We start from the raw sequence: 57004 nt of genomic DNA on the forward strand, positions 1-57004 counted from the left end.
GCCTTCTTCGCCGAACGCGATGTCGAGCTGCTCCAGCTGACCGCGGACGACTTCATCGCCGCCATCCAGTCGGCCCTGGCACAGGCCGAGATCGAACCGGCCTCCGCGCAATGAGCCACGTTCGGGGTCTTTGCTAATGCTGCCCGCCGCGGTGGATGTGCTGGTTGTCGGTCTGGGCCCGGGCGGGGCCTCGGCCGCGCGCGTGTGTGCCGAGGCCGGATTGTCGGTGCTCGCGGTCGAGCGTAACAAGGCCTTCGGCGAGCCGGTGCAGTGCGCCGAGTTCATCCCCAACCCGATGGGCGCCTACGCGCAGCCCGACGGCGTGTTGCTGCAGCGGATCGATTCCATGCAGAGTTTCCTGCCCTCCGGGGCGGTGGAACATTCCGACTTTCCCGGCCTGATGGTGGATCGCGGCGAGTTCGACCGCGCCATCATCCGCGCCGCCGAGGCGAACGGGGCGCAACTGGTGACCTCGACTCCGCTGGTGGCGGTGGACGCCGAGCGTCACATCGCCCGGGTGAAACACGCCGGTGCAGAACACGAAGTCGGCTACCGCGTGCTGATCGCGGCCGATGGGCCGCATTCGCCGGTCGCCGAGGCCCTGGGCCTGCCGGCCCTGCCGACGGTGCAGACCCGCCAGTACACCGTGCCGCTGAACAAGCCCTACACCGCCACCGATGTCTGGCTGTCCGATGACTACCCCGGCGGCTACGCCTGGCTGTTCCCCAAGGGCAAGTGGGCCAATCTCGGTCTGGGCGCCGACAAGCGCATCGCCGGCGACCTGAAGACCCCGCTGGAGTCCCTGCATGCCCAGCTTGTGGAGCAGGGCCTGCTCGGGGAAGAAATCCGCTACCGGACCGGCGGGGCGATCCCGGTCGGCGGCCTGCGTGATTCGCTGGTAACCGGCGACGTGCTGTTCGTCGGCGACGCGGGTGGCCTGACGCACCCGATTACCGGGGCCGGCATTGCCGCTGCGGTGGTTTCGGGCGAGGCTGCCGGCGAGGCTGCGATCGGCCACCTGGAAGGCGACGCCGAGGCCCTTGCCGACTATGACGAGGACATGCGCGACCAGTACGGGCCGGCGCTGGATCGCGCCTGCGAGCGGCGCGCCTTCCTCAATGAACACTGGCGAACCCCGCGGGCGCAGGAAGATGCCACCCAGCGCCGCGGATGGATTGCATTTTCCGAGTATTTCAACGATGGTGACCGGGCCGCGTAATCGGCCCCGGTCGACGGATGCCTGGCATCCCCGAGACAACGCTGGAGGAATTCCATGAGTGCAAGTGCAGAGGAGATGGTCGCGCCGATCAACTTTTACCGGCCCGACTATCACATCAAGACCCCGGACATGCGTTCGCCGGAGTACGTGCAGATGTCCACCGCGGCCGCGATCACGCTGGGCCTGGTGCCGGGCACCATGCATCGCACGTCCTGCACGCACTGCCTGAACCTCCTGGTCACGTACCCGGAAGGCTGTCGTGCCAACTGCTCCTACTGCGGCCTGGCCCGCCACCGCGAGGAATCGCGGGATTACGCCGACCGCAACTTCATCCGCGTCGACTGGCCGACCGCCAAGTACGACGAGGTGATCGAGCGCGTGAAGAAGCACGCCGACGCCGGCCAGTTCGAGCGCATGTGCATCTCCATGATCACCCACCCGAACTCCGACGCCGACACCGTCGAGCTGCTGGAGCGCTGGGTCGCCGAGGTCAACCATATCCCGGTGTCGATCCTGTCCAACCCGACCACCATGAGCTACGAGGATCTGCAGCTCCTGCGGGACAAGGGCGCGGACATCTTCACCGTCGCGCTGGACGCGGTGACCCCCGAGATCTTCGAGCGCACCCGCGGCAAGGCGGTCGAGAGCCCGCATAGCTGGGACAAGTACTGGCAGTCCATCGAGTGGGCCGCCGAGATCTTCGGCCCGGAGAAGTTTGGCGCGCACCTGATCTGCGGCATGGGCGAGACCGAGGAAGAGATCCTGCAGGTCTGCCAGCGCATCCGCGACCTGGGCGGTCACAACCACATGTTCGCCTTCTTCCCGGAAGAGGGCTCGCTGATGGAAGACTGGAACCCGGTCCCGCGTGACCAGTGGCGTCGCGTGCAGCTGGGCCGCTTCGTGATCGACTACGCCGGTGGCCGCATCGACGACATGCAGTTCAACGCCGACGGCCAGGTGGTGGACTTCGGTCTGCCGCAGGCCGAGGTGGAAGAACTGATCGCCTCCGGCAAGCCGTTCCAGACCTCCGGCTGCCCCGGCAAGTCGGACGAGGAGGTCTCGGCCTGTAACCGCCCGTATGGCGACTCCAGCCCGACGGACATCCTGTCCTTCCCGTTTGCGCTCAACTCGACCGACGTCGGGTTCGTCCAGCGGCAAATGGCCGGGGAGGATGTCGGCACCTTCGACTTCGACGCCGACGAGGCGGACGACGAGAAGACGGCCTGAAATTAGTGGTAGTATCGCGAAAGCCCCGGCACTCCCGGGGCTTTCGCATGTCAGGGGGTCGATAAGACATTTTGAATATTCAGGTTTCGAGCAGGGTTATCAAGGCCATTCTTCCGAGTGCCCTTGAACACACCTGCCGAAAGTACTCGCGGCACGGTCGGTCATCGTGACGCGAGTCGTGGGAACACCACAAGACCGGACGGGCGGCATACAAGGGGGCTGCGCGGAACCGGGGTGTTCGCACAACACAACAAGAAGACCACCAAAGGAGATGTAAAATGGAAGCACGCATCATTCGCCGCAGCCTGGTGACGATCGCGGTCGGCCTGGCCATGGGCTCCGCCGGCGTCGCGCACGCCACCAACGGCTACTTCGCCCACGGCTACGGCACCAAGGCCAAGGGCATGGGGGGCGTCGGCATGGCGATCTCCCAGGATGCCTACGCCCCGGGCATCAACCCCGCCGGCATCGCCGGCATGGAAAGCCGCATCGACGGCTCCCTCGCCTACTTCCGTCCCGAACGTTCCGTGACGTTTAACGATATGGGCGATATGACGATCGATTCCGACAGTGAAGACTTCTTCATCCCGTCGATTGGGTATGTCCAGCAGATCGACGAGAATCGATCCTGGGGTATTGCACTGCTGGGGAACGGGGGGCTGAATACGGATTACCCTGCCTTTGATCGTCAATGCCAGAATCCGCAGGATCCGAACGGGCCACTGGTTCCGGGACAAGGCGTGTTCTGCGGTGGTTCGGCGGGGGTTGATCTTGAGCAACTCGCGATCATTCCGACCTACGCCCAGAAGTTCGCAGATGGTCGCGTTAGCGTGGGTTTTAGCCCGATCATCAGTTACCAACGTTTTAGTGCAAAGGGAATCGAGGCATTCAATCAGGCCAGCGCCGAAGGAGATACGGGAAGTGGTAGCGGTACCGATACCACGTGGGGCTATGGCGCGCAGATCGGCTTTCAGGCCGAGTTGGCTGAAGGTGCCCGGGTCGGGGCCAGCTATCGCTCCAAGATCCGCAACGGGGACTTCGATGACTACAGCGGTCTCTTTGCCGATGGCGGGAGCTTTGATGTCCCGTCCACCTACGGTTTGGGTTTCTCGGTGGACGTAAGCCCGAGCGTCACTCTTTCCGCCGATTACCAGCGCATCAATTACACGGATGTCGCTGCGATCTCGAACCCAGGCGACTCTGGGCTTCTGGGGGCGCCGAACGGTGCCGGCTTTGGCTGGCAAGATATCGATATCTTCAAGTTTGGCGCTCAGTATGAAGCCGGAAATGACTGGACCTGGCGAGTGGGCTACAACCGGGGGGAAAACCCGATTCCGTCTAGCGAAGTGGAATTCAACATCCTGGCCCCGGCCGTGATGGAAGATCACTTCACCTTTGGGTTCACCAAGGGCTTTGGCAATCAGCATGAGCTGAATTTTGCGGCAATGTACGCGCCGCGGCAGAGCGTTCGTGGACCTACCCAGCAAGGTGAAGCGACCATCGAGATGCGTCAGTACGAGCTCGAGATCGGGTACGCGTACCGGTTCTGATCGGGAGGCCCGGGGCGGTCGCCTGACCGCTGCGGGCCTCGGTGTTATGCGCCCGGGAGGGGCGCCCGGCCTTGAGGGGAAGGCCGGATCCGCCAGGGAGGGCGGGTGACCCCGAGGTTCGTGACGCACTGGGGGGTGCGTTCCGGGCCCTTCTTCCTGTCGAGCGTTCCGCTCGAACTTATTTTTGAATACAAAGGAGGATGCCATGCGAGCAATCCACGCCTTGCGCGGGAGCGTCCGCGCGGTCGGTATGGTCGCGGCGGTTGCGCTGTTCGCGGCGAGCCAGACCGTGGCGGCCGATACCTATCGTCCGTTGGTACTGGCCTACACGGAATCGGGGACCGATGTCTCTGCCGAAGTTGCCAGTGTGCGGGAGCGCCTGGAAGGGGCCGATTTCCGGTTCCTGGGCGAGTATCCGGTCAGCGATGATCGGCACGTGATCGTGGTCACCCACGATGATCTGCTGTCTGTGGCCGGTTCCGAGGAGCGGGGTGGCTATATCGCCCCGATCCGCGTGGCCGTAACCGCGGTCGATGGCGAGCTGCAGGTGAGCTACAACAACCTGGAGTACTTCCGCCACGCCTATCGCCTGGACGCTTCGGTGTCCGATGTGAGCGAGCGGCTGTCCGGTACCCTGGGGGCGGAACGCGAGTTCGGTTCCGAGGACGGGATGAGCGCGCGCGACCTCAACCGCTATCGCTATACCTTCGGGATGGAACGCTTCGATGCCCCGTACGAGCTGGCCAGCCATGGCTCCACGCGTGCGGCGCTGAGCGAACTGGACGGCAATCTTGCGTCGCGGGTGGCGGGGGTCAGCGAGATCTATCGCGTCGACATCCCGGGCCAGGACGTGACGGTGATCGGCGTGGCCGTGCGTGAGGCGGACGGGGCCGATCAGGACTCTGCTGACCTGCATCAACTCGGGATCGTGGATGTGGGCGAGTTCCGCCATACCGCGACGGTTCCGCTCGAGATCATGGTTCGAGGGGGCGAGGTGGAGGCGCTGAACATGCGTTTCCGCAAGGCGCTGCATTTCCCGGATCTGCGGATGCTGGGGGACAACAGCTTCATGCGTCTGCGCAGCTCGCCCGGCGCGCTGGAAGAGACCCTGAAGGCGGTCGCCGGCTTTGAAGAAGAGGAAGACAGCGGGTTCTCGTGGTAATTCCACGGTAATCTGCACGCGCCACGGAAGGGCGCAAGGGGTGGCGGAATTCCCGTGTGCCCCACTCAAGAACCCCGGTCTGCCGGGGTTTTTTTACGTTCAAAGAACGGAGTTGTTTTATGCTCCCGCAACACTCGCGGCAGGATGCACATCCATGAAATCGATGAAGATCGCCAATATTGGCGAGATCCGCAACGAACTCAACAAGTACAAGAAGGGCAAGAAGCTCGATATCCATCAGTTCAACCAGGTCGCGCGCCTGGCCTGGCTCGGCAAGATCGTGATGCAGCCGCTGGATCTGGAGGATGCCGAGTGCAAGTCCTTCCTGGTGTACATCCAGGAGCCGGAAGAGCTGGCCGCGCACTTCCTCGACACCGACCAGGAGCTGTCCGGCGGCATCCATATCATCGACGGCGAGCAGGCCATGGCCATGGTCGAGATCATGCGCAGTGGGGTCGAGGAACGCGCCAAGCTGTACGGGGATCTCTCGCGCAGTGACTTCTATTTCCGCTACTTCTATCAGCCCGGCCAGGACGACAAGACGGACGATCCGGCTGCTGGCCAGGACAAGACCGAGGGCTGACACTTGGTCGCATCGACGGTGACCCCGGAGTGGATCGACGCCGGGGCTCGCTCCGCCGAGGAACTCCACGCGCTGTACGCCGGGCTGGCGAGCATGACCTCGCCGGACGCACCCCCGCGCGTGCTCTGGACGCATGCCCGCGAGCCACATATCTCGGTCGGCGCCAGCCAGGACGCTGCTTCCGATCTGGACCTTGCTGCCTGTGCGGAGCAGGGCGTCCCGGTGGTGCGGCGACCGCTGGGTGGTGGCTCGGTCTGGGTGGATGCCGATCAGGCCTGCTTCTTCCTGATCCAGCCGCGCCATGTCCTCGCTCGGGGGCATCGCCACTTGTTCGCCATGGGCCTGGGCATCGCGATGGATGTACTGCGTGAGCTTGGGCTGGAGGGCGTAGAGGCGCGGGGTCAGGATGTCTGGGTCCAGGGGCGCAAGATCATGGGGACCGGCGCGGCCACGCTCGACGAGGGCTGCGTGTTCGGGGCCAGCTTCCTGCGGCACTTCCCGGTCGAGCGTTTTCTCGCCTGTGTCCACGCCCCTAGCGAGGGCTACCGCGACTGGCTGCGTCCGGCGTTGGAGACGGGCATGACCGACTGCGCCCGCCAGTGCCCGCAAACCCCCGAGCCCGCGCAGGTCGAGGCCGCCCTGCGCGCGGTCCTGGAACGCCGTTTTGGCGTGCCGGTGCGGATGATCGAGCCGGACCGAGACACGATCGAACAGTGGTTGGCGGCCGGGCACGAGGAGCTCGAGGACCTGGCCGATGGCCAGGGTTCCCCGGCCGTGCGCGACGGGATCCGGGTGAACCGCGATAACCACGTGTTCGAGACCCACGGGGCCTGTGGGCGCCTGCGCCTGCACGTGGAGGGCTCGCACATCGCACGGGTCTGGTGCGAGGACCCGGCGACCACCGCGATCCTCGAGGAACACCTGATTGGCGAGTCCCCGGAGCGCCTGCGCGTGCGCTCGCGCCTGAGCGGTCAGCTCGACGCCCGCATGGTCGACGAGATCAGTGCCCGCATCGACGGGCTCTATCGCGGAATTGCGGCGGCCTGACCCGCCCCTTCCGCTACCCACGAACGCCGGAGATGCCGTATGTCCGAACCGACGATCGAACGCCGCCTGGAGAAGCGCGTCATCCTGATGACGCAGGACGCCGGGTTGACCGAGCGCATGCAGGCCCAGCTGCCGCAGGACTGGCAGTTGCACCGGGTGACCGACCTGGATGAACTGGGCCCCTGGAATGAGATCCTACTGTACCGCTTCCTGCTGCTGGATCTGGACGAGATCGAGGCCTTCGACCCGCTGGACGTGATCCGGATGCTGCGCATGGAATACCAGATCAATCTTCCGGTATTCTGCTTCGGCGGCGATCAGGACATCCAGGACGAGATGCGCCTGGCCCGCGCCGATCGTTTCTTCGGGCGCGAAGAAATGATCGACAAGCTTCCCGAGTTTATTCGCCAGTACGACTGGTAACGGGCCCCGGTCCGGCCCGAGGGTCGGACGTAGCGTTACAGGGAGAACGTGGCATGGAACCCATCATCCGGGTGCGCGAGCTGTACAAGGTCTTCGGGCCGAACCCGCAGGAAGGTCTGCGGCTGATCGAGGACGGCCTGGACAAGGACACGATCTTCGAGCGCACCGGCAACACGGTGGGCGTGAAGGACTGCAACCTCGATATCGCCGAGGGCGAGATCTTCGTGGTGATGGGGCTGTCCGGGTCGGGCAAGTCCACCCTGGTGCGTCTGCTCAACCGCCTGATCGAGCCCACTGCCGGCACGGTGGAGGTCCGTGGGCGCGACGTCACACGCATGAGCCAGCGCGATCTGATCCGGCTGCGCAGCGAGGATCTGGCGATGGTGTTCCAGTCTTTCGCCCTGATGCCGCACAAGACGGTGATCGACAACGCCGCCCTCGGCCTGGAGATCGCCGGCGTCGGCCGCGCCCGACGCCGTGAGCGCGCCCAGGAGGCCCTGGACCAGGTGGGTCTCAAGGCCCATGCCCGCAGCTATCCGGATGAGCTTTCCGGCGGGATGCAGCAGCGCGTGGGCCTGGCCCGTGCCCTGGCGACCGATCCCTCCATCATGCTGATGGACGAGGCCTTCTCGGCGCTGGACCCGTTGATCCGCACCGAGATGCAGGATCGCCTGCTGGACCTGCAGCGCGAGCACCGACGTACGGTCGTGTTCATCTCCCACGACCTTGACGAGGCGATCCGCATCGGAGATCGCATCGCCATCATGCAGGGCGGCGAGGTGGTGCAGGTGGGTACGCCGAAGGAAATCATCACGCACCCCGCCAATGAATACGTGCGCTCGTTCTTCCACGGCGTGGACATCACCCAGGTATTCCAGGCCCGCGACATCATGGACAGCGAGAACATCCCGGTACTGGATGCCGACACCACGGCCGGCGAGGCGCGTAACCGGATTGCCCACGTGCCGGGCAACGAGGCCGTGATTGTCGATGCCGGCGGGCGTTTCCAGTCCGTTGTCCAGGCCAAGCGTCTGGGCGAGCTCACCCTGGATCGCGCCGCCAGCGAGGTCGCGGTGGAGGTGGAGCCGGTCCCCGAGGATACCGCGCTGGCCGACCTGCCGCGGCGGGCTGCGCAGAGCCCGGTATCCATCCCGGTGGTGGATGGCGAGGGCCGTTTCCGCGGCCTGGTGACCCTGCAGCGCCTGGTCGAAGCCCTGGACCGCAGCCGGAACGCGGCCGCCGCGAACGGAGATTACTGACATGGAAGGGCGCATCAATATTCCCGTGGGCGACTGGATCGAGGCTGGAGTCGACTGGATCCTCGACAACCTGGAGCCGGCGCTAGATGGCATTGCCTGGTTCCTGGGGCTGCTGACCAATTCCTTCGAGGGGGCCTTGCTCGCGATCCCGGCCTGGCTGCTGGTGCTGGCCCTGGTGGGGCTCAGCTGGTGGCGGGTCAGCTGGCGCTTCGGCATCTTCGCCATCCTGGCCCTGGGCCTGATCCTCGGGATGGATCTGTGGGAGCCGACCATCAAGACCCTGTCGCTGGTGCTGGCAGCGACCGCCGTGGCGCTGGCGATCGGCATGCCGGTGGGAGTCGCGATGGCGCGCAGCGACTGGGTGGAGGCCTCCATCCGTCCGGTGCTGGATCTGATGCAGACCATGCCGCCCTTCGTCTACCTGATCCCGGCGGCGATCTTCTTCGGGCTGGGCACGGTGCCGGGCGCGATTGCCACGGTGGTGTTCTGTATGCCGCCGGTGGTGCGTCTGACCAACCTCGGCATCCGCCAGGTGAACCGTGAGCAGATCGAGGCCGGGCTGGCCTTCGGTTGCAATCGGCGCCAGCTCCTGACCAAGATTCAATTACCTCTGGCGATGCCGTCGATCATGGCCGGCATCAACCAGACCATCATGCTGGCGCTTTCCATGGTGGTGATCGCGTCGATGATCGGCGCCGGCGGGCTTGGCAACACCGTGCTCACCGGTATCCAGCGGCTCGATGTCGGGCTAGGGTTCGAGGGCGGCCTGGGGGTCGTGATCCTCGCCATCCTGCTCGACCGGATCACTCAAAGCGTAGGGCGGCGGCGCAAGGCGAGCAGCTGAGCCGGGCTCGTGCGCCGCCGCCATCCGTTTCACTCGAAGGAAGGAGTAGCACAATGAACAAGACACTGACTTCAACCCTGCTGGGCGGGGTACTGGCCGCCTCCATGGGCCTTTCCACGGCCCAGGCCGACGACATCCAGATCGGCTGGACCGCCTGGTCCGATGCCGAGTTCGTGACCAGGCTGGCAGAGCGCGTCATCGAGGACGAAATGGGCTACTCGGTCGACTTGATCCAGACCGATATCGCCCCGCAATACCAGGGCCTGGCCTCCGGCGACATCGACATGATGCTGATGGCCTGGCTGCCAGGGACCCATGCCGACTACATGGATCGTGTGGGTCAGGACGTGGTGAACCTGGGTCCGCTGTATGGCAACGCCCGCCTCGGCTGGGTGGTGCCGGACTATATCCCCGAGGACGAGCTCGGCTCCATCGAAGACCTGAAGAAGGACTCCGTGCGGGACAAGCTGGATGGCCGCATCACCGGGATCGACCCGGGCGCGGGCCTGACGCGGTTGTCGGAAGAGGCCATGGAGACCTACGGCCTGGACGGCTACAACCTGCAGATCTCCTCCGGGGCCGGCATGACCTCCGCGCTGGAACGCGCGATCCGTCGTGACGAGTGGATCGTGGTGACCGGCTGGAGCCCGCACTGGAAATTCGGCGCCCATGACCTGCGTTACCTCGAAGACCCGGAGGGGGCCCTGGGCAGCTTCGAACGCATCCATGCCCTGGCTCGCGAAGGCTTCGCCGAGGAGTACCACGACGTGGCGATGATGATCTCGCGCATGCACCTGGATCTCGAGGTCCTGGAAGACGCGATGTTCTACGCCCAGGAAAACTCCTACGCGGAGGCCGTGGATCGCTTTATCGAGGACAACCCGAAGTACGTGCAGTACTGGGTGACCGGCGTGATCGACTGAGCAACATCGTTCCGCCGCTGTGCCCGAAAGCCCCGCTCACGCGGGGCTTTCTTCGTTCGGGTGTCACGTTCCGCGTTTGGCTCGGCTGGCGACGTGGATGGAGGCCGCCCCAAACGCGAAAGGCCCCGGGCTATGCCGCGGGGCCTTTCGCTGCCGCCGCCAGGACAGGGCGGGCGGTGGTCGCTGAATCGGGTTAGCCGATCCAGGCGTGTTCCAGCACGTCGATGCGGATCTTCTCGTGGAAGGTCTCGCCATTGCCCTCGATCACCAGGTCGCCAATGCGGGTGCCGGCGGTGTCGTAGCTGAACTTGCAGTCGAAGGTGCCCGGCAGGGACACGCTGCCCTCGCACAGGGTTTCGCCTTCCACGGAGAACGAGCACTGGGCGCTGCCGGAGCCGTTCAGCACGGCCTGCAGCCGGAATTCCTCGTTGACCGGGCGACGGTAGAAGTCCGGGTCGCGGTTCGGGTTGTACTGCACGTTGTTCAGCTTGACGAGCTTGACGAGTTTCATACCGGGTCCTCTATTGAAACGCTGAATCCGAGTGACGGGCGCATCCGCAAGCCCAACCCCGCAGCCGTGGGGCGTTTGGTTCATGCAAGTGCGCAGGTTGGTTAGAATATAAACGGCGAATGATACAACAAAGCCTGCGGGAACACGATTGGCGGCCCGCCCAACGCGCAGGAGGGTAACGTCGCCCCCGCGCATACACCAGTCCCGGCCCCGCGGTCGGCATCGGAGATCCCATGAAGAACCTGATCAACCGCATCCGCGGTGTGGAACGCGACGTCATCGACAAACCGGGGGACGCAGGCGACGCCCCGTTCTACAAGCCCCAGCGCGACGAGATCGAGATCTTCAAGGCGGCCTATTCGAAGCGCCTGCCGGTGATGCTCAAGGGGCCGACTGGTTGCGGCAAGACCCGCTTCCTGGAACACATCGCCCACGTCCTGGGCCAGCCGCTGGTGACCGTGTCCTGCCACGAGGACCTGACCAGCTCCGACCTGGTGGGTCGCTTCCTGCTGGAGGGCGAGGAAACCGTCTGGCAGGACGGCCCGTTGACGCGCTCGGTCAAGGAGGGTGCGATCTGCTACCTCGACGAGATCGTCGAGGCGCGCACCGACACCACGGTGGTGATCCATCCGCTGACTGACCACCGCCGCCAGCTCCCGCTGGACAAGAAGTCGCAGATCATCGACGCGCACGAAGACTTCATGCTGGTGATCTCCTACAACCCGGGTTACCAGACCGTACTGAAGGACCTGAAGCCCTCCACCAAGCAGCGCTTCGTCGGCATCCACTTCGACTACCCGGAGGAGGACGTCGAACGCGAGATCGTCGCCAAGGAATCCGGTGGCCTGGACGCCGACCGTGTGGAGAAGCTGGTGGCTGCCGGGCGCAAGGCGCGTGCGTTGAAGGACCACGGCCTGGAAGAGGCCACCTCCACCCGCGCGCTGGCCTACGCCGGCGAACTGATGCAGGCCGGGTTGACCCCGCGCGTGGCCTGCCGCGCCGCGATGATCGCGCCCATCACCGATGACCCCGAGCTGATCCAGGCGCTGGAAGAGATCTTCGACGCCCACTTCCCCGAGTCCGAAGCCGCGTGAGCGACCCCGCGACCCAAGGCGGCGCGAAACCGGAGGCGGAAGAACTCGTCGAGATCGAGGAGATCCTCCAGCACCTGGAGGACATCAGCTTCGTCGCGCACCGCGATACGAAGGAGGCCCTGCCGGCGATCCGCCCGTTCGGGGCCACCATCGCGCGGCGCTGGATCGAGACCGCGCGCGATCTGTTCTTCCATGACCGCGAGGCCGGCAAGAGCTTCATGCGCCACTCGGCGCGGCTCGCCGAGAACATGCAGACGGTGGCGCTGTGGCTGGAGCAGGCCGCGCGCTTTCAGGAGTGGGTGAACTCCAACTATGCGCTGGAAGGCTTCATGGCCCAGGCCGACCGGGTACACGCGGAATGGGGCGAGGAGGGCGAGCGCGAGTGGGCCGAGATCGGCCTGCGCTGGTGCGCGCGCAGCCTGCCGGACGCCCGGGCCTACTTCGAGGCCCCGTTCGAGAAGCTTGCCGCCGAGCGCGGCATCGAGGGCCTGCGCGCCCTGATCGAGCCGGCCGAAAAGCTGTTCGACGAGCGCGGCCTGACGCTGGATGCCTACCTCGAGGGCGCCCCGATTGCCCGCAATCTGGTCGGCGACGCGGGGCTGCTCTCCTGGGCGCGGCGCGGGGCGGACCTGCTGAAGGCCGGGCGCTCGCGTGGCGAGGCCTATTTCCGCCTGGAGAGCGACGAGAGCCTGAAGCTCCTGCTGGAGGCGCTACCGGGCTTCCGCCCACGTATGAACGGGCGCTTTCTGCGCCTGGTGCTGATGGCCTGGCTGGACGCCGACATCCCGCTGGCGGATTCCAGCTGGAAGCCGGGCGAGGGCCGTCCGATGCTCGAGACCGATGGGCGCCGCCTGTTCATGCCGGCGGTGATGGACTCGCGCGAGGAGGCGATCGTCGCTACCCAGCACGCGGCCGCGCATCTCGCCTTCGATACCTACGCGCAATCCGACGTCGAGCGCCTGTTCGAGCGTGCAGGCGCCGAGCACCCGCCGCTGGACGACAAGTCGCGCATCACCTGGCGTCCGTTGTTCGCTCAATTCGACGCGCGCATGTTCAGCTTCCAGGTCCTGTTCGACCTGGCCGAGGACCTGCGCGTGAACGCGCGCCTGGCCCCGCGCATCCCGAATTTCCTGTCGCGCCTGGTCGAACTCGCCCGGGCCCACGAGCGCCCGGAGGGTGCGGCCGGAATCTACTACGACTTCGCCCTGCGCGCCCACGAGGCCCTGCTGCGCGGCGAGGCCCAGGACCCGCGCCTGGCGCGGATGCTGGAGCCGGACGCGGACATCGTCACCGCCTGGGCGGTGGGTGAGGATCTGTTCGCCGACGACGCGTTTCCCGAGATCACCATCGATGAGCGCGCCGAGGCCTACCTGCCGGGGCTGTCGCTGAACCAGTCGCTGCCGGTCTACCCGCAACGCAAGCGCGATGGCAGCCTGGCCGACTTCCGCGACCACGAGGCGCACGACGAGCACAAGCTCGAGCACCAGAAACAGGAAGAACAGCCCCAGCAGGCCCCGGAACAGGCGCAGAAGGACCCGGACGCGGATATCCAGACGCCGCAGCAGGAGACCTCCGGCACCGGCGGGCGTATCGGCACCGGTATCCCGCAGCCGGCCCAGGTGGCCAAGCGCGGCGTACCCTATACGCCGCGGAAAGATGGCATCCCGTATCCCGAGTGGGACTACCGCGAACAGCGCTACATCTCCGACTGGGTGAACCTCTACGAGCGCGTGCTGGACGACGAGAACCCGGAGCTGGCGGCGACGATTCTCTCCGAGAACGCCGCCACCCTGAAGCGCCTGACCCGTGGCCTGGAGATGCAGCGCCCGATGCGCCTGGCGCCGCAGCGCAAACAGCTGGACGGTGACGAGCTGGATACCGAGGCGGTGATCGACTACATCGCGGACAAGAAGGCGGGGCTCTCGCCCAAGGCCTTCATCTACCGTCGCCGCGCGGTGCAGCACCGCGACACCTCGGTGCTGATGCTGGCGGACATGTCCACCTCCATCATGGCGCGCCACCCGAGCGGGCAGGGCAAGATCGTCGACCGCATACGCGAGGGGATGATGCTGTTCGCCGAGGCCATCGAAAAGGTCGGTGATCCCTATGCGCTTGCCGGCTTTGCCTCCAAGCAGCGCGACCAGGTCAACTACTACTGGCTGAAGGATTTCAACGAGGATCTCAACGACACCGTGCGCGCCCGCATTGCCGGGGTGTCCGGGCGCCTGGCCTCGCGTATGGGCGCGGGCATTCGCCACTCGCTGGAGGCGTTCAAGCGCAACTCCAGCCAGCGCCGCCTGCTGCTGATCCTCACCGACGGGCGCCCGGCCGACTACGACGACGGTGGTGACCAGCGTTATCTGCACGAGGACACGCGCATGGCCATGAAGGAGGCGGTGGACGCCGGCGTCCACCCCTTCTGCATCACCCTGGACCCGTCCGGTTCCGAGTACCTGCCGGCCATCTTCGGCCCGGGGCACTACACCATCATCGACCACGTGGACGAGCTGCCGCGCCGTCTGCCCGAGATCTACCTGAGGCTGCGCCAGTGAATGCCACCCCCGAAGCTATCGACCCGGCGGTGGCCGCCGCGCCGGGTCCGGCCCGCCGCCATGCGACCCTGCTGCATGCGCCGCGCTATCGCGGGCACAGCTATGGCGACAACCACCCGCTGGGCATCCCGCGCGTCTCTCTGACCCTGGACCTGATCGAGGCCTATGACGCGATCACCCCCGGGGAGATGGCCGTTACGCGCAAGGCGCAGCCGGCCGAGCTCGAGTGGTTCCACACCCGCGAGTACGTCTCCGCCATGCAGCGGGCCGAGGCCCTGGGCAAGGTCTTCCAGCGCTACCGCGACCGCCACAACATCGGCAATTTCGAAAACCCGTTCTTCGCCGGCTTCTTCGCCACCCCGGCCACCGCGACCTTTGCCTCCATCCAGGGCGCCGAGGTCGTTCTGGGCGGGCAGATGGCCTTCAATCCGGCCGGTGGCATGCACCACGCGGCCCCGGACCAGGCGCGAGGATTTTGCTACTTCAACGACCCGGCGCTCGCGATTCTGCGCCTGCGCCAGGCCGGTCAGCGTGTGCTCTATCTCGACATCGACGCCCACCACGGCGACGGCGTCGAGGCCGCATTCACCGACGATCCGGACGTCCTCACCGTCTCCCTGCACATGGACACCGAATACGGCTATCCCTTCCAGGGCGGGCGCATCGAGGATACGGGCCCGCTCGGCAATGCGGTGAATGTGCCGCTGCCGAAGGAGACCAACGACAGCGAATTCCGCGCCGCCTTCACCCGGGTGTGGGACGCGGTGCGTGATCGCTGGCAGCCGGACGTGATCGTCGTCCAGGCGGGCACCGATGCCCTGCTGCCGGATCCGCTGGGCAAGTTCGGCATCTCTACCCAGTGCTTCCTCGCCTGCATCGACGATGTGATCGAGACCAGCCCGCGCCATGAAGACGGCACGCCGAAGCTGCTGGTCCTCGGGGGTGGCGGCTATCACCCCCTCGCGCTCGCCCGCTGCTGGACCGGCGTCTGGGCCCTGCTCACCGGACGCGACCTGCCCGCCGAGATCCCCGCTGCCGGCCAGGCCTTGCTGCGCGAGGTCGACTGGGACATGGACGAGGAAGAGGACTGGTACGAGAACCTGTTCGTCTCCCGTCTCGACGCCGACCGTTCCGGCCCCGTGCGTCCCGAGCTCGAGGAACGCCTGGGGCGGCTTTTCCATGCACACCCGTTGTTGCGCGGTTAGTGGAGAGGCGCTGATCAATCACCGGCCCGTGGCTGCGGGCATAGAAGATAGGAGATGCCGAGCCCGTGGGCTGTCGGGGTCCCGCCTGGATTATGGCTCCGTGCCTGCTGGGGCGCCGGTCGCGTGTAAAGCATTCCGACGGGGTTCGGCCCGATGTTCGGAAGAAGCGTCGGAATTTTTTACACGGCTTACTTTATGGTGAATCGGGTCTGGGAGAAACTCCTGTAAAACCATCCCATTGCGAATTTGGCGCGCGTCTTGCTTCGTAATTGCTCGAGAGGGCGAAAGGCGCCCTGAGCGGCCAACAGGCCGGGAGCCAGAGGTGAGTGTGATGCGCAAGTTTTGGAGTAAGCAGGTGGCAGTACTGGCGGGCGTGATGCTTGCGGGCTCGGTGGCGAACGCGGCCATCATCGAACTTCCGGACATCGACGCGACCTATGACGGGATCCCCGTCGCCATTCAGTACAACGATTTCTATTCCTACTCCGGCTCGTTGTTGAACCAGTGGGGCTTCCTGTCTCAGGCCAACTACACCGGGCAGGGCACGGGCACGCTGGATCTGATTGTGGGCACGGGTGCTGGTGGCGCGGATAACCAGGGTGTCGGGCCCGACGGCAGCTACAATTTCGAGAACCCCATGCCCTTCCCGGGTGGCAGCGTGACCACTTTCACCGGCGACTGGGGGCTGGGCACCCAGGCCAACGGGCCCGTGCTGGTGGACAACCTCCTGGCGTACCTGGATGCGATCAACCCGGGGGCCACCATCCCCACGTTCATCTTCGACCACAACCAGACAGGGGGATCCCCCGATCTGCTGGTCCAGGCCGAGGTCTTCATCTACGACCCCGTCACCGGGGAGCGCGTAGCCCGCTGGATCTTTGACGACGGCAACGGCGGCCCGGTTCTCTCGCCCGGCGAGATCCAAGTGGTCGGCGATTCGGGAGAGGTGTACGAGACCGATGCCAACAAGGGAAGCGGCAAACTGGACTACATCGCCTTTGCCCCGACCATGGATCTCGGCCTGTTCGCCGGCGAGGGCTATCTGTTCGGGATCGATTTCTTCATGGATGACCTGAACAATGGCTTCGAGGAGCTCTATCTCAGCGGGCGGTTCACCACCACCGCCACTGAGGTCCCGCTGCCGGGGCCGGCCTGGTTGATCGGGCTTGGCCTCGTGATGCTGGGTGCCTTCCGCCGCTATCGGCATTCGGCCCCGGGCCTGTAGTCTCCGCTCATTTCCCCTGCCGCCCCCCACTTCCGGCCGGGGCGGCCTCTGCCCCGCGCCCCGGCACATGCCGGGGCGCGGCTGTTTGTGCGGCCGTCCGAGGCCACCGGTAGTTGCCCGCTCGCGTTGCGGGTTTTCGCAAATCCCGTCCGCTGACGTACGATTCCCCCCTCACCGGGTGGGTGGGGGTTCGGGGCTTCCCGGAGCCCGCCCCCAGGGACCCGCGACCAATCGAGGAGACGCATGGAGCCCGTGCAGAAACTGATACCCGGCTATGCCAATGCCAAGGCGACGCGCCGTTACGCGGAGCAGTTCGTGTCCGAGGGCAAGGCCGTTGAGGGACATTACAGCGAGTTCTCGCGCGCGAAGATGCGCCTGTCGAGCCTCGGCATCGGCACCTTCGGCGGGGCGGCCACCACCGAGGTGGATGCGCAGATCTCCGCGATCGTCGCGCGCGGCCTGGCCGAGGGCGTCAACGTGATCGACACCGGGGCGCATTACCGCTACGGCCGTTCGCTGGCGGCGGTGGGGGCGGGGGTGCGCACCGCGCTGGAGGCCGGGGTCCCGCGCGAGGCGATGTTCCTGATCTCCAAGGGCGGGTTCCTGACCCTGCGCGGCGGGCCGCCGGAGGACATGGAGGCCTGGTTCCAGCGCGAGATCGAGGCCCAGGGCATGGGTACGAAGGACGATCTGGCGAAGGGCGCGCATCTGCTGACGCCGGAGTACCTCCACTACCAGATGGAGCTGTCGCGCTCGCTGATGGGAGTGGAGACGCTGGATGCGTTCCTGATCGACCAGCCCGAGGTGCACATCCACGAGATCGGCAAGGAGCCGACTAACCGCAAGCTGGAGCCGGTATTCGAGATGCTGGAGCGGGCGGTGCGCGACAAGAAGATCCGCACCTACGGCATCTCCACCTTCGAGGGCTTCCGCGAGGAGACCGACGCGGCGGTGTTCCAGTCGCTCACCTCCATGCAGGGACTGGCCGAGCGCGCGGCACAGACGGTGAGCGGAGACGACCATGCGCGGCATCACTTCAAGATCGCCATGCTCCCGTTCAACCAGGTGATGCTGGAAGGCTTTACCCGCTTCAACACCGCGACCGGGCAGGGCAACGTGGCCAGCCCGCTGCAGGCCGCGCACCAGCTGGAGGTGTACATGATCGCCTCGCACTCCATGCTGAAGGGGCACCTGGCGAAGCAGTCGGTGGAGGTGGTCGAGCAGCAATTGGCGAGCCTGCCCAACCCGGCGCAGCGCGCGTTGCAGTTCAACCGCTCCACGCCGGGGCTGGGCACCTCGCTGGTCGGCATGAGCACGCCGGCGCACCTGGACGACATGCTGGCGGTGATGCGCGAGCCGATGATCGACAAAAAGGCCTATCTCGGCATGTTCAAGAAGGCGGAGGAGTAGGCCGAGCCCCCGGATCTCCACCTGTGGGAGCGTGCCTGCACGCGAAGCCCCTGCTAAAGCCGGATGCGGGCAGGGGCTTCGCCGGCAAGCCGGCTCCCACAAGGTCTCGGGGCCCCGGCCACGGTAGAGAATTCATGCACAAGGGTATGTCATGCAGGTAGATCTGAAGGCCCTCGAATTCCCCGCGATCCAGCGTCTGCTGGAGCGTCTGACTGCCACGCCTTATGGCGCCGACGCCGCGCGCGGGCTGGAGCCGGCACCGAATCTGGATGCGGCGCGGGCGCTGCAAAAGGCGGTGACCGTCGCGCGCCAGCGCCTGGACGCGGGCACGCTGCCACGGCTGGGCCAGCTGCCGGATGTGCGTGCCGCGCTGCGTCAGGCTGCAAACCCCGGCGCGGCCCTGCCGGTACAGGCCCTGCACAATCTCCAGATCATCATGCGCCAGGCCCGCGAGCTGGCGGATCAGCTCGCCGATACCCCGGAGATCTATCCGGCGGACCTGAACAAGCTGTACCCACCCGAGGCGCTGGGACAGCGCCTGGCGGCCTGCCTGAACCCCGGCGGCTCGCTGCGCGAGGACGCCAGCGCCGCGCTGGTCGAGGCCTTCGGGCAGCGCGGGCGGCTGCGTGACGAGGTCGAGGCGGTAGTGAAAAAATGCCTGACGGACTCCGATGTGGCGCAGAAAGGGCAGGATGCGCTGAAGGTCCAGTGGCACCAGGAGCGCGCGGTGATGGTGCTGCGCAGCGATACGGCCAGCGCCGTCAAGGGCGTGCGCCGGGGCACCGCGATGGGCGGGCGTGACCAGATCGTGGAGCCGATCGAGGCGGTGCCGCTGAACAACCAGCTCGATACGGTCAACAACCAGATCAACACCGAGCAGCAGCGCCTGTTGCGCGAGCTGACCGATGGGGTGCGCCAGCATGGCGAGCCGTTGGACCTGATGCTGACCGCGCTGACCTGGATCGATCTGGCCTCGGCCGCCGCGCAGCTTTCGGCGCAGATGAATGCCCATGCCCCGAGGCTGGAGCCCGAGGCCGGCGTGGAGCTGATCGATGCCTACCACCCGCTGCTGCTGTTGCAGTTCGCCGAGGGCAACGGCCCGCAGCCGGTGCCCCTGTCGATCCGTCTGGATGGCGAGCAGCCGCTGTTGCTGATTACCGGCCCGAACACCGGCGGCAAGACGGTCGCGCTGAAGACCCTGGGCCTGCTGGTCACCATGGCCTGGTGCGGGCTGCATATCCCGGCCGAACAGGACTGTCGCATCGGTCGTTTTGATCGGGTCATGGTCGATGTCGGTGATCACCAGAGCCTGTTCCACCACCTGTCGACCTTTGCCGGGCATGTGGAGGTGCTCAAGCGCATCCTCGACCACGCCGGCTCCGAGAGCCTGATCCTGCTGGACGAGCTGGGAACCGGTACCGACCCGGACGAGGGCGCGGCCCTGGCCATGGCGATGCTCGACGAGCTGCGCGCCCGTGGTACTCGCGGGATCGTGAATACCCACCTGGCCCCGCTGAAGGACTACGCGGCACAGCATGCGGGCATCGTGAATGCCTCGATGCAGTTCGATGCGGAGACACTGTCGCCCACCTACCGGCTGCTGATCGGCGAGCCCGGGGTCTCCTTTGGCCTGACCATCGCCGAGAAGAACGGCCTGCCGCCACAGCTGGTGGCCCGGGCCCGCGAGCATTTCGCCGAGCTGCCCACCGCGCAGGCCGGGGGCGAGCACAGCTGACCTCCCCGCGTCCGTTCGGTTCGACGTCGGGGCCGCCCAAAAAGATCGCCACGTCGCTGCGCTCCTCGCAATGACGGTGCTCGCAACCCCGTCATCGCGAGGCCCCGCAGGGGCCGTGGCAATCTCGCGGGAGCGGGCAGGGCGGCGGGGTCGGTTAGCCCCGTTTGCAGGTTGCTACGTCGCTGGCTCCCCGCGAGGACCGGCGCGTGCCCATCCGCTTTATGGCGTGAAATGGGGGCGATTTCATATTAGAATGGTGGGCTATTTTGATTTGTGGTGTGTGATCGTCCGACGATCGTGCGCAAGCCCCTGGTAAGGAAGTCGACCACCATGTCCGAGTCCGCAAGCTCCGCCACCGCCATCACCGGCGCCGAAATCTTCTGTCGCAGCCTCGAGGCCGAGGGCGTCGACGTGGTATTCGGTTATCCCGGCGGTGCGGTACTGCACATCTATGATGCGCTGTACCGGCAGGACAAGGTCTCCCACGTACTGGTGCGCCACGAGCAGGGCGCGGTGCACGCGGCCGAGGGCTATGCCAAGTCCTCCGACAAGCCGGGCGTGGCCCTGGTCACCTCGGGTCCCGGTGCGACCAACGCGATCACCGGGATTGCCGATGCCTACATGGATTCGGTGCCGCTGGTGGTGTTCACCGGCCAGGTGCCGACCAGCATGATCGGCAACGACGCCTTCCAGGAAGTGGACACCGTGGGGATCACGCGGCCCTGCGTGAAGCACAACTTCCTGGTCAAGGACGTGAAGGATCTGGCGACCACGATCAAGAAGGCCTTCTACGTGGCGACCACCGGGCGCCCCGGCCCGGTGGTGGTCGATATCCCGAAGGACGTGACCGCCGACACTTGCGTGTTCGAGTACCCGGACAGCATCCACATGCGCTCCTACAACCCGACCACGAAGGGGCATACCGGCCAGATCCGCAAGGCGGTGGACCTGATCCTGTCGGCCAAGCAGCCGATGATCTACACCGGCGGCGGCGTGATCCTGGGTCGTGGCTCCGAGGCCTTGACCGAGTTCACCCGCCAGCTGGGCTATCCGATCACCAACACCCTGATGGGGCTGGGTGGCTATCCGGCGTCGGACAAGCAGTTCCTGGGCATGCTGGGCATGCACGGCACCTACGAGGCCAACATGGCCATGCACCACGCGGATGTGCTGATCGCCATTGGCGCGCGCTTCGATGACCGCGTGACCGGCAATATCGAGAAGTTCTGTCCGCATGCGAAGATCGTGCACGTGGACGTCGATCCGTCCTCCATCTCCAAGAACGTGAAGGTGGACGTGCCAATCGTCGGCGAGGTGGAGCCGGTGCTGCGCGAGCTGATCAAGGGCCTGAACGAGGCCGGCAGCAAGCCGGACGCCGAGGCCCTGGCCACCTGGTGGAAGCAGATCGCGGAGTGGCAGGCGCAGGACTGCCTGAAGTACGACCAGACCTCCGGGCTGATCAAGCCGCAGTACGTGGTGCAAAAGTTCTGGGAGCTGACCGAGGGCGATGCCTACGTGACCTCCGATGTCGGTCAGCACCAGATGTGGGCGGCGCAGTTCTATGGTTTCGACAAGCCGAACCGCTGGATCAACTCCGGTGGCCTGGGCACGATGGGCGTGGGCCTGCCGTTTGCGATGGGCGTGCAGTTCGCACATCCGGACGCGACGGTGGGCTGCATTACCGGCGAGGCCAGCATCCAGATGTGCATCCAGGAGCTATCGACCTGCTTCCAGTACCAGCTGCCGCTGAAGATCCTGAACCTGAACAACCGCTACCTGGGCATGGTCCGGCAGTGGCAGGAGTTCTTCTATCAGGGCCGCTACGCCATGTCCTACATGGATGCGCTGCCGGACTTCGTGAAGCTGGCCGAGGCCTATGGCCATGTTGGTATCCAGATCACCCAGCCGGGCGACGTCGAGGGCGCGATCCGCGAGGCCCTGGCGCAGAAGGACCGCCTGGTGTTCATGGACTTCATTACCGACCAGTCCGAGAACGTGTATCCGATGATCCCGGCCGGTGCCGGCCAGAACGAAATGATCCTGGTCTAAGCCGGGTACAGGGAAGAGCCGTATGCGTCATATCATCAGTGTCCTGCTGGAAAATGAATCCGGGGCCCTCTCGCGGGTGGCCGGGCTGTTCTCCGCGCGTGGCTACAACATCGAGTCGCTGACCGTCGCGCCGACCGACGACCCGTCGCTGTCGCGCATGACCATCGTCACCAGTGGTTCCGACGAGATCGTCGAGCAGATCACCAAGCAGCTGAACAAGCTGATCGACGTGATCAAGCTGCTGGACATGACCGCCTATCCGCACATCGAGCGCGAGATGGCGCTGGTCAAGGTGCGCGTGCCGGAGGCCTCCGAGCGCGAGGAGGTCAAACGCCTGGCGGACATCTTCCGCGGCCGGATCATCGACGTGGCCCTCGACAGCTACGTGATCGAGATCACCGGCGAGGGCTCCAAGCTGGATGCCTTCCTCGTGGCACTCGACGCGTTTACTGTTCTGGAGGTCGTGCGCTCCGGCGTGATGGGCATCGCCCGGGGCGAGGTCGCCCTGCAAATCTGAATCCCCGGGTCCGGCCCCCGGTTGCGGGGGCGGGACCCGTTTGTTTGCCATGGGCCCCACTTGGGGCTGATATCAAGGAAATTGCAATGAATCTCTACTACGACAAAGACGCCGATCTCTCCATCATCAAGGGCATGAAGGTGGCCATCATCGGCTACGGTTCGCAGGGCCACGCCCATGCGAACAACCTGAAGGACTCCGGCGTGGACGTGACCGTGGGCCTGCGCGAAGGCTCCGGCTCGCGCGCCAAGGCCGAAGAGGCCGGCCTGAAGGTGGCCGATGTCGACGCCGCGACCGCCGGCGCCGACCTGATCATGGTGCTGGCCCCGGACGAATACCAGGCCGCGCTGTACAGCGACGTGCTGGAGCCGAACCTTAAGAAGGGCGCGACCCTGGCCTTCGCCCATGGCTTCGCGATCCACTACAACCAGATCGAGCCGCGCAAGGACCTGGACGTGATCATGATCGCGCCCAAGGCCCCGGGCCACACCGTGCGCTCCGAGTTCGTGCGCGGCGGCGGTATCCCCGATCTGATCGCCATCCAGCAGGATGCCTCCGGCAAGGCGCGCGATATCGCCATGTCCTACGCCTCGGCGATCGGCGGCGGGCGCACCGGCATCATCGAGACCAGCTTCAAGGACGAGACCGAAACCGATCTGTTCGGCGAGCAGGCCGTGCTGTGCGGCGGTGCGGTGGAACTGGTCAAGGCCGGCTTCGAGACCCTGACCGAGGCAGGCTACGCCCCGGAGATGGCCTACTTCGAGTGCCTGCACGAGCTGAAGCTGATCGTCGACCTGATGTACGAGGGCGGCATCGCCAACATGAACTACTCGATCTCCAACAATGCCGAGTACGGCGAGTACGTGACCGGCCCGAAGGTGATCAACGAAGAGTCGCGCTGGGCCATGCGCGAGGCACTGCGCAATATCCAGAACGGCGAGTATGCCAAGCAGTTCATCCTGGAAGGCGCGATGAATTACCCGTCGATGACCGCCAACCGGCGCCTGAACGCCGCCCACGAGATCGAACAGGTCGGCGAACGTCTGCGCTCCATGATGCCGTGGATCACGGCCAACCAGTTGGTCGACAAGTCCCGCAACTGATGCGAGGCCCTGCGGCGGATATTCCGCTCCGTCGCAGGGCGTCCTGTCTCCAGAGCCCCCGATGCTGTTTCCGCTAGCCCCCGAAGGCCGCCTGTTCGTGATCATCGCCGCGTGGATGACGGTGATTACGCTGTTGGTCGGGGAGGCGGAACTGGGCCTGTTCATGGTGATCCTCACCGTGGCCCTGATGGGCCTGTTCCGCAACATGCGGCGCAAGGTCCCGGCGCCGGCCCTGGGCGTGATCGCCCCCGCCGATGGCACGATCGAGTCGATTACCGAGACCCGGGATCCGTTTACGAAAAAGCCGGCGGTCTGCATCCGCCTGCGCCAGCGCCGCCTGGGCGAGTACAACGTGCACGCCCCGCAGGAGGCCGAGATCCGCGAACGGGTCTGGCCCGGCAAGGAGACCGACGAGGCACCGGATGACCAGCTGGAGGGACGCCTGGCCTATGCCCTGGAGACCGACGGGGGCACCCGGCTGACGCTGGCGCTCAGCGTCGATCACTGGCCACGCATGGTTCGCATGCAGGCAAACGTCCCCGGCAACCGCCTGGGGCGCGGCAAGCGGATGGGGTTCGCCGGCTTTGGTGGTACCTTCGAGGTCTGGCTGCCGGCCGGCGCGCAGGTGATGGTCGAGCCGGGTCAGCGGGTCCTGGCGGGCTCTGCCCTGCTGGGCGGGCTGCCCGAGTCCGGGGCAACCGGGGACGACGAGAGCGCAGCGGAGGTGCTGCAATGAGCGCAGGGGACGAAGGCGACCGACAGACGGATCCCGAGCCGGATTACATCGAGGGCGAGGATACCGTCGCCGACGACCAGCCGCCGCATCGCCGGCGCCGCCGTGGGGTGTATCTACTGCCGAACCTGTTCACCACCGGGGTGCTGTTCTCCGGATTCTTCGCCATCGTGTCGGCCATCAATGGCGAGTACATCACCGCCGCCATCGCGATCTTCGTGGCCATGGTGCTGGACACCCTGGACGGGCGCGTTGCGCGCATGACCGACACCCAGAGCGAGTTCGGCGCGCAGTACGACTCGCTGTCGGATCTGGTGTCCTTCGGCGTGGCCCCGGCGCTGGTGGTTTATCTGTGGCAACTCCATGATCTGGGCAACTTCGGCTGGGTGGCGGCGTTCTTCTTCGCCACCGCCGCGGCGCTGCGCCTGGCGCGCTTCAACAGTCGACTCGCGGTCAGCGACAAGCGCTTCTTCCAGGGGCTGCCGAGCCCCGCCAGCGCCGCGATCCTGGTGGGCATGGTCTGGGTGCTGGAGGACTGGGGCATCCCGGCGGAGCTGGCTGACCCCTATCTGATTGGCATCCTGGTGGTCACCGTGCTCGCCGGGGCGGCGATGGTCAGCAACCTGACCTACTTCAGCTTCAAGGACATGGACTTCAAGCACCGGGTGCCCTTCCTGGCGATCGTCGGGGTGGTGTTGGCGCTGATGCTGCTGGCCCTGGATCCGCCCAAGGTCCTGCTGGCGGCCTTCGTCATCTATGCCCTGTCCGGACCGCTGTTGACCCTGGAGCGCTGGCGCCGGCATCGTCGCCGGGCGCCGTCGGGGGAGTAACCGCGTGTCGCTGTCGGTGCGCCAGCGCCGCATCCTCGCGGACATGGGGATCCCGGTGTGGCGCTCGCGCATCGCACTGGAGGACACGGCCGAGGCCGTGGCGCCTGCCGCGGAGCCCGCCCTTGCGGCGGGCGCGCCAGCCGAAGTGGCGGATGCCGGGGCGTTGGCCGCCGACGTTGATACCCTGGACTGGGAGGCCCTGGCGGCGCGGGTGCGCGGCTGCGTTGCCTGCGCCGAGCTGGCCCGCGAACGCACGCAGACCGTGTTCGGGGTGGGCGACCCCCGCGCGCGCTGGCTGTTCGTCGGCGAGGCCCCGGGTGAGGAAGAGGACCACCGTGGCGAACCCTTCGTGGGTCGTGCCGGCCAGCTGCTGGACAACATGCTGTTGGCGCTGGGGCTCGATCGGGGCCACGACGTATTCATTGCCAACACGCTGAAGTGCCGACCCCCCGGGAACCGCGACCCGAAACCCGAGGAGTCCGCGGCCTGCCGCGGGTTTCTCGATCGCCAGATCGAACTGATCCAGCCAGAGGTTATCGTGGCGCTGGGGCGTGTAGCGGCCCACGCCTTGCTGGCGACGGACGAGCCGCTGGGCCGGCTGCGCGGCACCGAGCAGCGCTACCAGGGCGTTCCTCTGATCGTGACCTACCATCCGGCCTACCTGCTGCGAAAGCCGGGTGACAAGGCCCGTGCCTGGCAGGACCTGCAGCGCGCCCGGGCCTGTCTGTCGAAACCTCTCACTGATTGAGGGATTGGGAACCTTGGCCGAGTCGCCGGGTTCCGAACAAACGACACCTCGCCCCGTCCTGTCCTATCCTTCACTGCTGCCGGAGAAGCCTGTGTCATGAGTGCCGAACCCCGCGTCCAGCCCGAGTTTCGCCGCATGGAGGTGGCCGACATCGAGGGCGTGATGCGCGTGGAGTGCGAGGCCTATCACTACCCCTGGACCGCCCGCATCTTCGAGGACTGCCTCCGGGTGGGTTACGACTGCTGGGTACTGGAGGTGGATGGTCGCCAGGTGGGGCACAGTGTCCTGACAGTGGCCGCCGGCGAGGCCCACCTGCTCAACCTCACGGTGGACCCGCGCTGGCAGGGCAACGGGCTCGGCCGTTTCATGGTTCGTCGCCTGTTTGACTATGTGTGCAATCAGGACGCAGAGGCGTTGTTCCTCGAGGTGCGCCCATCCAACGTGGCGGCGGTGCAGCTCTACCGCTCCGAGGGTTTTGAGCATATCGGCACTCGCCCTCGTTATTACCCGCTTCCCAGCGGCCGCGAGGATGCCTGGGTGCTGACGCGTCGCTGCGCCGCACCCGCCGGGGCCTGACTCGTCGGTTCGCCGCGGGAGTGTGAAGTCGGTCACAGCATCGGCGGCAAAACCCGTAACCCGGTCGGGTTTTGCCGCCTTGGGTTCTCGTCCCGGGACCTTCGCGTTGTGACGGTCATCCCCCGGGTCTATGATCGAACTCGGTATTGGCCCCGACTCCGGATGAGGTAACCCATGTCCCGATCCCTACGTGCACTGTTTGTTTCGCTCCCCCTGGCGCTGCCGCTCCTGGCCACCGGAGGGCTTGCCCATGCCCAGCAGACCTTCGGCTACGACGAGGCCGAGCGCCAGCAGGAGCTGCTGGAAGTCTGGTACGAGATCCGCGAAAGCAACGCACAGAAGGGTAATACGGCGGCGAAGTTCGATGTGGGCATGGCGAACTACTCCGGCCGCGGCACGGCAGTCGACTACGATCAGGCACTAAGCTGGTTTGCTCGCGCTGCGGACGCCGACCACGCCAGTGCGCATTACTATCTGGGTTACCTCTTCGCCACCGGCAAGGGCACCTCGGCCGACGCCGAACGCAGTCACGAACATTACACGCGCGCGGCGGAGCTGGGTCATGCCGATGCCCAGTACTGGCTGGGCAGCCATCTGGCTAATGGCGAGCAGGATCCGGCCGCCGCGCTTGAGTGGCTGGGCAAGGCGGCGGATCAGGGGCTGCCTGCCGCGCAGTATTACGTGGGGCTGCTGCACGAGAATGGTCAGGGTACCGCGCGCGACCCGGCCGCGGCCGCCGAGTGGTATACCGCTGCGGCGGAGCAGGGTTACCGGCATGCCCAGATCGGGTTGGGGCGCCTGCACCAGAACGGTCGCGGGGTTGAACGCGATCTGGTCCAGGCGCATGTCTGGTACAGCATGGCGGACGACCGGGAACGCCTGGCCTCGTTGGAGACCCGCATGAACAACCGTGACCTGGTGACTGCCCAGGGGCGCCTCAAGGAACAAAACGCCGCGCTTCAGGCGGCCTCGGCGCGCTGATCGGGCACCGCCGAAACGCATGCAAACGGCCCCTTTTTTCGGGGCCGTTTGCATGTTGGGGACCCGGAAAGATGAACCGGACCCGCGCTTTCGCGTTAAACTGACGGGCTGATTCAAGCGGCCCGTATTCATGTCCTTTATCGAGGAAACCCGCCGACGCCGGACCTTCGCGATCATTTCGCACCCGGACGCCGGCAAGACCACCATGACCGAGAAGCTCCTGCTGTACGGCGGCGCGATCCAGCTCGCCGGTACGGTCAAGGGGCGCAAGTCAGCGCGCCACGCCACCTCCGACTGGATGGAGATGGAGAAATCGCGCGGCATCTCGGTCACCTCCTCCGTCATGCAGTACCCGTACAAGGGCCGCATGGTGAACCTGCTGGACACCCCGGGGCATGCGGACTTTTCCGAAGACACCTATCGCACGCTGACCGCGGTGGACTCCGCGCTGATGGTGATCGACGCCGCCAAGGGCGTCGAGGAGCGGACCATCAAGCTGATGGAGGTCTGTCGGTTGCGCGATACGCCGATCATGACCTTCGTGAACAAGATGGACCGCGAGGGCCGGGATCCGATCGAGTTGCTGGACGAGGTCGAGGAGGTGCTGAAGATCCAGTGCGCCCCGATCACCTGGCCGATCGGCTCCGGCAAGCGCTTCCGTGGCGTCTATCACCTCCGCCGCGACGCGGTGCATCTGTACGACCCGGAAGAGGGCGGCAAGAAGTCCACCGGCGAGATCATCGAGGGCCTGGACAACCCGCGCCTGGACGAGGTGCTGGGGCCGCAGGCCGATGAGCTGCGCGAGGAACTGGAACTGGTGCAGGGCGCCTCGCACGCGTTCGACCCGGACGCCTACCTGAGCGGTGCGCAGACCCCGGTGTTCTTCGGCTCGGCGATCAACAACTTCGGGATCGAGGAGCTGCTGGACGATTTCGTCGAGTACGCCCCGGGCCCGTTGCCGCGTCCCACGCACTCGCGCAAGGTGGAGCCGACCGAGGAGAAGTTCACCGGCTTCGTGTTCAAGATCCAGGCGAACATGGATCCGAACCACCGCGACCGCATCGCATTCATGCGCATCTGCTCCGGCACCTTCGACAAGGGCGCCAAGCTGCGCCACGTGCGCATCGGGCGCGACGTGAAGATCCCGGACGCGCTGACCTTCCTGGCCTCCGACCGCGAGCATGTGGAGACTGCCTATCCCGGTGACATCATCGGCATCCACAATCACGGCACCATCCGCATCGGGGATACCTTCACCCAGGGCGAGGACCTCACCTTCACCGGGGTGCCGAACTTCGCGCCGGAGCTGTTCCGCCGCGCGCAGCTGAAGGACCCGCTGAAGATGAAGCAACTCGCCAAGGGCCTGCAGGAGCTGTGCGAGGAGGGCGCGACCCAGCTCTACCGCCCGCTGACCAACAACGACCTGATCCTGGGGGCGGTCGGTGTGCTGCAGTTCGAGGTGGTCGCCGAACGCCTGCGCACCGAGTACAAGGTGGAGGCGCAGTTCGAGAACGTGAACGTCCAGACCGCCCGCTGGATCGAAAGCGACGATCCGAAGAAACTCGAGGAGTTCAAGGAGAAGGCCGCGACCAACCTGGCCATCGACCACGGCGGCGATCTGGTCTATATCGCCCCGACCCGGGTCAACCTGCAGATGGCGCAGGAGAAATGGCCGGAGATCCGCTTCCAGTCGACTCGCGAGCACGGCCAGCCGACGGAGTAGCGTCCGCGCCCCGGCCCTGTGCCCAGGAGTGCCTTTATCGCGTCATTGCGGGCAGCGAAGCGACGAAGCACAAAAGCAGCGAAGCTGTGTTGAACGGCCGCAGGCTGGCCCGAAGGGCGAGCGAAGCGAGTAATCGGTATCAGGGTCCACCGGATTCCTGCCCTGTCCAGACGCGTCGGGAGCGTCCGGAGATTGCTTCGCTGCGCTCGCAATGACGGGTATGTGGGTGGTGATGCAGCCGCCGCGCGTAGAGTAAAGGCCGGGTGGTTGCGTACGCTGGTTGCGCGCTACGCTTCTCGGTGTGTTCACTCAGCTTGATGGTGGAGGATGCCACGGTGTCGAGATCGCGTACTTTGGGGGTCGTCCTCGCCATGCTGGCGGTCATCATCGTGGTGACCCTCGGTGCCTGTTCGCCGCACAATACTGAACCCCGGGCCGACGGACCCGAACCGCGCCCGGGCACGGTTGAGCAAATGGATCCGTTCCTGCATTTCATCGACAGCCACCCGTCGCCCGAGGAATTCCGTCGCGTCTACCCCGACGTGATGCTGGTGCTGCCCGGTGATATCGTCACCCAGGAGTACCGCACCGATAACAGCCGGTTTTTCGCCGAGCTGGATGACGAAGGCCGGATCCGGGGCGGCGAGTTCCGCTGATCCCGCGATGCTGCAAATCTCCAACAGCGTGAGCGTCCCCGAGCACGAGATCGAGCTGACTCCGATCCGTGCCCAGGGGGCCGGTGGGCAGAACGTGAACAAGGTCGCCTCGGCCATTCACCTGCGCTTCGATATCCGCGCCTCCGGACTGCCCGACGTCTACAAGGAACGCCTGCTGCGCCGCCGCGATCAGCGAATCAGCAAGGATGGCGTGATCGTCATCAAGGCACAGCAGTACCGTACCCAGGAGGCCAATCGCGAGGACGCGCTGGAGCGCCTGGCGGAGCTGCTGCGCGAGGCCGGCCGCCCGATCAAGGCCCGCAAGGCCACGCGTCCGACCCGTGCCTCCAAGCTGCGCCGCCTGGATGGCAAGACCCAGCGTGGCCGCAAAAAGGCCCTGCGCGGCCGCGTCGATCCCGACTGATTCAATACCCTGTTCACCACGAAGCGCACGAAGGCACGAAGCGCACGAAGCGCACGAAGCGCATGAAGCGCATGAAGGCACGAAGAAGGGCCAGGGCATGGGCAAGGGCGGATTCACCATGGAATTTCTTCGTGCGCTTCGTGGTTGAAAGGGGTTAGTCCCCGGCCTTCAGGGCGGAGTCGGCGGTGGAGGGTTCGTGTTCCTGCTGGTGTTGCCACAGGCGGGCGTAGGCGCCGTTGCGTGCGAGCAGTTCGCGGTGGGTGCCGCGCTCGACCACGCGGCCCTGGTCCAGCACCACGATCTGTTCGGCGTCCTTTACGGTGGACAGCCGATGCGCGATGACCAGCGTGGTGCGCCGGGCCGAGACCTCGTTCAGCGCCTGCAGGATGGCCTTCTCCGAGCCCGAATCCAGGGACGAGGTGGCCTCGTCGAAGACCAGGATCGGCGGGTCCTTCAGCAGCATGCGGGCGATCGCGATGCGTTGCTTCTCGCCGCCGGAGACCTTGAGGCCGCGCTCGCCGACCACGGTGTCCAGGCCGTCTGGGAGGCGCTCGATGAAGTCGTCCAGGTGCGCCAGGTGGACCGCGCGCCGGATCGCCTCTTCCGACGCTTCGGGGTCGCCGTAGGCGATGTTGTAGCGGATGCTGGCGTTGAACAGCACGGTGTCCTGCGGCACCACGCCGATCGCGCGGCGCAGGCTCTGCTGGGTCACCTCGCGGATATCCTGGCCGTCGATGGTGATGCGCCCGTCGGTCACGTCGAAGAAGCGGAACAGCAGCCGTGCGAGCGTGGACTTGCCGGCCCCGCTGGGACCGACCACCGCGAGCTTGTGCCCGGCGGGGATCTCCAGTGAGACGTCCTCGAGGATCGCCCGCTCCGGTTGATAGTGGAAGGCAACCTGTTCGAAGCGCACATGTCCGCCGGTCACCGCGAGATCGGGCGCGTCCGGCCGGTCCTCGACCTTCACGGGCTTTTCCAGCAGGCCGAACAGGCGCTCGATGTTCGCCAGCGACTGGCGGATCTCGCGATAGACGAAGCCGAGGAAGTTCAGCGGCATGAACAGCTGGATCATGTAGGCGTTGACCATCACTAGATCACCCAGCGACATCTGCCCCGAGGCCACGCGGCTGGCGGCCAGCAACATCATCACGGTGATGGCGGCGGCGATGATCAGGGCCTGGCCGGAGTTCAGCAGGACCAGCGACAGCACGTTCTTCGTACGCGCCTGTTCCCAGGTGGCCAGGCCCTCGTCGTAGCGCCGGGCCTCGAAGCCCTCGTTGCCGAAGTACTTCACCGTCTCGTAGTTCAGCAGGCTGTCGATCGCGCGGGTGTTGGATTCGTTGTCGCGCTGATTCGCCTCGCGCACGAAGCGGGTGCGCCACTCGGTAATCCACACCGACCAGGCGATGTAGGCCGTCACCGCGATGATCACCGTCAGGGTGAATACCGGGCCCACCGCCACCAGCAGGATGACCGCGACCATCGCGATCTCGATGATCGTTGGCAGGATGTTGAACACCATGAAGCGCAGCAGGAAGCTGATGCCGCTGGTGCCGCGTTCGATGTCCCGGGCCAGCCCGCCGGTCTCGCGCGCCAGGTGGAAGCTCAGCTCCAGCCGGTGCAGGTGTTCGAACACGCGCAGGGCCGCGCGCCGCATCGCACGTTCGGCCACACGCACGAAGACCGCGTCGCGCAGTTCGCCGAACAGGGTGCCGCCAAAGCGCAGCAGGCCGTAGGCGATGACCAGCGCAACCGGGACCATGACCAGTGCATCGGCCCCGGAATCCTCGAAGTGGTCGACGATGTACTTCAGCACCAGCGGGACCAGCACGGTCGCCAGCTTGGCCAGCCCCATCAGCCCGAGGGCGAAGAACAGCCGCCCGCGGAATTCCGCGAGATAGGGCAAAAGGGAGCGGACGATGCGCCAGTTGATCGCGTCGTCGGCCGCATCGTGCACGCTGGAATGACCGCGCATGGGGGGATCCGGGGCTGGGTAGGCGTCCTACTTTAGAGAGGTGCCGCGGAGTTCGCACATTGGTGCGACTTCAGCGGCGTCTCCTGCACCCGATCTCTTGGCGGCATCAGTCGATACCGACCGCGCGCTGCTCCTGGCGGATCCAGGCGATGATGTGGGCGGTGTCCTCGCCGGAGACCCCGGCCACTGGTGGCATCTCGCCGAACTCCCAGTGGTGCTGGTGCACGCCCAGGGCCACCGCGCGATGGAAGGTGATGTCCGGGTGGTGGGAGGGCTCGTAGATGCGGTGGAGCAGGGGCGGACCCTGGTCCGTGCCGCGGGCATCCTCGCCGTGGCATTCCATGCAGTTGGCCCGGAACAGCGAACGGCCGGCCTCGGGTTGGGCATCGAAACCCTCCGGCGGCAGGCTGTAATCGAGTTGCGCCGTGGAGCCGGATGCCGCGTTCGACTCGCCGGTGGGTGCCTGCGCGGCCTCGTCTCCGGTGTCCGAATCGGGGGCCTCGGAGCAGGCGGCGAGGGTGATCAGCGCGAGACAGGCAACGGGCAGGAGGCGGGCGGGCATCGGCATCGGTATTCCTGGGAAGAGGGATTTGCGCCGCAGTTTATCGTGGTCGGTGTTTCCATGGGAATGCGTCCGCGGCGTGGGCTGCGGGCCCGGCACGGCGATTGCGGCGCTTGTCGCTTGCAGCGGTGCCGGGCATTCGGCAGTCTTGCCCGCCTGTCTTATTGTTTGGAGTGTATCCATTGGAACCCTCGGGTCTTGCAGCTGGCGAAGCGCAGGGAAGCGCTCCGGCGGCCGCGCCACTGGAGATCCTGCGCGAGACCTTCGGCTATACGGAATTTCGCGGCCAGCAGCAGGCGGTCGTCGAGCATGTGACCGGCGGTGGCGATGCGGTGGTGCTGATGCCGACCGGTGGCGGCAAGTCGCTTTGTTTCCAGATCCCGGCGCTTGCGCGGCCCGGCTGTGGCATCGTGATCTCGCCGCTGATCGCGCTGATGCAGGATCAGGTCGCCGCCTTGCGCCAGAATGGCGTGGCCGCGGCCAGTCTGGACTCTGGCCAGAAGGCGGACGAGGCGCGCTCCGTGCTGGCGGCCCTGCATGCCGGCGAGCTGGATCTCCTGTACATGTCGCCGGAGCGGCTGTTTGCCTCGGGCATGCTGGAGCGTCTGGAAGGCATCGACCTGGCCCTGTTCGCCATCGACGAGGCGCACGGCGTCTCGCAATGGGGGCATGACTTTCGCCCCGAATACAGTCAACTGGCGGTGCTGGCCGAGCGTTTTCCGCAGGTACCGCGCCTCGCCCTGACGGCAACCGCTGACGGCCCGACCCGCCAGGAGATCCGCGAGCGGCTGTGCCTCGATCAGGCGCGCGCCTTCGTCAGTTCCTTCGACCGGCCCAATATCCGCTACCGCATTGCGCAGGCGGATGGTGGCCGTGGTGGCTCGGCACGCGATCGGTTGTTGCGCTTCATCCGCGAGGAGCACGCCGGGGAGGCAGGGATTGTCTATTGCCTGTCGCGCAAGAAGGTCGACGCCGTCGCCGAATGGCTGGCGGAGCAGGGTGTTGCGGCCCTGCCGTATCACGCCGGCCTGCCGGCCGCGACCCGCGCGGCGAACCAGACCCGCTTCCTGCGCGAGGAGGGCGTGGTGATGGTGGCCACCATCGCCTTCGGCATGGGCATCGACAAGCCGAACGTGCGCTTTGTCGCCCACCTGAATCTGCCCAAAAGCCTGGAGGGCTACTACCAGGAGACCGGTCGCGCCGGCCGCGACGGCCTGCCGGCCAATGCCTGGATGGTCTTTGGGCTGCAGGATGTCGTGACCCTGCGCCAGATGCTGGAGGGGTCGCAAGCCGGGGCCGAGCGTCAGCGCGTCGAACAGCAAAAGCTGGAGGCCATGCTAGGGTTCTGCGAGATCACCAGCTGCCGCCGTCAGGCCCTGCTGGGGTACTTCGACGAGCACATGCCGGAGCCCTGCGGGGCCTGCGACAACTGCCTGGAGCCGCCGGCGACCTGGGATGCCAGCGTGCCGGTGCAAAAGCTCCTGTCCTGCATCTATCGAACCGGCGAGCGCTTCGGCGCCGGGCACGTGATCGACGTGCTGCGCGGCTCCGCCAGCGAGCGCCTGAGCCGCCTGGGCCATGATCGCCTGAGCACCTTCGGCATTGGCAAGGAACTCGACAAGGCGCAGTGGCGCGGCGTGGTGCGGCAGTTGCTGGCGCGCGGGCTGCTGCGTCTGGATGAAGAGGGTTACGGCGGACTGAAGCTGGATCCGGCCTGTCGCCCGGTGTTGCGCGGCGAGGAGGGGGTTCACCTGCGCGAGGAGGCCGCCCGTCCGGAGAAGGGGGCACGCACCGCCAGCCCGGCACGCCGCGATACGGCTCGCAGCGTCGCCGCGATGGACAGCGAGGATCGCTCCCTGTGGGAGGCACTGCGGGGCCTGCGTACCGAGCTGGCGCGCGATCAGGGGGTGCCGCCTTACGTGATCTTCAGCGATGCCACGCTGCTGGAGATGGTGGCGGCTGCGCCACGCAGTCGTGACGAGATGGCCGGGATCTCCGGGGTGGGTCAACACAAGCTGGAACGCTACGGTGATGCCTTCATCAAGGCCATCGAGGGGCATTTCGGGCTATAGTGGTGCGAAAAACCACACTAAATGATGCGTTCGGGGAGACCGCGTGACCGATACCCGCTTCCTTGAGGATTTCTACCGCCATCGCGACGGTCAGCTGGTCGTAACCCCGGAGCAGGGCAGCGACTTCGCCAAGACCCTCGCGGGCGACTTCAATCCGATCCACGATGCCGACAACCGGCGCTTCTGTGTCCCGGGGGACTTGCTGTTTGCCCTGGTGCTGGACACCTATGGAGCGAGCGCGGACATGCTGTTCCGTTTCACCGGCATGGTGGGCGGGAATGTGCCGCTGATCTTTCCGGAAAACCCGGGCGCGGCCTTCGCCATTACCGACGAGAGTGGCAAGAGCGTGATCGAGGTTGAGCGTTCCGGGGCGGTGATCGACGAGCCCAGTGCGATCGGATCCCTGATCCGCAGCTATGTCGGCTTCTCCGGGCAGAACTTCCCGCATGTGCTGGTGCCCCTGATGGAGGAGCACGGCGTGATGGTGAACCCCAAGCGCCCGCTGGTGATGTACGAGCGCATGGGCTTTCACCTGCCTGAGCCGCTGGCGGCCAGCGCCGGGGTGCCGGAACCGCGCCTGAAGGATGCGGTGATGACGGTCAACGGCAAGCGCGGCGAAATTCGTCTGGACTACGAACTGGTGATCGACCACTCAGTGGTCGCCGACGGCAGCAAGCACCTGGTGCTGAGCGGCCTGCGGGCGTTCGATGCCGGCGATGTCGAGCGGCTCGTCGCTGAATACGAAAGCTGGAAGGCCGCCTACTTCAATCAGCATGCCGGGACCCGCGCCCACGCCTGAAGGCCTTCCGCACCACGAAGCGTACGAAGACACGAAGAACGGCCAGGTCAAAAGCGAAAAGCTTTTACAGGCAGGTGGGAATTAATCAGCGTCTCCCTGGAGCCGGACGTCTCTCAAGAAATCTTCTGACCTCCCCGTCTTTCTGTGAATCGCCCTTGAACTTCGTCGTGTGTTTCGTGGTGAAAACTCAGTAGAACTGGCCGAGCGCCGAGCGGACCTGGACTTCGGTCTCCGGCGTGAGGCGGTCCTCGAGCTTCAGTGGGTGGTCGGGCAGCAGCAGCACGACCGAGGATCCCAGGTTGAAGCGTCCCATCTCCGCGCCGCGCTCCAGGGTGATGGCACGGTCGGGGTATTCGCTCACGCTGATCTCGCGACCATGCGGCGGGGTGATCTCGCCGGCCCATACGGTCTCGATGGAACCGACGTTCTGCGCGCCGATCAGGGCCATGGCCATCGGCCCCACCGGGGTGTCGAAGCAGGCGACCACACGTTCGTTGCGGGCGTACAGCCGCGGCACGTGACGCACGATGCGCGGGGCGACCGAGAACAGCCGTCCGGGCACATGGATCATGTGGGTCAGGGTGCCGGTCAGCGGCATGTGCAGCCGGTGGTAGTGACGCGGCGACAGGTACAGGGTGACGAAATGCCCGTGGCGGAAGGCGCCGGCCAGGTCGTCCTCCCCGCCCAGCAGTTCCCGCACTGTGTAGTGGTGTCCCTTGGCCTGGAAGATCTGCCCGCCCTCGATGCGCCCGGTCGCACTGACCCGTGAATCGGCCGGGCTGACCAGAGTGCTCGCATCCCCCGCCAGCGGGCGGGCATCCTCGCGCAGGGCGCGGGTGAACAACGCGTTGAAGCTGGGGTAGGCGGTCAGGTCTGACTCTGCGGCCTCGTCCATGTTCAGCCCGAAGCGGCGAACGAAGGCGCGCAACAGCGGCTGCAGGTGCGGCGACTCGATACGCGCCAGACGGTGCACCCCGCGCGACAGGGCGTGCTGCGGCAGCAGGTGCGACAGGCGCGCCAGCCAGGGGTCGATCTTGCTCATGCGGGATCTCGCTTCGGCGTACACCGTGACATCGAGGCGGTATGATGACCGCCCTCGCACGCAACGGAAAGACCGGGCATGGATTCGACCACCGGATTGCGCACCCTGCGCGACTTCATTCGCTTCGGCGCCAGCCAGTTTCGCGGCGCCGGGCTGACCTTCGGTCATGGCACCGACAACGCCTTCGACGAGGCGGCCTGGCTGGTGCTGCATACGCTGCATCTGCCGCTGGATCTACCCGAGTCGTGGTGGGATTCGCGCCTGAGCGAGGCCGAGCGCACGCGGGTCGTGGCGGTGCTGCGCGAGCGCATCGCCACCCGCAAGCCTGCGGCGTACCTGACCCGCGAGGCCTGGTTCGCCGGGTTGCCGTTTTATGTCGACGAACGCGTGCTGGTGCCGCGCTCGCCGCTGGCGGAGTTGATCGCCGCGGGCTTCGAGCCGTGGGTGGATCCCGATGGGGTGACTCGGGCCCTGGATCTTTGCACCGGTGGCGGTTGCATCGGTATCGCGATGGCGCTGGCCCTGCCGCAGGCGCAGGTGGACCTGGCGGATGTCTCGCCGGATGCGCTGGCGGTGGCTCGGATCAACATCGAGCGCCACCAGATGGGCGAGCAAGTCCGCGCATTGCAGTCCGACGTATTCGATGGGCTGCAAGCCGGGGACCGCTATGACCTGATTGTGTCCAATCCGCCTTACGTGGATGCCGAGGACATGGCGGCCTTGCCGGACGAGTACCGCCACGAGCCGGCCCTGGGGCTGGCCGCCGGGGGCGACGGGCTGGATATCGTGCGCCGCATCCTGGACGGGGCCCGCGAGCACCTGACCGAGGACGGCGCGCTGATCGTGGAGGTCGGCAACAGCCAGGCCGCGGTGGAGGCCGCCTTCCCGGACCTGCCAATGATATGGCTGGAGTTCGAGGCCGGCGGGCATGGCGTGTTCCTGGTCTACGCCCGCGACTTGCCCGCAAGCGCCTGACCCACGCGGAGCCGCTCCCGGGCCGCAGTCCGAAAACCCGGCAGAGGGCTCTGTAAACGGCGCCGGTGGCGATGCATACTGCGGGGCTATGGAATCACGTCTGGTGGATATGCAGAGTCGGTCCGAGGAAGAGCGGGCGGAGGTCAGCCTGCGCCCGAAGCGGCTCGCCGACTACACTGGTCAGCCGCGTGTGGTCGAGCAACTGGGGCTGTTCATCGAGGCTGCCCGCGGGCGCGACGAGGCCCTGGACCACACGCTGGTCGCCGGCCCGCCCGGGCTGGGCAAGACCACCCTCGCGCACATCATCGCCAACGAACTGGGCGTGGGCCTGCGCCAGACCTCCGGCCCGGTGCTGGAACGCGCCGGCGATCTGGCGGCCATCCTTACCGCGCTGGAGCCGCGCGATGTGCTGTTCGTCGACGAGATCCACCGCCTGCCGACGGTAGTGGAAGAGATCCTGTATCCCGCCCTGGAAGATGGCCAGCTGGACATCGTGATCGGCGAGGGTCCGGCCGCGCGTTCGATCAAGGTGGACCTGCCGCCGTTCACACTGGTGGGGGCCACCACCCGCGCCGGGCTGCTCTCGGCCCCGTTACGTGACCGGTTCGGTATCGTCCAGCGCCTCGATCATTACACTGTCCCCGATCTCGCGTATATCGTGGATCGCGCCGCCGGCTTGCTGGGCGTGGGGATCGAGGCCGAGGGCGCGACCGAGATCGCACGCCGCGGGCGCGGCACGCCGCGCCTGGCCAATCGTCTGTTGCGACGGGTGCGCGACTTCGCCCAGGTGCGGGCCGACGGCGTGGTGACCCTCGATGTGGCCGCGCAGGCGCTGGACCTGCTGGCGATCGATGCCTCGGGGCTGGATGCCCAGGACCGCCGTCTGCTGGAGGTGCTGGTGGAGAAGTTTGACGGCGGGCCGGTCGGGGTCGAGAGTCTGGCCACGGCGATGAACGAGGACCGCGGCACGCTGGAGGATGTGGTCGAGCCGTTCCTGATCCAGCAGGGCTATCTGCAGCGCACCCCGCGCGGGCGCCAGGCGACCCGCCGCACGCTGGCCATGTTCGGCCTGACGCGCACGAAAGAGGGCGGCCTGCTGACGCCGACGGCCGAGGGCGCGCGCCAGCCATGACGACGGATTTCGAATGGCCGGTGCGGGTGTATTACGAGGACACCGATGCCGGTGGCGTGGTGTACCACGCGAATTATCTGAAATTCATGGAGCGCGCGCGGACCGAATGGCTGCGCGCGCTGGGCTTCGAGCAGGACCGGCTGCGCGCCGATTACGGAATTGTGTTCGCCGTGCGGCGTCTGTCTGTGGAGATGCAGCGCCCCGCGCATTTCAACGAGGCCCTGACGGTGACCTGCCGGGTGCAGCGTCTGCGCCGCGCCAGCATCGAATTCGCGCAGGTGGTGCAGCGTGACGCGACGGCACTGGTGACCGGCGAGGTCGGCATTGCCTGTGTGGACGTGGCCCGGCAGGCGCCGGTGGCAATCCCCGATGAAGTGACGCACGCGCTGCGTGCGGCGGAAGGAACAAAGGCATAACGGGAGATGGATAAGTGACAGTGGACTTTTCGATGTACCAGCTGATCATGGACGCGAGTCTGATCGTGCAGCTGGTCATGGTGATCCTGGTGGTCGCCTCGGTGCTCTCCTGGCTGGTGATCATCATCAAGGCGCGTTCCCTCAACGCGGCACACCGCGCCAGCGATGAATTCGAGGAGCGCTTCTGGTCCGGCGCCGATCTGTCGCATCTGTACGAGGGGGTGCGGCGCAAGTCGGAGATGTCCGGCATGGAGCATGTCTTCTCCTCGGGCTTCAAGGAGTTCCTGCGGGCTCGCCAGCACGGCATGGCGCCCGGCGAGCCCGCCCATCGCGCGATGCGCGTGGCCATTGCGCGCGAGACCGACGGGATGGAGCGCTATCTGCAGTTCCTCGCCACGGTCGGTTCGACCAGCCCGTACATCGGCCTGTTCGGCACCGTGTGGGGCATCATGCACGCCTTCCTGGGGCTTTCCGGGGTGCAGCAGGCGACGTTGGCGATGGTGGCTCCGGGGATTGCCGAGGCCCTGATCGCAACCGCGCTCGGCCTGTTCGCTGCCATCCCGGCGGTGATCGCCTACAACCGTTTTGCCGGGGACGTCGACCGCGTGGCGGTCCGGCTGGAGAACTTCAGCGACGAATTCGTGGCCCTGCTGAATCGCCAGGGGGCGGGCAAGCCTGCCGAGGGTGCCGCCGGGGCGCCGGCCTAAGCCATGGCCGAGTCGCGTCGCAACAGCCGCCGCCTGAGGCGGCCCATGTCGCAGATCAACGTCGTGCCGTTCATCGACGTGATGCTGGTTCTGCTGATCATCTTCATGATCACCGCGCCGATGCTGCAGCAGGGCGTGGAGGTCGACCTCCCGGAGGCCGATGCCGAGGCCATGGAAGAAGACCCGCAGGCGACCGAGCCGCTGGTGGTCACGGTGGACGCCGCTGGTGCCATGAGCCTGAATCAGGGGCCTTACGTGAACGAGCCGCTGGCGCCGCAGGAGATGACCGAGATCGTGCGCGAGTTCCTCGCCGAGAACCCGGGCACGCAGACCTTCGTGCGCGGTGACCGCAATGTCGATTACGGCCGCGTGATCGATGCCATGATCGCCCTGCAGCGTGCCGGAGGCGGCCGGGTCGGGCTGATCACCGAGCCGCCGCGCGACAACCAGGACTGAGCCGCCCCGCCGTGTTCGAGCTCCTGCGCCGTCACCCCTTCAGCCTGATCCTCGTCCTGCTTCTGCACGGCGTGTTGTTCGCGGCGTTGTTGCTGAATGTCAGCATGGTATCGCCGACCTCCACCCGCGCTGCGGTCGAGATTGCCGTGCAGGAGGAGATCGAGGTGATCGACGCGGTCGCGGTGGATGCCGAGACCTTCGATCGCATTGAACACCAGCGCGAAGTGGCCGACCAGGAACGCGTCGCCGAGCAACTGCGTGCCGAGGAGGATCGCCGCCGCGCCGAGGAGCAGGCCCGGCGCGAGGAAGAGCGCCGCCAGGCCGAGGAGCAGCGCCGTCGCGAGGAACAGGAGCGTGCGCGCCAGCAGGCCCTGGAGGATGCCGAGCAAGCCCGCCGCGAGGCCGAGGAAGAACGCCGCCAGGCACGCGAGGAGGCCGAGGCCGAACGCGAGCGCATCCGCCAGGAACGCGAGGCCGCGGAACAGGCCCGGCGCGAGGCCGAGGAGGCCCGCGAGCGCGAGGAGGCGGAACGGCGCGAGCGCGAGGAAGCGGAGCGCCAGGCGCAGGAAGAGGCGGAGCGCCGCGAGCGTGAGGCGGCCGAACGCCGCGAGCGGGAAGAGGCGGAGCGCCGCGCGGAGCAGGAGCGCGAACTGGAAGAGCAGCGCCGGCGCGAGGCGATGGAACGCGAGCAGGAGCGCATGGCCGAGGCGCAGGCCCGGCGCGAGGCGGCCGAACGTCAGGCGCAGGCGGATCGAGAACTGGTCGAATGGCGGACGCAGGTGCAGGCGGTGGTGGAGCGCCGCTGGCGCCAGCCATCGGGTCTGGATGCCTCGGATCGTGCCTTCGTTCTCGTGCGCGTCAACGAGACCGGGCGTATCATCAATTTCGACATCGAGAGCTGCTCCGGCGGGTCCGCCTTCTGCGACTCGGTCCGTCAGACCATGGATCGCCTGTCGTCGCTGCCGCGTCCGCCGGATGCGGATGCCGTGCGCGGCGGGGTGCGCATCCGCTTCGAGCCCGACTGACCGGGCCGCCGCAAGCCGGCCCACGAGGAAACACATGCAACGAATGATTCACGTGATGCTGCTGGGGTTGGCGCTGTTTTGGTCGGCGCAGGCCCAGGCGGTGCTGGAAGTGACGGTGACCGAGGGTGTGACCGGCGCGATTCCCGTGGCCGTGACCCCGTTCGCCTGGGAGGGCGACGGGCGCCCGGACGAGGACGTAGGCGAGATCCTGGCCGCGAACCTGACCCGGAGCGGGCTGTTTGACGTCGAGCGCGAAGGCTTGCCCTCGGCGCCCTCGGGCCCTGCCGACTTCCTCGCCCAGCCCTGGGCCGAGGCGGGTATGGAGTACCTGGTGGTCGGCTCCATGCGCCCCGACGGCGACCGCGTGATGGTCGAGTTCCACGTCTTCGACGTGCTGGCGGAGGAGCGTCTGGGCGGCTGGCGTATCCCCGTGCCGGCGGACATGCTGCGCCGCGGCGCGCATCGCGTGTCGGATATCGTCTACGAGCAGATCACCGGCGACCCGGGCGCCTTCAGTGCGCGCATCGCGTTTGTCAGCGTCGAGCGCCGCAACGACTCGCGCGAGTTCCGCCTGGAGGTCGCGGACTCCGACGGCGCCAATCCGCGCACCCTGTTCCGGTCGCGGGATCCGATCATGTCGCCGGACTGGTCGCCGGACGGTCGTGAGCTGGTTTACGTCTCGTTCGAGAATCGCCGCTCCGAGGTCTTCCGCCAGAACGTGGAGACCGGCGAGCGCAGCCGGATCGCGAGCTTTACCGGCATCAACAGCGCACCGGCCTGGTCGCCGGACGGGCGCCAGCTGGCAATGAGCCTGTCGCGCGACGGCTCGCCGAATATCTACGTGATGGATCTGGCCTCCGGCGATCTGCGTCAACTGACGCGCTCCAGCGCGATCGAGACCGAGCCGGTCTGGTCGCCCGACGGCGACACCATCTACTTCACCTCCGACCGTGCGGGCGCGCCGCAGATCTATGCTCAGCCGGCCAGCGGCGGCAATGCGCGCCGGCTCACCTTCGAGAGCGGCTACGCGGCGGCGGGCACGATCTCCCCGGATGGCCGTTCATTGGTGTACGTCCATGGGGGCGATGGCGGATTTCAGCTGGCGCGTCTCGATCTGGATGATCGCCGTGTGACGCGCCTCACGGACGGGCGCGATGCAGAATCGCCAAGCTTTGCACCCAATGGCAGCATGATTCTGTATGCCATGACGGATGGGGGGCGAGGCGTGCTCGGTTCCGTCAGTCGCGACGGCCAGGTGCACCAGCGACTGGCCGCTCGTGAAGGCGAGGTGCGTGAGCCCGCCTGGTCGCCCCTGAACTGATCTCTCCGGACCCTTTACTGTCCATTCTTCAAGGAAACGAACGCCATGAATAAAGTGTTTCGCCTGGCCCTAGCGGCCGTCGTCATTGCGGCCCTGTCGGCCTGTGCCACACCAACACGCGATGCCGAGGACGCCGAACGTGCCGCCGAGCGCGAAGCGGCCGCCGAACAGGCACGTGCCGAACGCGAGGCCGCCGAGGCCCGCGGCCTGGGTCGGGACCGCGAATTCGACGCGGCGGCCCTGGACGATCCGGACAGCCCGCTGGCCGACCGTCTGGTGTACTTCGACTTTGACCGCGACGAGGTCAAGTCCGAACACATGCCGATGCTCGAGGCGCACGCCGCCTACCTCTCTCAGAATTCGGGCGCGCGCCTGCGCCTGGAAGGACATACCGACGAGCGCGGCACGCGCGAGTACAACCTGGCCCTGGGCGAACGCCGTGCGCAGTCGGTGCGCCGGGTGCTGAATCTGAACGGCGCCTCGGATGACCAGCTCGAGGTCATCAGTTATGGTGAAGAGATGCCAGTGGCCTTCCAGCAGAACGAGGAGGCCTGGGCCAAGAATCGCCGGGTCGAGCTGGTCTACGAATCCCGGCGCTAAGCGACGGGAAGCCAGATGCAATCAAAGCTCGACAAGTCTTGCGGAAATGCCCCCTCGGGGGCATTTCTGTTTCGGTGCCCGGGACGTCCGGGCCTTCTTCTTGGTGCCATTCTGGCCGTAACCTTCGCCCTGGCCCCGCTGGCCCTGGTGCCGGGAACGGCCGGGGCCCAGGACGGTACGGTGTTCGCCACCCAGTCGCAGATCCGCCAGCTCGAACGCCGTCTGGAGCGCGTCGAGCGGGTACTGGATTCCAGTGCGATGAACGAGTTGTTGCAGGTTTCCGAGTCGTTGAGTCGTGACCTGCGCGAGCTGCGCGGCGAGGTGGAGACCCTGCGCCACGAGGTGAACCGTCTCAGCACCCGCCAGCGCGATCAGTTCCGTCACCTGGACGAGCGGGTGGGCGCGTTCGAGAGCGGGGTGGTGGCCACGGATGATGCGCCGCGGGAGGAAGTGGTTGAACTGGACCTGCCGGAGGCGGACGAGCAAGCCGCCTATCAGGCGGCATTCGACGACCTGATGGCTGGGGACTACAGCTCTGCGATGCGCAAGCTTGAGCGGTTCATCGAGGACTATCCCGACGGCAATTTCACCGCCAATGCGTGGTACTGGCTGGCCGAGGCGAAGTACGCCAGTGGCGAGTTCGAAGCGGCGCTGGAGGACTTCGAACGTCTGCGCGAGGGCTTCCCTGAAAGCGACAAGAGTGGCGATGCCCTGCTGAAGATCGGCTACGCCCACTACGAATTGCAGAACTTCGAGGCGGCGCGCGAGGCCCTGGAGGCGGTACGGGCCGACTACGGCGGGACTACCCTGGATCGCCTGGCCCGTGAGCGCCTGCGACGGATTGAAGACAGCCAATGACCACGGACACGCTGCGTGATGCCCGGGGGGCCGGGGTGATCGATCCGGCCTCGGTGCGGCTGAGGATCAGCGAGATGTTCGTCTCCCTGCAAGGGGAGGCGGCGCAGGTAGGCTGGCCCACCGCCTTCGTGCGCCTGACCGGTTGCCCGCTGCGCTGTCGCTGGTGTGACAGCGAATACGCCTTCGAGGGTGGCGAGGCCCTGATGCTCGCGACGATCCTCGACTGGGTCGGACGCGCCGGGGTTCGACATGTCTGCGTGACGGGCGGCGAGCCGCTCGCGCAGCCGGGCTGCCTGCCGCTCCTGGAGGGCCTGTGCGATGCCGGGTTCACCGTTTCGCTGGAGACCAGCGGGGCGATGGAGGTCGCGGGTGTCGATCCGCGGGTGGCCATTGTGATGGACTGGAAGGCGCCGGCGTCGCAGGAGTCCGCCCGCAACCACCCCGACAACATCCCTCGGCTGAAGGCCGGTGACCAGTTGAAGTTCGTGCTGGCCGGGCGCGAGGATTTTGACTGGGCGCGGGCCGAGCTGGAGCGTCTGGGGCTGGCCCCGGAGGTCGAGGTCCTGTTCTCGCCGGTGTACGGCGAACTGGAACCGAGGGCCCTGGCCGACTGGATCGTCGCGGAACGCCTCCCGGTTCGCTTTCAGGTGCAACTGCACAAGCTCCTCTGGGGCGATCAACCGGGCCGTTGAGATGAGTGAGCGCGCGGAGAAGGCCGTGGTGCTGCTCTCGGGCGGGCTCGACTCGGCGACTTGCCTGGCCATGGCCCGCGCCGAGGGTCTGGACTGTCACGCCCTGTCGATCGACTACGGTCAACGCCATCACACGGAGCTGGACGCCGCGCGGCGCGTAGCCGCCGCCCAGGGCGTGACAGATCACCGCGTAGTGGCGGTGGACCTGAGCGCGATTGGTGGATCCGCACTGACGGACACCGCGATCGATGTGCCCACGACGCCCACCGAGGGCATCCCTGTCACCTATGTGCCGGCGCGGAACACGGTGTTCCTCGCGCTGGCGCTGGGCCTTGCCGAGACCCTGGATGCGCGCCTGCTGTATGTGGGGGCCAACGCGGTGGACTACTCCGGCTACCCGGATTGTCGTCCGGCCTTCATCGAGGCCTTCCGCGACCTCGCCCGGGTGGCGACTCGCAGCGGGGTGGAGGGCACGCCCTGGGAGGTGCGGGCGCCGCTGATGCATTGGTCCAAGGCCGAGATCATCCAGGCCGGGGTCCGCCTCGGGGTTGACTACAGCCAGACGGTCAGCTGCTACCAGGCCGACGCCGACGGCCGCGCATGCGGGCGCTGCGACAGCTGCCGCATCCGCCGCGAGGGCTTCGCGGCCGCCGGCGTCCCCGACCCGACCCGCTATGTCCCCGACTGATCCTCGGCGGCCGCAGGGGCGCGGGCTGCCCGTGCTCGAGGGAACCCTCGGCTGGAATGAAAATGGACTCGATCTCGTCTAGCGTCCGATGTATGCTGCGCACCCCGTGGGTGCAGGCCAGCCCTGAAATCTTTCATCGAGAGGATACGTGATGGAATTCACCAGTTTTTCGACTGCCGCAATGGCGTTCCTGGGTGGGGCGTTCATCCTCGCCTTCATCATGGGAGCCGTGGCGAACAAGACCAACTTTTGCACCATGGGCGCCGTGTCCGACTGGGTGAACATGGGCGATACCGGGCGCATGCGTTCCTGGTTGCTGGCGATTGCCGTGGCCATGCTGGGCGTGGCGATCCTCGAGTTCTTCGGCGTGCTGAGCGCTGACGGCTCCTTCCCCAACTACCGCATGACCGAATTCCAGTGGGTCGAGCATGCCCTGGGCGGGTTCCTGTTCGGGATCGGCATGACCTACGCCTCGGGCTGCGGTAACAAGACCCTGGTGCGCGTCGGCGGCGGCAATATCAAGTCGCTGATGGTGCTGATCGTGATCGCGATTATCGCGTACTTCATGGTGCGCCCCTTCCCGGGCACCTCCAACACCCTGTACTCCCTGCTGTTCATGGACTGGACCACCGCGCTGGCGATCTCCACTCCGGCGGGGCAGGATCTGGGTACGCTGGTCGCCGGTGAAGAGAACGGCCTGACGGCGCGCCTGGTGCTGGGTCTGGTGATTGGCGTGTTGCTGCTGGCCCTGATCTTCAAGGCCGCGGACTTCCGTCGCAGCTTTGACAATATCCTGGGCGGTCTGGTGATCGGTCTGGTGGTGCTGGGCGCCTGGTGGCTGACCAGCAACATCCAGGTCGACGACGGCATGGACACCTACACCCCGCAAGCCTATGTCTCGGACTGGGACTTCGTGGCGGATGCCGACGCCGGTGAGCGTCCGGCCGAGAGTGCCCCTTGGGCCAACCAGTCGTTCACCTTCATCAACCCGATGGGGCAGAGCCTGCGCTACGTGTCGAGCGGTTTCGACAACACGGTCCTGTACTTCGGCGTGATGGCGCTGGCCGGTGTGATCCTGGGTTCCTTCTTCTGGGCCCTGGTTACGCGTGCATTCCGCTTCGAGTGGTTCGCCTCGGTGCGCGACTTCGTCAACCACTTCATCGGCGGGATCCTGATGGGGTTCGGCGGGGTCCTGGCGATGGGCTGCACCATCGGCCAGGGGATTACCGGCATCTCCACGCTGGCCCTGGGCGGCTTCCTGACGTTCATCATGATCGTCTTCGGCGCCGCGCTGACCATGAAGATCCAGTACTACAAGATGGTCTACGAAGAGGAGGCCAGCTTCGGCAAGGCGCTGATCACCTCGCTGGTGGACATGAAGCTGCTGCCGGGTGGCATGCGCAAGCTGGAAGCCATCTGATGGCGTAGCGGTGGGGGGCGCGCCTTGCGTTTTCCCCACCGGCCCGTAAACTACGCGCCGCAGGGGGCCCGGTGATGCCGGGCCTTCCGCTTTGCAACCAGGCCGGGTCGATCCTTGGGATCGCGCCGCGCCAAACCGAAAAGGGTCGTTAGCTCAGTTGGTAGAGCAGTTGGCTTTTAACCAATTGGTCGTAGGTTCGAATCCTACACGACCCACCATTTTCTCCGGTCCCCGTGCCGGCACAAGGGCCCGTTTATGCGGGCTCTTTGTGTTTGTGGGTGGGGAACACGCTAGAATGCGCGGCTAACGCGCGAATGCAACAAGAGTTTTCTGCAAGATTGCGAAAGTGGCGGAACTGGTAGACGCGCTGGGTTTAGGTCCCAGTGGGGTAAAACCCGTGAGAGTTCGAGTCTCTCCTTTCGCACCACGGTCTGTATTCCGACCAGCCATGAAGGTTACCACTGCGATCGGCAGGGATGACCGATTACCGAACTATGACGAGGCCCTCCATGCAAGTTTCTGTTGAAGCCACCGGCAACCTGGAACGCAAGATGACCATCCAGGTCCCCTCCGAGCGGATCGATACCGAGGTCGACAATCGCCTGAAGTCCCTCGCCAAGCGGGTCAAGCTGGACGGCTTCCGCCCGGGCAAGGTCCCGCTGAAGGTCGTGCGCCAGCGCTACGGCACCGGGGTGTATCAAGAGGTGCTGAGCGAGGTCCTGCAGGAAAGCTACCGCGAGGCGGTGCAGCAAGAAGGCCTGGAGCCGGCCGGCAACCCCAGCATCGAGCCGACCAATCTGGACGGCGCCGAAGGGATCGAGTTCACCGCGAGCTTCCAGGTGTTCCCGGAAGTGGCCGTGGCCGACTTCACCGGCGTCGAGATCGAGCGCCCGGTGGCCGAGGTTGGGGACGAGGACATCGACCGCGTGATCGATTCCCTGCGCGAGCAGAACAAGGAGTGGGCCGAGGTCAAGCGCAAGGCCAAGAAGGGCGACCGCGTGACCCTGGACTTCGTCGGTTCGCTGAACGGCGAGGAGTTCGAGGGTGGCAAGGCCGATGACTTCCAGATCGAGATTGGCGCCGGGCGCCTGATCGAGGACTTCGAGAAGCAGCTCAAGGGCGTGAAGGCCGGCGAGGAGCCGACCATCGATGTCACCTTCCCCGACGACTACCCGGCGGAGAACCTGAAGGGCCAGACCGCGCAGTTCGCGTTGACCATCAAGCAGGTCGAAGGCCCCAAGCTGCCGGAGGTCGATGAGGAGTTTGCGAAGAAATTCGGCATCGAGGACGGCTCGGTGGAGAAACTTCGCGCCGATGTGCGGTCCAACATGGACCGGGAACTGCGTCAGGCCCTGAAGGGTCGGATCAAGCAACAGGTGCTGGAGGCCGTGGTCGACAAACACGACTTCGATCTTCCGGAGGCGCTGGTGAAGTCAGAGGTCAACCGCCTGCGCGAAGAGGCCGAGAAGCGTTTCGGCGGCGCGCAGCAGACCCAGCCGCTGCCGGACAGCCTGTTCGAGGAAGAAGCCAAGCGCCGTGTGCGCCTGGGTCTGGCGCTGCGCGCCATCATCGAACAGAAGGGGTTCGAGGTGGACGCCGAGCGGGTCGAGCGCGATCTCGAGGAGATGGCCGCGACCTACGAGGATCCGGAAGAGGTGAAGCAGCACTACCGCTCCAATCCCCAGGCGAAGAGCAACCTGGAGTCACTGGTGCTGGAAGATCAGGTGGTGGACTGGGTGGTCGAGCAGGGCAAGGTCACCGAGAAAGAAACCAGCTTCCAGGACGTGATGAATCCGAACAAGGAGTCGACTGAATGAGCCACGACATGGCCGACCAGGGCGCACAGCACGCCCAGGGGCTGAACCTCGTACCGATGGTGGTCGAGCAGACCGCCCGCGGCGAGCGCGCCTACGACATCTACTCCCGCCTGCTGAAGGATCGGGTGATCTTCTGCGTGGGTCCGGTCGAGGACTACATGGCCAACGTGATCGTGGCCCAGCTGCTGTTCCTCGAGTCGGAAAACCCGGACAAGGAAATCAGCCTGTACATCAACTCCCCGGGCGGCGCGGTCACCGCCGGCATGGCGATCTACGACACCATGCAGTTCATCAAGCCCGATGTCAGCACCCTGTGTGTCGGCCAGGCGGCGAGCATGGGCGCGTTGCTGCTGGCCGGCGGTGCCCCCGGCAAGCGGCATGCCTTGCCGCATTCGCGGGTGATGATTCATCAGCCGCTGGGCGGATTTTCGGGCCAGGCCTCGGATATCGACATCCACGCCCGCGAGATCCTGAAGATCCGCGATGAACTGAACCGCGTGTTGGCCCACCATACCGGCCAGTCGATCGACAAGATCGCGGAGGACACCGATCGTGACCGTTTCCTGACCGCGGCCGACGCGAAGGAATACGGCCTGATCGATCACGTGCTGACCCATCGCGACTCCGCGAGCGACTGAGTCCGCGTCGTTCGCAACCCCGCCCCGAGCACGGTTCGGGGCGGGGCTTTCAATACCGGACTTCCGCTTGGCTCGTTTGCAACTGCCAGGCAAACGGGGCATGTTTTGAAGGACACTGAAATCGCAACCGAGGCAAACGGATGAGCGACGAAACTACCCCCTCCGCCGACGGCAAGCTCCTGTACTGTTCTTTCTGCGGAAAGAGCCAGCACGAGGTGCGCAAGCTGATCGCCGGGCCATCCGTATTCATCTGCGACGAGTGCGTCGAGCTGTGCAACGACATCATCCGCGAGGAGATGCAGGAAGCCGGCCATACCGAGCGTGATTCCCTGCCGACCCCGCACGAGATCCGCGCGATCCTCGACGACTACGTGATCGGCCAGAACTCCGCGAAGAAGATCCTCTCGGTCGCGGTGTACAACCATTACAAGCGCCTGCAGGCCCGGGCCGGAAAGGACGATGTCGAGCTGTCCAAGTCGAACATCATGCTGATCGGCCCCACCGGTTCGGGCAAGACGCTGCTGGCCGAAACCCTGGCGCGGGTGCTGAATGTCCCGTTCACCATCGCCGACGCCACCACGCTGACCGAGGCCGGCTACGTGGGCGAGGATGTCGAGAACATCATCCAGAAGCTGTTGCAGAAGTGCGACTACGACGTCGAGAAGGCCGAGAACGGCATTGTCTACATCGACGAGATCGACAAGGTCTCGCGCAAGTCGGACAACCCGTCCATCACCCGTGACGTCTCGGGCGAGGGCGTGCAGCAGGCCCTGCTGAAGCTGATCGAGGGCACCACCGCTTCGGTGCCGCCGCAGGGCGGGCGCAAGCACCCGCAGCAGGAATTCCTGCAGGTGGACACGAGCAACATCCTGTTCATCTGTGGCGGTGCCTTCTCCGGGCTGGAGAAGGTGATCCAGCAGCGCGCCGAGAAGGGCGGGATCGGCTTTGGCGCCGAGCTGCGCACTACCGAGGCGGCGAAGTCCGGTGGCCAGTGGTTGAAGCAGCTGGAGGCCGATGACCTGGTGCGCTATGGCCTGATTCCCGAGTTCGTCGGCCGTCTGCCGGTGCAGGCGACGCTGGACGAACTGGACGAGGACGCGCTGATCACGATCCTGACCCAGCCGAAGAACGCCCTGATCAAGCAGTATGCCCGTCTGTTCGAGATGGAGGGCGTGGAGCTCGAGTTCCGCGACGATGCCCTGTCCGCGATCGCCCACAAGGCGATGGCCCGCAAGACCGGTGCGCGCGGTCTGCGCACCATCATGGAGAACATCCTGCTCGACACCATGTACGAGCTGCCTTCCATGGAGGGGGTGAGCAAGGTGGTGATCGACGAGGCGGTGATCCGTGGCGATGCCGAACCCTACCTGATCTACGAGAACGCCTCGTTCTCCAAGCAGGCGGCCGCGGATTCCTGAGCGGAAGTGTTGCGGCGCCCTTGAAACGGGCGCCGCCGCCCCCACTTCCTCCTGTACATTCGTCCAGCCCTTAGGGGGCAACATGACCGATACCCACTCCTCCCAGAACGAGGTGGACTCCCCCGTCAAGCGCGTCGCGGTGCTGCCGCTGCGCGATGTCGTGGTCTATCCCCACATGGTGATCCCGCTGTTCGTGGGTCGCGAGAAGTCGATCCGGGCGCTGGATTCGGCCATGGCCGAGAACAAGCAGGTCCTGCTGGTCGCGCAGAAGAGCGCCGAGGTCGACGAGCCGGAGGCCGGCGATCTGCACCAGATCGGCACCCTGGGCAATATCCTGCAGCTGCTGCGCCTGCCCGACGGCACCATCAAGGTCCTGGTGGAGGGTGCCCAGCGCGCCCACGTGATGGATATCTCCACCACCGGCAATGCCGAGAAGGAAGAGGACTACTTCGTCTCCGATATCCGGCTGATCGACGAGGAGTACGACACCGAGGACAAGGAGCTGGAGATCCTCGGCCGCTCCGCGCTGAACCAGTTCGAGCAGTACATCAAGCTGAACAAGAAGGTCCCGCCGGAGATCCTGACCTCGCTGGCCGGGATCGACGACACCTCGCGCCTGGCCGATACCATTGCCGCGCACATGTCGCTGAAGCTGGAGGAGAAGCAGGAGGTCCTCGAGATCGCCAACGTGCGCGCGCGCCTCGAGCACCTGGTCGCCAAGATCGAGGGCGAGATGGATGTGCTGCAGATCGAGAAGAAGATCCGCGGCCGCGTGAAGCAGCAGATGGAGAAGTCCCAGCGCGAGTACTACCTGAATGAGCAGATGAAGGCCATTCAGAAGGAGCTGGGCGACCTCGAGGACGCGCCGAACGAGCAGGAAGACCTGGCCGACAAGATCGAGAAGGCCGGGATGCCGGAAGAGGCCAAGAAGAAGGCCACCGCCGAGCTGAACAAGCTGAAGATGATGTCCCCGATGTCGGCCGAAGCTACGGTCGTGCGCAGCTACATCGATTGGCTGGTCAACGTCCCGTGGAAGAAAAAGACCCGGGTCAGCAAGGACCTGACGCGCGCCGAGAAGATCCTCAACGAGGACCACTACGGCCTGGAAGAGGTCAAGGAACGCATCCTCGAGTACCTCGCGGTGCAGTCCCGTGTGCGCAAGCTGAAGGGCCCGATCCTGTGCCTGGTCGGCCCGCCCGGGGTTGGCAAGACCTCGCTGGGGCAGTCCATCGCCCGCGCGACCAATCGCAAGTTCATGCGCATGGCGCTGGGCGGCGTCCGCGACGAGGCCGAGATCCGCGGCCATCGCCGGACCTACATTGGCTCGCTGCCGGGCAAGATTATCCAGAACCTGGCCAAGGTGGGTGTGCGCAACCCGCTGTTCCTGCTGGACGAAATCGACAAGATGGCGATGGACTTCCGCGGTGATCCGGCCTCGGCAATGCTCGAGGTGCTGGATCCGGAACAGAACCACACGTTTAGCGACCATTACCTGGAGGTCGATTTCGACCTGTCCGACGTGATGTTCGTGGCCACGGCCAACAGCATGCACATTCCCGGTCCGTTGCTGGATCGTATGGAAGTCATCCGCCTGTCCGGCTACACCGAAGACGAGAAGGTCCACATCGCGCACAACTACCTGCTGACCAAGCAGATCAAGGCCAACGGCCTGAAGCCGGCCGAGATCCAGATCTCCGATTCGGCGGTGCGCGACATGGTGCGTTACTACACCCGCGAAGCGGGCGTGCGCTCGCTGGAGCGCGAGATCGCCAAGGTCTGCCGCAAGGTGGCCAAGCAGCGTCTGCTGGCCAGCGAGAAGGAGCGGGCGCGCACCACCGCGGTCACGCCCAAGACGCTGGACAAGTATCTGGGCGTGCGTCGCCATCGCTTTGGCCTGGCCGAGGAGAACGATCAGGTCGGGCAGGTGACCGGCCTCGCCTGGACCGAGGTCGGCGGCGAGCTGCTGACCATCGAGGCCAGCGTGGTCCCGGGCAAGGGCAAGACCCAGCAGACCGGCAAGCTGGGCGACGTGATGCAGGAGTCCATCCACGCCGCCCTGACCGTGGTTCGATCGCGCGCCGAGGCCCTGGGCCTGGAAGAGAACTTCCACGAGAAGAAGGACCTGCACATCCATGTGCCGGAGGGCGCGACGCCGAAGGATGGCCCGTCCGCGGGCATCGGCATGTGCACCGCGATCGTCTCGGCACTGACCGGTATCCCGGTGCGTGCGGATGTCGCGATGACCGGCGAAATCACGTTGCGTGGTCAGGTTCTGCCGATTGGGGGGCTGAAGGAGAAGTTGCTGGCCGCTCACCGCGGAGGGATTCGCACCGTGCTGATCCCCGAGGAAAACGAGAAGGATTTGGTCGACATCCCGAAGAACATCAAGCAGAAGCTCGATATTCGTCCGGTACGCTGGATCGACGAGGTCCTCGAGCTCGCGCTGACCCATATGCCGGAAGGCAAGGCCGGGGAAACGCCGGAGAAGGTCGAGGAGGTCGTCAAGCCCGCCAAGGAATCCGGTCGTCGGCGAGTCCAGCATCACTAAGCAACTGTAATCGGGACGAAACCGCGGGCGCCGATGAATCCGGCGCCCGCGGTTTTTTGAGTGCCAGCTCACTGGCGCCGGAAGCCTTGGCCGGGCGCGCGTTTGACACTTTTTCGGGGGGCTTGCTATAACCCCATGCGCATCATCTGATTTCGTGCCGAGGGTAGTCGCGGGGCCATGGAGAAAAGGTCCCCGGCTGGTGTAAGCTAGGCCCCGTCCGGCAGAAAGCCTGAGTCACCACTGAGATAAGGAAGCGCTTCATGAATAAATCCGAATTGATCGACGCGATCGCGGCGGAAGCCGATGTCCCCAAGGCCCAGGCCGGCAACATCGTGGATGCCATGGTGAGTGTGGTCGGCGATACCCTCGCCAAGGGTGACCAGGTCTCCCTCGTGGGCTTTGGGACCTTCCTCGTGCGCGAACGTGAAGCCCGCACCGGCCGTAACCCGCGTACCGGTGAGAGCATTCAGATCGCCGCGTCGAAAACGCCTTCGTTCAAGGCTGGTAAAGCGCTAAAGGATCGAGTAAACTAGCGCGCTTTATCGGGTGCTTAGCTCAGTTGGTAGAGCGTCGCCTTTACACGGCGAATGTCGGCGGTTCGAACCCGTCAGCACCCACCAAGTGCAACCCTGACCCTGGTTGCGCTGCACGAATACGGAGCGGTAGTTCAGCTGGTTAGAATACCGGCCTGTCACGCCGGGGGTCGCGGGTTCGAGTCCCGTCCGCTCCGCCATATTTGAGAAAGGCGCCCTTGTGGCGCCTTTTTCTTTTTGCGCCACTACAGACGCGTGGGGAAAAGGCAAGGTCGGTTGCCCCGCAGGGGACACGGAGCGCGCGGGAAGGAAAGGGAATTTGGGGCGAGCGGCAGGACTCTCCGCAACCAGGGTGGTGGCATGCCCACGCGAACCGAAGCGGGGCCCGTCCTCCCTAAGAGTCGGATGATTATGGGCCGTACCGAGCCCGGGCCGGGCGGGTCCGCGCTTACGTGCGGTTAGGCTCAACGCAGCTTCATCCCTTTCAAACCCACGTTCTCCGTCCTTCCCGTGAACCGCCATCGACTCTCTCCGTGCCCTCCGTGTCCTCCGTGGGGCAACGGCTCTTGCCCCGGCCCTTCTTGGTGCGCTTCGTGGTGGGCGCCCAACCCCAGGCGCAGACGCGCGCGGGCGTGCCTGCTACCATCGGCCGCTGATTCCCGTTTTCCTCCTAATCTCCGGAGTGAGCAGAGACCATCATGTTGCAAGCGATTCGTGACCGGGCGAGCGGCTGGCTCGCCTATGTGATCATTGGCCTGATCACCATCCCCTTTGCCCTGTGGGGCCTGGGCGAGTATTTCGGCGGGGCGGGCCCGCTGGTCGCCGCCGAGGTGAACGGCACGGATATCGCGGTGCGAGACGTGCACCAGGAGGCCCGCGCCCAGCGCGACGAGATGGCGCGCATGTTTGGCGGCGAGATCCCCGATGACGTGCTGGACGAGCAGGGCATCCGGCTGCAGGCGATGGAGACCCTGATCCGTCAGGAATTGCTGCGCCAGGCGGCCGATTCCGCCGGCTTCAAGGCCGCGGGCGACAGCGTGCTGCGCGAGATCCGCGGCATGCCGGTGTTTCAGGAGGAGGGCCGCTTCAGCCGCGAACGCTACAGCCAGTTGTTGAATGCCCAGCGCATCAGCCCGGCGGACTTCGAGGAGGACATCGCCCGCAGTATTGTGATGTCGCAGATTCAGCGCGGCATCCAGGCTACGGGCGTGGTGCCAGAGGCGCTGGTGGAAGATTACAGCCGCCTGCGGAACCAGACCCGGGTTGCGAGCTGGAAGGTCTTCGCCGCGGACGACTTTGATCGTCCCGGTGTGGTGGATGACGACGCGATCCGCGACTACTACGACGCCAATCCGGAAGACTTCACGACCACCGAGCGGGTGCGTGTGAGCTATCTGCGCCTGGACCCGGAAGGCCTGGAGGCCGGGGTCGATGTCACCGAGGGTCAGGTGCGCGAGCATTACCGGGTCAATCGCAGTCGCTACGAAGAGCCGGAACTGCGCGAGGTGCGCCAGATCCGCATCCAGGACACCGACGAAGATGGCGAGGCACGGATCCGTGAAGTGCGCAGTCGCCTGGATGATGGCGAGGATTTCGGCGACCTGGCCGAGGAGTACTCCGAAGACAGCCTGACGGCCGACCGTGGTGGCAGCCTGGGCGAGGTCGCCCGGGGCGATCTGGATTCCACCCTGGAGACGGTCATTTTCACCCTGCCGAAGGACCTCATCAGTCAGCCGGTACGAACGGATCGTGGCTGGTTCATCCTTGAGGTGACCTCGATCCATGAATCCCGGGCGCAGCCGTTCGAAGAGGTGCGCGAGGAGGTCGAGCAGGATCTGCGTGACCGGACGGCCGAACAGATGCAGATCGACGCCCTGGACGACTTGATGGCACTGGCGATCGAGTTTCCGGACAGTCTGGAGCCGGCCGCCGACGCAACGGGCCTGGAGGTCCAGACCAGCGACTGGTTCTCGCGCGGCTCGGGCGATGGCATCGCCCGCCACCGTTCCATTCGCGATGCGGCGTTTGACCCGCGGGTACTGGAAGACGGCAACAACAGCGAGGCGATTGACCTGCAGGACCGTTCCACCGTGATCCTGCGTGTCGATGAGCACGAGCCGGCCGAGGTGCGCCCGCTGGCCGAGGTGGAGGACGAGATCCGCGAGCGCCTGCAGCGTCAGGCAGCCGCGGATGCCGCGCGTGAGGCGGGTGAGGCCCTGATCGAGCGGCTGCGCGAAGCCGACGACTGGACCGCCGAGGCCGTGGAGAACGGAGAATGGAGTCGCTCGGTCGAGGTCACCCGTGAACGGGCGACCGAGCTGCCAACCGGGTTGCAGGACCATCTGTTCCGCCTGCCGGCGCCAGGCGAGGGCACGGTGGAGATTGCCGGCGCCCGGATCGGGGATGGTGACTTCGCGGTGACGGTGCTGGAAGCGGTGCGCATGGGTGAGGATGCAATCGATGCTGCGGCGCGCCAGCAGGCACGCGACCAGATCGGCAATGCCTACGGGAGTGCCGAGTTCCGGTCCTATCTCGCCTGGCTGGAAGAGCAAGCGGAGATCAAGCGCTTCCCCGACGCGCTCGACTAGTCCACGCGGAACCAGGATGCGATTTTCGTATCCCGCCCACGAAAAAGCCCGGCCCGCTTGCGCGGCGCCGGGCTTTTTTCTGGTACCCGGGATCGCCCGGGTACTGCAGGGTCGCCTTATTTTTCGAGGCCGATCTCGGCTGCGCCCAGGCCGACCGTGTTGTAGCCGGAGTCGACGTACATCACTTCGCCGGTGATCCCGGAGGCCAGGTCCGAGCAGAGGAAGGCGCCGGCGTTGCCGACCTGATCCGTGGTGACGTTACGGCGCAGCGGCGCGTTGGCCTGGACGTGATCGAGGATGCGCTTGAAGTCGCCGATGCCGGAGGCCGCCAGGGTGCGGATCGGGCCGGCGGAGATCGCGTTCACCCGGGTGCTTTCCGGCCCCAGGGTGTAGGCCAGGTAACGCACGTTGGC

The 57004-nt window shown here is 66.0% G+C and carries 53 protein-coding genes and 4 tRNA genes (2 of these 57 only partly in view); 52 read left to right on the top strand and 5 right to left on the bottom strand.

The window, feature by feature from the left end:
• The 11 genes from D578_RS0110410 to D578_RS0110460 form a co-directional block, all read left to right on the top strand.
• Window positions 1-114 carry the 3' end of a biotin/lipoate A/B protein ligase family protein gene (locus D578_RS0110410; protein ID WP_018949890.1) on the top strand. It extends 981 nt beyond the left edge of the window, so the window shows 114 of its 1095 coding nt (coding positions 982-1095); its start codon lies off the left edge, out of view; the stop codon is at window positions 112-114.
• A gap of 22 nt (window positions 115-136) precedes the next feature.
• Entirely contained in the window at window positions 137-1219 is a 1083-nt protein-coding gene (locus D578_RS0110415) for an NAD(P)/FAD-dependent oxidoreductase (RefSeq protein ID WP_018949891.1), read from the top strand.
• A gap of 54 nt (window positions 1220-1273) precedes the next feature.
• The gene (locus D578_RS0110420) at window positions 1274-2446 is read left to right on the top strand and encodes a radical SAM protein (protein WP_018949892.1); all 1173 of its coding nucleotides are present in this window, start codon (window positions 1274-1276) and stop codon (window positions 2444-2446) included.
• Between the two features lie 278 nt (window positions 2447-2724).
• Complete coding sequence (locus tag D578_RS0110425; protein ID WP_018949893.1) at window positions 2725-3996, top strand: OmpP1/FadL family transporter; 1272 nt, start codon at window positions 2725-2727, stop codon at window positions 3994-3996.
• Between the two features lie 205 nt (window positions 3997-4201).
• Entirely contained in the window at window positions 4202-5158 is a 957-nt protein-coding gene (locus D578_RS0110430; RefSeq protein ID WP_018949894.1) for a hypothetical protein, read from the top strand.
• Window positions 5159-5312: 154 nt separating this feature from the next.
• On the top strand, window positions 5313-5741 hold the full coding sequence (locus D578_RS0110435; protein ID WP_018949895.1) for a hypothetical protein: 429 nt from the start codon (window positions 5313-5315) through the stop codon (window positions 5739-5741).
• A 3-nt stretch (window positions 5742-5744) separates the two neighbouring features.
• A complete protein-coding gene (locus tag D578_RS0110440) occupies window positions 5745-6788 on the top strand; it encodes a lipoate--protein ligase family protein (RefSeq protein ID WP_018949896.1) in 1044 nt (347 codons plus the stop codon).
• Window positions 6789-6827: 39 nt separating this feature from the next.
• A complete protein-coding gene (locus D578_RS0110445; protein WP_018949897.1) occupies window positions 6828-7211 on the top strand; it encodes a hypothetical protein in 384 nt (127 codons plus the stop codon).
• Between the two features lie 53 nt (window positions 7212-7264).
• Window positions 7265-8470: a glycine betaine/L-proline ABC transporter ATP-binding protein ProV gene (gene proV / locus D578_RS0110450; protein WP_018949898.1), complete on the top strand. Its 1206-nt coding sequence runs from the start codon at window positions 7265-7267 to the stop codon at window positions 8468-8470.
• A gap of 1 nt (window position 8471) precedes the next feature.
• Window positions 8472-9314: a proline/glycine betaine ABC transporter permease gene (locus D578_RS0110455; RefSeq protein WP_018949899.1), complete on the top strand. Its 843-nt coding sequence runs from the start codon at window positions 8472-8474 to the stop codon at window positions 9312-9314.
• A gap of 53 nt (window positions 9315-9367) precedes the next feature.
• Window positions 9368-10237: a glycine betaine ABC transporter substrate-binding protein gene (locus tag D578_RS0110460; protein ID WP_018949900.1), complete on the top strand. Its 870-nt coding sequence runs from the start codon at window positions 9368-9370 to the stop codon at window positions 10235-10237.
• Window positions 10238-10430: 193 nt separating this feature from the next.
• Here the strand turns inward: D578_RS0110460 and D578_RS0110465 are convergent, their stop codons facing one another.
• Window positions 10431-10748: a hypothetical protein gene (locus D578_RS0110465; protein ID WP_018949901.1), complete on the bottom strand. Its 318-nt coding sequence runs from the start codon at window positions 10746-10748 to the stop codon at window positions 10431-10433.
• Between the two features lie 233 nt (window positions 10749-10981).
• Between D578_RS0110465 and D578_RS0110470 the strand changes: the two genes are divergently transcribed.
• The 17 genes from D578_RS0110470 (at window position 10982) to arfB (ending at window position 30309) form a co-directional block, all read left to right on the top strand.
• A complete protein-coding gene (locus tag D578_RS0110470) occupies window positions 10982-11842 on the top strand; it encodes a CbbQ/NirQ/NorQ/GpvN family protein (protein WP_018949902.1) in 861 nt (286 codons plus the stop codon).
• Complete coding sequence (locus D578_RS0110475; RefSeq protein ID WP_018949903.1) at window positions 11839-14394, top strand: nitric oxide reductase activation protein NorD; 2556 nt, start codon at window positions 11839-11841, stop codon at window positions 14392-14394. Before D578_RS0110470 ends, D578_RS0110475 begins: the two co-directional genes overlap by 4 nt.
• Complete coding sequence (locus D578_RS0110480; RefSeq protein WP_018949904.1) at window positions 14391-15599, top strand: acetoin utilization protein AcuC; 1209 nt, start codon at window positions 14391-14393, stop codon at window positions 15597-15599. Before D578_RS0110475 ends, D578_RS0110480 begins: the two co-directional genes overlap by 4 nt.
• A gap of 331 nt (window positions 15600-15930) precedes the next feature.
• On the top strand, window positions 15931-16824 hold the full coding sequence (locus tag D578_RS0110485) for a hypothetical protein (protein ID WP_018949905.1): 894 nt from the start codon (window positions 15931-15933) through the stop codon (window positions 16822-16824).
• 243 nt (window positions 16825-17067) lie between these two features.
• Window positions 17068-18234, top strand: coding sequence for an aldo/keto reductase (locus tag D578_RS0110490; protein WP_018949906.1), 1167 nt, complete (start codon window positions 17068-17070; stop codon window positions 18232-18234).
• Between the two features lie 151 nt (window positions 18235-18385).
• A complete protein-coding gene (locus D578_RS0110495) occupies window positions 18386-19969 on the top strand; it encodes a DNA mismatch repair protein MutS (RefSeq protein WP_018949907.1) in 1584 nt (527 codons plus the stop codon).
• A 330-nt stretch (window positions 19970-20299) separates the two neighbouring features.
• Entirely contained in the window at window positions 20300-22018 is a 1719-nt protein-coding gene (gene ilvB, locus D578_RS0110500) for a biosynthetic-type acetolactate synthase large subunit (protein ID WP_018949908.1), read from the top strand.
• A gap of 22 nt (window positions 22019-22040) precedes the next feature.
• Window positions 22041-22535 (top strand): acetolactate synthase small subunit, encoded by a 495-nt coding sequence (ilvN, locus tag D578_RS0110505; RefSeq protein ID WP_018949909.1) that lies wholly within the window; start codon window positions 22041-22043, stop codon window positions 22533-22535.
• An 86-nt stretch (window positions 22536-22621) separates the two neighbouring features.
• Window positions 22622-23638: a ketol-acid reductoisomerase gene (gene ilvC, locus D578_RS0110510; RefSeq protein ID WP_018949910.1), complete on the top strand. Its 1017-nt coding sequence runs from the start codon at window positions 22622-22624 to the stop codon at window positions 23636-23638.
• Window positions 23639-23699: 61 nt separating this feature from the next.
• Entirely contained in the window at window positions 23700-24374 is a 675-nt protein-coding gene (locus tag D578_RS0110515; RefSeq protein WP_018949911.1) for a phosphatidylserine decarboxylase, read from the top strand.
• Window positions 24371-25201 carry a CDP-diacylglycerol--serine O-phosphatidyltransferase gene (gene pssA, locus D578_RS0110520; protein ID WP_018949912.1) on the top strand — a complete coding sequence of 277 codons (831 nt, stop codon included), beginning with the start codon at window positions 24371-24373 and terminating at the stop codon, window positions 25199-25201. The genes D578_RS0110515 and pssA overlap by 4 nt, the downstream gene beginning before the upstream one ends.
• A 4-nt stretch (window positions 25202-25205) precedes the next feature.
• Complete coding sequence (locus tag D578_RS0110525) at window positions 25206-25949, top strand: uracil-DNA glycosylase family protein (RefSeq protein WP_018949913.1); 744 nt, start codon at window positions 25206-25208, stop codon at window positions 25947-25949.
• A gap of 96 nt (window positions 25950-26045) precedes the next feature.
• On the top strand, window positions 26046-26525 hold the full coding sequence (gene rimI / locus D578_RS0110530) for a ribosomal protein S18-alanine N-acetyltransferase (protein WP_018949914.1): 480 nt from the start codon (window positions 26046-26048) through the stop codon (window positions 26523-26525).
• A 174-nt stretch (window positions 26526-26699) separates the two neighbouring features.
• Window positions 26700-27506, top strand: coding sequence for a tetratricopeptide repeat protein (locus tag D578_RS0110535; protein WP_018949915.1), 807 nt, complete (start codon window positions 26700-26702; stop codon window positions 27504-27506).
• Between the two features lie 130 nt (window positions 27507-27636).
• Entirely contained in the window at window positions 27637-29229 is a 1593-nt protein-coding gene (locus D578_RS0110540; protein WP_018949916.1) for a peptide chain release factor 3, read from the top strand.
• Between the two features lie 371 nt (window positions 29230-29600).
• Entirely contained in the window at window positions 29601-29885 is a 285-nt protein-coding gene (locus D578_RS0110545; protein WP_018949917.1) for a hypothetical protein, read from the top strand.
• A 7-nt stretch (window positions 29886-29892) separates the two neighbouring features.
• Window positions 29893-30309 (top strand): alternative ribosome rescue aminoacyl-tRNA hydrolase ArfB, encoded by a 417-nt coding sequence (gene arfB / locus D578_RS0110550; protein WP_018949918.1) that lies wholly within the window; start codon window positions 29893-29895, stop codon window positions 30307-30309.
• A 154-nt stretch (window positions 30310-30463) separates the two neighbouring features.
• On the opposite strand, the gene D578_RS0110555 is transcribed toward arfB, so the two are convergent.
• Both D578_RS0110555 and D578_RS0110560 read right to left on the bottom strand, forming a co-directional pair.
• Window positions 30464-32284 (bottom strand): ABC transporter ATP-binding protein/permease, encoded by a 1821-nt coding sequence (locus tag D578_RS0110555; protein WP_018949919.1) that lies wholly within the window; start codon window positions 32282-32284, stop codon window positions 30464-30466.
• A 106-nt stretch (window positions 32285-32390) separates the two neighbouring features.
• Window positions 32391-32852, bottom strand: a complete 462-nt coding sequence (locus D578_RS0110560) for a cytochrome c (RefSeq protein ID WP_018949920.1) — start codon at window positions 32850-32852, stop codon at window positions 32391-32393.
• A gap of 176 nt (window positions 32853-33028) precedes the next feature.
• Here D578_RS0110560 and recQ point away from each other — a divergent pair, with 176 nt between their 5' ends.
• Entirely contained in the window at window positions 33029-34918 is a 1890-nt protein-coding gene (gene recQ / locus D578_RS0110565) for a DNA helicase RecQ (RefSeq protein ID WP_018949921.1), read from the top strand.
• Between the two features lie 43 nt (window positions 34919-34961).
• Window positions 34962-35717, top strand: a complete 756-nt coding sequence (locus D578_RS0110570; RefSeq protein ID WP_018949922.1) for a DUF3581 family protein — start codon at window positions 34962-34964, stop codon at window positions 35715-35717.
• 187 nt (window positions 35718-35904) lie between these two features.
• Here the strand turns inward: D578_RS0110570 and asd are convergent, their stop codons facing one another.
• Window positions 35905-36759 (bottom strand): archaetidylserine decarboxylase, encoded by an 855-nt coding sequence (asd, locus tag D578_RS0110575; protein ID WP_018949923.1) that lies wholly within the window; start codon window positions 36757-36759, stop codon window positions 35905-35907.
• A gap of 78 nt (window positions 36760-36837) precedes the next feature.
• Between asd and prmB the strand changes: the two genes are divergently transcribed.
• The 22 genes from prmB to D578_RS0110685 all read left to right on the top strand — a co-directional run bounded on the left by prmB (window position 36838) and on the right by D578_RS0110685 (window position 56591).
• Complete coding sequence (prmB, locus tag D578_RS0110580; RefSeq protein WP_018949924.1) at window positions 36838-37734, top strand: 50S ribosomal protein L3 N(5)-glutamine methyltransferase; 897 nt, start codon at window positions 36838-36840, stop codon at window positions 37732-37734.
• An 88-nt stretch (window positions 37735-37822) separates the two neighbouring features.
• The gene (gene ruvB / locus D578_RS0110585; RefSeq protein WP_042798431.1) at window positions 37823-38866 is read left to right on the top strand and encodes a Holliday junction branch migration DNA helicase RuvB; all 1044 of its coding nucleotides are present in this window, start codon (window positions 37823-37825) and stop codon (window positions 38864-38866) included.
• Window positions 38863-39282: a tol-pal system-associated acyl-CoA thioesterase gene (gene ybgC, locus D578_RS0110590; protein WP_018949926.1), complete on the top strand. Its 420-nt coding sequence runs from the start codon at window positions 38863-38865 to the stop codon at window positions 39280-39282. Before ruvB ends, ybgC begins: the two co-directional genes overlap by 4 nt.
• A gap of 32 nt (window positions 39283-39314) precedes the next feature.
• Entirely contained in the window at window positions 39315-39989 is a 675-nt protein-coding gene (gene tolQ / locus D578_RS0110595) for a protein TolQ (protein WP_026289297.1), read from the top strand.
• A gap of 3 nt (window positions 39990-39992) precedes the next feature.
• Window positions 39993-40445 (top strand): protein TolR, encoded by a 453-nt coding sequence (gene tolR / locus D578_RS0110600; protein WP_026289298.1) that lies wholly within the window; start codon window positions 39993-39995, stop codon window positions 40443-40445.
• An 11-nt stretch (window positions 40446-40456) separates the two neighbouring features.
• Window positions 40457-41470: a cell envelope integrity protein TolA gene (gene tolA / locus D578_RS0110605; RefSeq protein WP_018949929.1), complete on the top strand. Its 1014-nt coding sequence runs from the start codon at window positions 40457-40459 to the stop codon at window positions 41468-41470.
• 34 nt (window positions 41471-41504) lie between these two features.
• On the top strand, window positions 41505-42791 hold the full coding sequence (gene tolB, locus D578_RS0110610) for a Tol-Pal system beta propeller repeat protein TolB (protein WP_018949930.1): 1287 nt from the start codon (window positions 41505-41507) through the stop codon (window positions 42789-42791).
• 45 nt (window positions 42792-42836) lie between these two features.
• The gene (pal, locus tag D578_RS0110615; protein WP_018949931.1) at window positions 42837-43391 is read left to right on the top strand and encodes a peptidoglycan-associated lipoprotein Pal; all 555 of its coding nucleotides are present in this window, start codon (window positions 42837-42839) and stop codon (window positions 43389-43391) included.
• A 15-nt stretch (window positions 43392-43406) separates the two neighbouring features.
• Window positions 43407-44249, top strand: a complete 843-nt coding sequence (gene ybgF, locus D578_RS0110620) for a tol-pal system protein YbgF (protein ID WP_018949932.1) — start codon at window positions 43407-43409, stop codon at window positions 44247-44249.
• Window positions 44246-44941: a 7-carboxy-7-deazaguanine synthase QueE gene (queE, locus tag D578_RS0110625; RefSeq protein ID WP_018949933.1), complete on the top strand. Its 696-nt coding sequence runs from the start codon at window positions 44246-44248 to the stop codon at window positions 44939-44941. Before ybgF ends, queE begins: the two co-directional genes overlap by 4 nt.
• Window position 44942: 1 nt before the next feature.
• Complete coding sequence (gene queC / locus D578_RS0110630) at window positions 44943-45629, top strand: 7-cyano-7-deazaguanine synthase QueC (protein WP_018949934.1); 687 nt, start codon at window positions 44943-44945, stop codon at window positions 45627-45629.
• A gap of 151 nt (window positions 45630-45780) precedes the next feature.
• The gene (locus D578_RS0110635) at window positions 45781-47049 is read left to right on the top strand and encodes a YeeE/YedE family protein (protein WP_018949935.1); all 1269 of its coding nucleotides are present in this window, start codon (window positions 45781-45783) and stop codon (window positions 47047-47049) included.
• 142 nt (window positions 47050-47191) lie between these two features.
• A tRNA-Lys gene (locus D578_RS0110640) sits at window positions 47192-47267 on the top strand.
• Window positions 47268-47389: 122 nt separating this feature from the next.
• Window positions 47390-47476, top strand: a tRNA-Leu gene (locus D578_RS0110645).
• Between the two features lie 82 nt (window positions 47477-47558).
• A complete protein-coding gene (gene tig, locus D578_RS0110650) occupies window positions 47559-48866 on the top strand; it encodes a trigger factor (RefSeq protein WP_018949936.1) in 1308 nt (435 codons plus the stop codon).
• Entirely contained in the window at window positions 48863-49504 is a 642-nt protein-coding gene (clpP, locus tag D578_RS0110655) for an ATP-dependent Clp endopeptidase proteolytic subunit ClpP (RefSeq protein WP_018949937.1), read from the top strand. The genes tig and clpP overlap by 4 nt, the downstream gene beginning before the upstream one ends.
• Before the next feature lie 140 nt (window positions 49505-49644).
• On the top strand, window positions 49645-50922 hold the full coding sequence (gene clpX / locus D578_RS0110660; RefSeq protein ID WP_018949938.1) for an ATP-dependent Clp protease ATP-binding subunit ClpX: 1278 nt from the start codon (window positions 49645-49647) through the stop codon (window positions 50920-50922).
• Window positions 50923-51004: 82 nt separating this feature from the next.
• Window positions 51005-53470 (top strand): endopeptidase La, encoded by a 2466-nt coding sequence (lon, locus tag D578_RS0110665; protein ID WP_018949939.1) that lies wholly within the window; start codon window positions 51005-51007, stop codon window positions 53468-53470.
• 260 nt (window positions 53471-53730) lie between these two features.
• A complete protein-coding gene (locus tag D578_RS0110670) occupies window positions 53731-54003 on the top strand; it encodes an HU family DNA-binding protein (RefSeq protein WP_018949940.1) in 273 nt (90 codons plus the stop codon).
• Window positions 54004-54014: 11 nt separating this feature from the next.
• Window positions 54015-54090: transfer RNA gene (locus D578_RS0110675), tRNA-Val, on the top strand.
• Between the two features lie 36 nt (window positions 54091-54126).
• Window positions 54127-54203: transfer RNA gene (locus D578_RS0110680), tRNA-Asp, on the top strand.
• Window positions 54204-54701: 498 nt separating this feature from the next.
• Window positions 54702-56591, top strand: coding sequence for a SurA N-terminal domain-containing protein (locus D578_RS0110685; RefSeq protein WP_018949941.1), 1890 nt, complete (start codon window positions 54702-54704; stop codon window positions 56589-56591).
• A gap of 116 nt (window positions 56592-56707) precedes the next feature.
• Here the strand turns inward: D578_RS0110685 and D578_RS0110690 are convergent, their stop codons facing one another.
• A protein-coding gene (locus D578_RS0110690; protein ID WP_018938774.1) for an enoyl-ACP reductase crosses the window boundary here: on the bottom strand, window positions 56708-57004 show its 3' end. Its footprint extends 504 nt past the window's final position; only the last 297 of its 801 coding nucleotides appear in the window; its start codon lies beyond the right edge, outside the window — the gene reads right to left on this strand; its stop codon occupies window positions 56708-56710.

This window comes from Thioalkalivibrio sp. ALMg11 (assembly GCF_000377905.1).
In the GTDB taxonomy this organism is placed as follows: domain Bacteria; phylum Pseudomonadota; class Gammaproteobacteria; order Ectothiorhodospirales; family Ectothiorhodospiraceae; genus Thioalkalivibrio.

What these genes read in the sequence shown, in the direction of transcription:
- tolB (WP_018949930.1), top strand. Translation starts at nt 41,505, where the DNA reads ATGCAACGAATGATTCACGTGATGCTGCTGGGGTTGGCGCTGTTTTGG.
- asd (WP_018949923.1), bottom strand. Translation starts at nt 36,759, where the DNA reads ATGAGCAAGATCGACCCCTGGCTGGCGCGCCTGTCGCACCTGCTGCCG.
- lon (WP_018949939.1), top strand. Translation starts at nt 51,005, where the DNA reads ATGACCGATACCCACTCCTCCCAGAACGAGGTGGACTCCCCCGTCAAG.
- D578_RS0110545 (WP_018949917.1), top strand. Translation starts at nt 29,601, where the DNA reads ATGCTGGCGGTCATCATCGTGGTGACCCTCGGTGCCTGTTCGCCGCAC.
- D578_RS0110425 (WP_018949893.1), top strand. Translation starts at nt 2,725, where the DNA reads ATGGAAGCACGCATCATTCGCCGCAGCCTGGTGACGATCGCGGTCGGC.
- D578_RS0110685 (WP_018949941.1), top strand. Translation starts at nt 54,702, where the DNA reads ATGTTGCAAGCGATTCGTGACCGGGCGAGCGGCTGGCTCGCCTATGTG.
- D578_RS0110465 (WP_018949901.1), bottom strand. Translation starts at nt 10,748, where the DNA reads ATGAAACTCGTCAAGCTCGTCAAGCTGAACAACGTGCAGTACAACCCG.
- clpP (WP_018949937.1), top strand. Translation starts at nt 48,863, where the DNA reads ATGAGCCACGACATGGCCGACCAGGGCGCACAGCACGCCCAGGGGCTG.
- D578_RS0110540 (WP_018949916.1), top strand. Translation starts at nt 27,637, where the DNA reads ATGTCCTTTATCGAGGAAACCCGCCGACGCCGGACCTTCGCGATCATT.
- pssA (WP_018949912.1), top strand. Translation starts at nt 24,371, where the DNA reads ATGAGCGCAGGGGACGAAGGCGACCGACAGACGGATCCCGAGCCGGAT.
- ilvC (WP_018949910.1), top strand. Translation starts at nt 22,622, where the DNA reads ATGAATCTCTACTACGACAAAGACGCCGATCTCTCCATCATCAAGGGC.
- D578_RS0110635 (WP_018949935.1), top strand. Translation starts at nt 45,781, where the DNA reads ATGGAATTCACCAGTTTTTCGACTGCCGCAATGGCGTTCCTGGGTGGG.
- rimI (WP_018949914.1), top strand. Translation starts at nt 26,046, where the DNA reads ATGAGTGCCGAACCCCGCGTCCAGCCCGAGTTTCGCCGCATGGAGGTG.
- D578_RS0110470 (WP_018949902.1), top strand. Translation starts at nt 10,982, where the DNA reads ATGAAGAACCTGATCAACCGCATCCGCGGTGTGGAACGCGACGTCATC.
- ruvB (WP_042798431.1), top strand. Translation starts at nt 37,823, where the DNA reads ATGGAATCACGTCTGGTGGATATGCAGAGTCGGTCCGAGGAAGAGCGG.
- D578_RS0110420 (WP_018949892.1), top strand. Translation starts at nt 1,274, where the DNA reads ATGAGTGCAAGTGCAGAGGAGATGGTCGCGCCGATCAACTTTTACCGG.
- tolQ (WP_026289297.1), top strand. Translation starts at nt 39,315, where the DNA reads ATGTACCAGCTGATCATGGACGCGAGTCTGATCGTGCAGCTGGTCATG.
- D578_RS0110415 (WP_018949891.1), top strand. Translation starts at nt 137, where the DNA reads ATGCTGCCCGCCGCGGTGGATGTGCTGGTTGTCGGTCTGGGCCCGGGC.
- prmB (WP_018949924.1), top strand. Translation starts at nt 36,838, where the DNA reads ATGGATTCGACCACCGGATTGCGCACCCTGCGCGACTTCATTCGCTTC.
- D578_RS0110535 (WP_018949915.1), top strand. Translation starts at nt 26,700, where the DNA reads ATGTCCCGATCCCTACGTGCACTGTTTGTTTCGCTCCCCCTGGCGCTG.
- tig (WP_018949936.1), top strand. Translation starts at nt 47,559, where the DNA reads ATGCAAGTTTCTGTTGAAGCCACCGGCAACCTGGAACGCAAGATGACC.
- D578_RS0110460 (WP_018949900.1), top strand. Translation starts at nt 9,368, where the DNA reads ATGAACAAGACACTGACTTCAACCCTGCTGGGCGGGGTACTGGCCGCC.
- D578_RS0110515 (WP_018949911.1), top strand. Translation starts at nt 23,700, where the DNA reads ATGCTGTTTCCGCTAGCCCCCGAAGGCCGCCTGTTCGTGATCATCGCC.
- queC (WP_018949934.1), top strand. Translation starts at nt 44,943, where the DNA reads ATGAGTGAGCGCGCGGAGAAGGCCGTGGTGCTGCTCTCGGGCGGGCTC.
- queE (WP_018949933.1), top strand. Translation starts at nt 44,246, where the DNA reads ATGACCACGGACACGCTGCGTGATGCCCGGGGGGCCGGGGTGATCGAT.
- D578_RS0110430 (WP_018949894.1), top strand. Translation starts at nt 4,202, where the DNA reads ATGCGAGCAATCCACGCCTTGCGCGGGAGCGTCCGCGCGGTCGGTATG.
- D578_RS0110490 (WP_018949906.1), top strand. Translation starts at nt 17,068, where the DNA reads ATGGAGCCCGTGCAGAAACTGATACCCGGCTATGCCAATGCCAAGGCG.
- arfB (WP_018949918.1), top strand. Translation starts at nt 29,893, where the DNA reads ATGCTGCAAATCTCCAACAGCGTGAGCGTCCCCGAGCACGAGATCGAG.
- clpX (WP_018949938.1), top strand. Translation starts at nt 49,645, where the DNA reads ATGAGCGACGAAACTACCCCCTCCGCCGACGGCAAGCTCCTGTACTGT.
- proV (WP_018949898.1), top strand. Translation starts at nt 7,265, where the DNA reads ATGGAACCCATCATCCGGGTGCGCGAGCTGTACAAGGTCTTCGGGCCG.
- ilvN (WP_018949909.1), top strand. Translation starts at nt 22,041, where the DNA reads ATGCGTCATATCATCAGTGTCCTGCTGGAAAATGAATCCGGGGCCCTC.
- D578_RS0110435 (WP_018949895.1), top strand. Translation starts at nt 5,313, where the DNA reads ATGAAATCGATGAAGATCGCCAATATTGGCGAGATCCGCAACGAACTC.
- D578_RS0110455 (WP_018949899.1), top strand. Translation starts at nt 8,472, where the DNA reads ATGGAAGGGCGCATCAATATTCCCGTGGGCGACTGGATCGAGGCTGGA.
- pal (WP_018949931.1), top strand. Translation starts at nt 42,837, where the DNA reads ATGAATAAAGTGTTTCGCCTGGCCCTAGCGGCCGTCGTCATTGCGGCC.
- ybgF (WP_018949932.1), top strand. Translation starts at nt 43,407, where the DNA reads ATGCAATCAAAGCTCGACAAGTCTTGCGGAAATGCCCCCTCGGGGGCA.
- D578_RS0110485 (WP_018949905.1), top strand. Translation starts at nt 15,931, where the DNA reads ATGCGCAAGTTTTGGAGTAAGCAGGTGGCAGTACTGGCGGGCGTGATG.
- D578_RS0110555 (WP_018949919.1), bottom strand. Translation starts at nt 32,284, where the DNA reads ATGCGCGGTCATTCCAGCGTGCACGATGCGGCCGACGACGCGATCAAC.
- ilvB (WP_018949908.1), top strand. Translation starts at nt 20,300, where the DNA reads ATGTCCGAGTCCGCAAGCTCCGCCACCGCCATCACCGGCGCCGAAATC.
- D578_RS0110445 (WP_018949897.1), top strand. Translation starts at nt 6,828, where the DNA reads ATGTCCGAACCGACGATCGAACGCCGCCTGGAGAAGCGCGTCATCCTG.
- D578_RS0110560 (WP_018949920.1), bottom strand. Translation starts at nt 32,852, where the DNA reads ATGCCGATGCCCGCCCGCCTCCTGCCCGTTGCCTGTCTCGCGCTGATC.
- ybgC (WP_018949926.1), top strand. Translation starts at nt 38,863, where the DNA reads ATGACGACGGATTTCGAATGGCCGGTGCGGGTGTATTACGAGGACACC.
- D578_RS0110670 (WP_018949940.1), top strand. Translation starts at nt 53,731, where the DNA reads ATGAATAAATCCGAATTGATCGACGCGATCGCGGCGGAAGCCGATGTC.
- tolR (WP_026289298.1), top strand. Translation starts at nt 39,993, where the DNA reads ATGGCCGAGTCGCGTCGCAACAGCCGCCGCCTGAGGCGGCCCATGTCG.
- D578_RS0110495 (WP_018949907.1), top strand. Translation starts at nt 18,386, where the DNA reads ATGCAGGTAGATCTGAAGGCCCTCGAATTCCCCGCGATCCAGCGTCTG.